This window comes from Cupriavidus sp. (assembly GCF_057315035.1).
Genome location: NZ_DBHKYV010000018.1, coordinates 56477 through 112737 on the forward strand (window position 1 = coordinate 56477; position 56261 = coordinate 112737).

Annotated in this window: 55 protein-coding genes (2 of these 55 running past the window's edge); 27 read left to right on the forward strand and 28 right to left on the reverse strand. The window is 63.8% G+C overall.

The features are described 5' to 3' along the window. On the forward strand, positions 1 to 1211 hold the 3' portion of the coding sequence (prpR, locus tag ACO550_RS21090; protein WP_315593899.1) for a propionate catabolism operon regulatory protein PrpR. 778 nt of this gene lie to the left of the window's left edge; 1211 of the gene's 1989 nt are visible here — the last part of the coding sequence; its start codon lies beyond the left edge, outside the window; the stop codon is at positions 1209 to 1211. 123 nt (positions 1212 to 1334) lie between these two features. On the opposite strand, the gene egtB is transcribed toward prpR, so the two are convergent. Together egtB and ACO550_RS21100 are read right to left on the reverse strand one after the other, a co-directional pair. Beyond that, positions 1335 to 2630 carry an ergothioneine biosynthesis protein EgtB gene (gene egtB / locus ACO550_RS21095; protein ID WP_315593900.1) on the reverse strand — a complete coding sequence of 432 codons (1296 nt, stop codon included), beginning with the start codon at positions 2628 to 2630 and terminating at the stop codon, positions 1335 to 1337. A 242-nt stretch (positions 2631 to 2872) separates the two neighbouring features. After that, positions 2873 to 3493 carry an FMN-dependent NADH-azoreductase gene (locus ACO550_RS21100; RefSeq protein ID WP_315593901.1) on the reverse strand — a complete coding sequence of 207 codons (621 nt, stop codon included), beginning with the start codon at positions 3491 to 3493 and terminating at the stop codon, positions 2873 to 2875. Between the two features lie 123 nt (positions 3494 to 3616). On the opposite strand from ACO550_RS21100, the gene ACO550_RS21105 reads away from it, so the two are divergent. The 9 genes from ACO550_RS21105 to ACO550_RS21145 all read left to right on the forward strand — a co-directional run bounded on the left by ACO550_RS21105 (position 3617) and on the right by ACO550_RS21145 (position 14996). Continuing rightward, on the forward strand, positions 3617 to 4615 hold the full coding sequence (locus ACO550_RS21105; protein WP_315593902.1) for a LysR substrate-binding domain-containing protein: 999 nt from the start codon (positions 3617 to 3619) through the stop codon (positions 4613 to 4615). Positions 4616 to 4717: 102 nt separating this feature from the next. Continuing rightward, positions 4718 to 5131: a DoxX family membrane protein gene (locus ACO550_RS21110; RefSeq protein ID WP_315593903.1), complete on the forward strand. Its 414-nt coding sequence runs from the start codon at positions 4718 to 4720 to the stop codon at positions 5129 to 5131. Positions 5132 to 5144: 13 nt separating this feature from the next. Continuing rightward, the gene (locus ACO550_RS21115) at positions 5145 to 5738 is read left to right on the forward strand and encodes a DUF4136 domain-containing protein (RefSeq protein WP_315593904.1); all 594 of its coding nucleotides are present in this window, start codon (positions 5145 to 5147) and stop codon (positions 5736 to 5738) included. A gap of 97 nt (positions 5739 to 5835) precedes the next feature. Then, positions 5836 to 9072, forward strand: a complete 3237-nt coding sequence (locus tag ACO550_RS21120) for a DNA translocase FtsK (RefSeq protein WP_315593905.1) — start codon at positions 5836 to 5838, stop codon at positions 9070 to 9072. A gap of 14 nt (positions 9073 to 9086) precedes the next feature. Then, the gene (locus ACO550_RS21125) at positions 9087 to 9431 is read left to right on the forward strand and encodes a cupin domain-containing protein (RefSeq protein WP_315593906.1); all 345 of its coding nucleotides are present in this window, start codon (positions 9087 to 9089) and stop codon (positions 9429 to 9431) included. Between the two features lie 120 nt (positions 9432 to 9551). Beyond that, positions 9552 to 11072 (forward strand): glycine betaine ABC transporter substrate-binding protein, encoded by a 1521-nt coding sequence (locus tag ACO550_RS21130; protein WP_485994951.1) that lies wholly within the window; start codon positions 9552 to 9554, stop codon positions 11070 to 11072. Beyond that, the gene (locus tag ACO550_RS21135; protein WP_315593907.1) at positions 11069 to 12367 is read left to right on the forward strand and encodes a c-type cytochrome; all 1299 of its coding nucleotides are present in this window, start codon (positions 11069 to 11071) and stop codon (positions 12365 to 12367) included. Before ACO550_RS21130 ends, ACO550_RS21135 begins: the two co-directional genes overlap by 4 nt. Positions 12368 to 12372: 5 nt before the next feature. After that, complete coding sequence (locus ACO550_RS21140; protein WP_315593908.1) at positions 12373 to 14196, forward strand: flavin monoamine oxidase family protein; 1824 nt, start codon at positions 12373 to 12375, stop codon at positions 14194 to 14196. 74 nt (positions 14197 to 14270) lie between these two features. Further along, the gene (locus ACO550_RS21145) at positions 14271 to 14996 is read left to right on the forward strand and encodes a DUF1120 domain-containing protein (protein WP_315593909.1); all 726 of its coding nucleotides are present in this window, start codon (positions 14271 to 14273) and stop codon (positions 14994 to 14996) included. Between the two features lie 9 nt (positions 14997 to 15005). On the opposite strand, the gene ACO550_RS21150 is transcribed toward ACO550_RS21145, so the two are convergent. Then, entirely contained in the window at positions 15006 to 15446 is a 441-nt protein-coding gene (locus tag ACO550_RS21150; RefSeq protein WP_315593910.1) for a MarR family transcriptional regulator, read from the reverse strand. A 553-nt stretch (positions 15447 to 15999) separates the two neighbouring features. Here ACO550_RS21150 and ACO550_RS21155 point away from each other — a divergent pair. Beyond that, a complete protein-coding gene (locus ACO550_RS21155; RefSeq protein WP_315593973.1) occupies positions 16000 to 17121 on the forward strand; it encodes a BamA/TamA family outer membrane protein in 1122 nt (373 codons plus the stop codon). Between the two features lie 18 nt (positions 17122 to 17139). Here ACO550_RS21155 and ACO550_RS21160 read toward each other — a convergent pair whose 3' ends face one another. Beyond that, positions 17140 to 17682, reverse strand: a complete 543-nt coding sequence (locus ACO550_RS21160) for a carboxymuconolactone decarboxylase family protein (RefSeq protein WP_315593911.1) — start codon at positions 17680 to 17682, stop codon at positions 17140 to 17142. Positions 17683 to 17840: 158 nt separating this feature from the next. On the opposite strand from ACO550_RS21160, the gene ACO550_RS21165 reads away from it, so the two are divergent. The 6 genes from ACO550_RS21165 to ACO550_RS21190 all read left to right on the forward strand — a co-directional run bounded on the left by ACO550_RS21165 (position 17841) and on the right by ACO550_RS21190 (position 22913). Further along, positions 17841 to 18800 (forward strand): cupin domain-containing protein, encoded by a 960-nt coding sequence (locus ACO550_RS21165; RefSeq protein WP_315593912.1) that lies wholly within the window; start codon positions 17841 to 17843, stop codon positions 18798 to 18800. After that, positions 18797 to 19747: a LysR substrate-binding domain-containing protein gene (locus ACO550_RS21170; RefSeq protein ID WP_315593913.1), complete on the forward strand. Its 951-nt coding sequence runs from the start codon at positions 18797 to 18799 to the stop codon at positions 19745 to 19747. Before ACO550_RS21165 ends, ACO550_RS21170 begins: the two co-directional genes overlap by 4 nt. 170 nt (positions 19748 to 19917) lie before the next feature. Next, positions 19918 to 20337: a CidA/LrgA family protein gene (locus ACO550_RS21175; RefSeq protein ID WP_315593914.1), complete on the forward strand. Its 420-nt coding sequence runs from the start codon at positions 19918 to 19920 to the stop codon at positions 20335 to 20337. Between the two features lie 2 nt (positions 20338 to 20339). Further along, complete coding sequence (locus tag ACO550_RS21180; protein WP_315593915.1) at positions 20340 to 21029, forward strand: LrgB family protein; 690 nt, start codon at positions 20340 to 20342, stop codon at positions 21027 to 21029. A gap of 126 nt (positions 21030 to 21155) precedes the next feature. Continuing rightward, the gene (gene ku, locus ACO550_RS21185) at positions 21156 to 22076 is read left to right on the forward strand and encodes a non-homologous end joining protein Ku (protein ID WP_315593916.1); all 921 of its coding nucleotides are present in this window, start codon (positions 21156 to 21158) and stop codon (positions 22074 to 22076) included. Between the two features lie 15 nt (positions 22077 to 22091). Next, complete coding sequence (locus tag ACO550_RS21190; RefSeq protein ID WP_315593917.1) at positions 22092 to 22913, forward strand: tetratricopeptide repeat protein; 822 nt, start codon at positions 22092 to 22094, stop codon at positions 22911 to 22913. A gap of 20 nt (positions 22914 to 22933) precedes the next feature. Here the strand turns inward: ACO550_RS21190 and ACO550_RS21195 are convergent, their stop codons facing one another. Then, positions 22934 to 24253, reverse strand: a complete 1320-nt coding sequence (locus tag ACO550_RS21195; RefSeq protein WP_315593918.1) for an Nramp family divalent metal transporter — start codon at positions 24251 to 24253, stop codon at positions 22934 to 22936. Between the two features lie 264 nt (positions 24254 to 24517). On the opposite strand from ACO550_RS21195, the gene ACO550_RS21200 reads away from it, so the two are divergent. Then, positions 24518 to 24763 carry a hypothetical protein gene (locus tag ACO550_RS21200; RefSeq protein ID WP_315593979.1) on the forward strand — a complete coding sequence of 82 codons (246 nt, stop codon included), beginning with the start codon at positions 24518 to 24520 and terminating at the stop codon, positions 24761 to 24763. Here ACO550_RS21200 and ACO550_RS21205 read toward each other — a convergent pair. Then, the gene (locus ACO550_RS21205; protein ID WP_315593974.1) at positions 24664 to 24963 is read right to left on the reverse strand and encodes an FmdB family zinc ribbon protein; all 300 of its coding nucleotides are present in this window, start codon (positions 24961 to 24963) and stop codon (positions 24664 to 24666) included. The two genes, ACO550_RS21200 and ACO550_RS21205, sit on opposite strands and share 100 nt — an antisense overlap. 175 nt (positions 24964 to 25138) lie before the next feature. Here ACO550_RS21205 and ACO550_RS21210 point away from each other — a divergent pair, with 175 nt between their 5' ends. Then, positions 25139 to 25609, forward strand: a complete 471-nt coding sequence (locus ACO550_RS21210; protein ID WP_315593919.1) for a hypothetical protein — start codon at positions 25139 to 25141, stop codon at positions 25607 to 25609. A 124-nt stretch (positions 25610 to 25733) separates the two neighbouring features. Next, positions 25734 to 26117 carry a hypothetical protein gene (locus ACO550_RS21215; protein ID WP_315593920.1) on the forward strand — a complete coding sequence of 128 codons (384 nt, stop codon included), beginning with the start codon at positions 25734 to 25736 and terminating at the stop codon, positions 26115 to 26117. Between the two features lie 204 nt (positions 26118 to 26321). On the opposite strand, the gene ACO550_RS21220 is transcribed toward ACO550_RS21215, so the two are convergent. Beyond that, entirely contained in the window at positions 26322 to 27869 is a 1548-nt protein-coding gene (locus ACO550_RS21220; RefSeq protein ID WP_315593921.1) for a DHA2 family efflux MFS transporter permease subunit, read from the reverse strand. A 128-nt stretch (positions 27870 to 27997) separates the two neighbouring features. Between ACO550_RS21220 and ACO550_RS21225 the strand changes: the two genes are divergently transcribed. Then, positions 27998 to 28432: a MarR family transcriptional regulator gene (locus tag ACO550_RS21225; RefSeq protein WP_315593922.1), complete on the forward strand. Its 435-nt coding sequence runs from the start codon at positions 27998 to 28000 to the stop codon at positions 28430 to 28432. On the opposite strand, the gene ACO550_RS21230 is transcribed toward ACO550_RS21225, so the two are convergent. Both ACO550_RS21230 and ACO550_RS21235 read right to left on the reverse strand, forming a co-directional pair. Continuing rightward, entirely contained in the window at positions 28362 to 29819 is a 1458-nt protein-coding gene (locus ACO550_RS21230; RefSeq protein WP_315593923.1) for a sensor histidine kinase, read from the reverse strand. The two genes, ACO550_RS21225 and ACO550_RS21230, sit on opposite strands and share 71 nt — an antisense overlap. Further along, entirely contained in the window at positions 29816 to 30517 is a 702-nt protein-coding gene (locus ACO550_RS21235; protein ID WP_315593924.1) for a response regulator, read from the reverse strand. The genes ACO550_RS21230 and ACO550_RS21235 overlap by 4 nt, the downstream gene beginning before the upstream one ends. A gap of 205 nt (positions 30518 to 30722) precedes the next feature. On the opposite strand from ACO550_RS21235, the gene ACO550_RS21240 reads away from it, so the two are divergent. Beyond that, positions 30723 to 31787: a porin gene (locus ACO550_RS21240; protein WP_315593925.1), complete on the forward strand. Its 1065-nt coding sequence runs from the start codon at positions 30723 to 30725 to the stop codon at positions 31785 to 31787. An 89-nt stretch (positions 31788 to 31876) separates the two neighbouring features. On the opposite strand, the gene ACO550_RS21245 is transcribed toward ACO550_RS21240, so the two are convergent. Next, positions 31877 to 33205: a PQQ-dependent sugar dehydrogenase gene (locus tag ACO550_RS21245; protein ID WP_485994953.1), complete on the reverse strand. Its 1329-nt coding sequence runs from the start codon at positions 33203 to 33205 to the stop codon at positions 31877 to 31879. A gap of 105 nt (positions 33206 to 33310) precedes the next feature. Next, on the reverse strand, positions 33311 to 33796 hold the full coding sequence (locus ACO550_RS21250) for a GFA family protein (RefSeq protein WP_315593926.1): 486 nt from the start codon (positions 33794 to 33796) through the stop codon (positions 33311 to 33313). Between the two features lie 244 nt (positions 33797 to 34040). Between ACO550_RS21250 and ACO550_RS21255 the strand changes: the two genes are divergently transcribed. Beyond that, complete coding sequence (locus tag ACO550_RS21255; RefSeq protein ID WP_315593927.1) at positions 34041 to 34379, forward strand: hypothetical protein; 339 nt, start codon at positions 34041 to 34043, stop codon at positions 34377 to 34379. Positions 34380 to 34538: 159 nt separating this feature from the next. Here the strand turns inward: ACO550_RS21255 and ACO550_RS21260 are convergent, their stop codons facing one another. From ACO550_RS21260 to ACO550_RS21280, 5 genes are read right to left on the reverse strand one after another with little or no spacing between them, the layout of a single operon-like run. Beyond that, entirely contained in the window at positions 34539 to 35474 is a 936-nt protein-coding gene (locus tag ACO550_RS21260; protein WP_315593928.1) for a LysR substrate-binding domain-containing protein, read from the reverse strand. Beyond that, positions 35474 to 36370, reverse strand: a complete 897-nt coding sequence (locus ACO550_RS21265; protein WP_315593929.1) for a 2-hydroxy-3-oxopropionate reductase — start codon at positions 36368 to 36370, stop codon at positions 35474 to 35476. The genes ACO550_RS21260 and ACO550_RS21265 overlap by 1 nt, the downstream gene beginning before the upstream one ends. A 23-nt stretch (positions 36371 to 36393) precedes the next feature. Next, complete coding sequence (gene garL / locus ACO550_RS21270; RefSeq protein ID WP_315593930.1) at positions 36394 to 37185, reverse strand: 2-dehydro-3-deoxyglucarate aldolase; 792 nt, start codon at positions 37183 to 37185, stop codon at positions 36394 to 36396. Between the two features lie 15 nt (positions 37186 to 37200). Next, positions 37201 to 38295: a malate/lactate/ureidoglycolate dehydrogenase gene (locus tag ACO550_RS21275; protein ID WP_315593931.1), complete on the reverse strand. Its 1095-nt coding sequence runs from the start codon at positions 38293 to 38295 to the stop codon at positions 37201 to 37203. A gap of 2 nt (positions 38296 to 38297) precedes the next feature. Then, positions 38298 to 39293, reverse strand: coding sequence for a tripartite tricarboxylate transporter substrate-binding protein (locus tag ACO550_RS21280; RefSeq protein WP_315593932.1), 996 nt, complete (start codon positions 39291 to 39293; stop codon positions 38298 to 38300). Positions 39294 to 39601: 308 nt separating this feature from the next. Between ACO550_RS21280 and ACO550_RS21285 the strand changes: the two genes are divergently transcribed. Then, a complete protein-coding gene (locus ACO550_RS21285) occupies positions 39602 to 41278 on the forward strand; it encodes a thiamine pyrophosphate-dependent enzyme (protein WP_315593933.1) in 1677 nt (558 codons plus the stop codon). 75 nt (positions 41279 to 41353) lie between these two features. Here the strand turns inward: ACO550_RS21285 and ACO550_RS21290 are convergent, their stop codons facing one another. Then, on the reverse strand, positions 41354 to 41668 hold the full coding sequence (locus ACO550_RS21290; RefSeq protein ID WP_315593934.1) for a CppA family protein: 315 nt from the start codon (positions 41666 to 41668) through the stop codon (positions 41354 to 41356). Positions 41669 to 41789: 121 nt separating this feature from the next. Here ACO550_RS21290 and ACO550_RS21295 point away from each other — a divergent pair, with 121 nt between their 5' ends. The 3 genes from ACO550_RS21295 to hglS all read left to right on the forward strand — a co-directional run bounded on the left by ACO550_RS21295 (position 41790) and on the right by hglS (position 45050). Then, positions 41790 to 42680 carry an RNA polymerase sigma-70 factor gene (locus ACO550_RS21295; protein ID WP_315593935.1) on the forward strand — a complete coding sequence of 297 codons (891 nt, stop codon included), beginning with the start codon at positions 41790 to 41792 and terminating at the stop codon, positions 42678 to 42680. A 2-nt stretch (positions 42681 to 42682) separates the two neighbouring features. Next, complete coding sequence (locus ACO550_RS21300) at positions 42683 to 43594, forward strand: LysR substrate-binding domain-containing protein (RefSeq protein WP_315593936.1); 912 nt, start codon at positions 42683 to 42685, stop codon at positions 43592 to 43594. 91 nt (positions 43595 to 43685) lie between these two features. Next, positions 43686 to 45050 carry a 2-oxoadipate dioxygenase/decarboxylase HglS gene (gene hglS, locus ACO550_RS21305; RefSeq protein WP_315593937.1) on the forward strand — a complete coding sequence of 455 codons (1365 nt, stop codon included), beginning with the start codon at positions 43686 to 43688 and terminating at the stop codon, positions 45048 to 45050. Between the two features lie 100 nt (positions 45051 to 45150). Here hglS and ACO550_RS21310 read toward each other — a convergent pair whose 3' ends face one another. From ACO550_RS21310 to ACO550_RS21360, 11 genes are all read right to left on the reverse strand, one after another. After that, positions 45151 to 46257, reverse strand: a complete 1107-nt coding sequence (locus ACO550_RS21310; protein ID WP_315593938.1) for a porin — start codon at positions 46255 to 46257, stop codon at positions 45151 to 45153. Positions 46258 to 46439: 182 nt separating this feature from the next. After that, positions 46440 to 46901, reverse strand: coding sequence for a hypothetical protein (locus ACO550_RS21315; protein ID WP_315593939.1), 462 nt, complete (start codon positions 46899 to 46901; stop codon positions 46440 to 46442). Between the two features lie 150 nt (positions 46902 to 47051). Beyond that, positions 47052 to 49151, reverse strand: a complete 2100-nt coding sequence (locus ACO550_RS21320) for an acetate--CoA ligase family protein (RefSeq protein ID WP_315593940.1) — start codon at positions 49149 to 49151, stop codon at positions 47052 to 47054. A gap of 60 nt (positions 49152 to 49211) precedes the next feature. Further along, the gene (locus ACO550_RS21325) at positions 49212 to 49565 is read right to left on the reverse strand and encodes an OB-fold domain-containing protein (protein WP_315593941.1); all 354 of its coding nucleotides are present in this window, start codon (positions 49563 to 49565) and stop codon (positions 49212 to 49214) included. Beyond that, the gene (locus tag ACO550_RS21330; RefSeq protein WP_315593942.1) at positions 49562 to 50707 is read right to left on the reverse strand and encodes a thiolase C-terminal domain-containing protein; all 1146 of its coding nucleotides are present in this window, start codon (positions 50705 to 50707) and stop codon (positions 49562 to 49564) included. The genes ACO550_RS21325 and ACO550_RS21330 overlap by 4 nt, the downstream gene beginning before the upstream one ends. After that, a complete protein-coding gene (locus ACO550_RS21335; protein ID WP_315593943.1) occupies positions 50704 to 51927 on the reverse strand; it encodes an ABC transporter substrate-binding protein in 1224 nt (407 codons plus the stop codon). Before ACO550_RS21335 ends, ACO550_RS21330 begins: the two co-directional genes overlap by 4 nt. A gap of 80 nt (positions 51928 to 52007) precedes the next feature. Continuing rightward, positions 52008 to 53066 (reverse strand): cyclase family protein, encoded by a 1059-nt coding sequence (locus ACO550_RS21340; RefSeq protein WP_315593944.1) that lies wholly within the window; start codon positions 53064 to 53066, stop codon positions 52008 to 52010. Positions 53067 to 53069: 3 nt separating this feature from the next. Then, positions 53070 to 53858 (reverse strand): IclR family transcriptional regulator, encoded by a 789-nt coding sequence (locus tag ACO550_RS21345; RefSeq protein ID WP_315593945.1) that lies wholly within the window; start codon positions 53856 to 53858, stop codon positions 53070 to 53072. Positions 53859 to 54007: 149 nt separating this feature from the next. Continuing rightward, positions 54008 to 55234 (reverse strand): AI-2E family transporter, encoded by a 1227-nt coding sequence (locus ACO550_RS21350; RefSeq protein ID WP_315593946.1) that lies wholly within the window; start codon positions 55232 to 55234, stop codon positions 54008 to 54010. A 232-nt stretch (positions 55235 to 55466) separates the two neighbouring features. Then, positions 55467 to 55631, reverse strand: a complete 165-nt coding sequence (locus ACO550_RS21355) for a hypothetical protein (protein WP_315593947.1) — start codon at positions 55629 to 55631, stop codon at positions 55467 to 55469. A gap of 238 nt (positions 55632 to 55869) precedes the next feature. After that, positions 55870 to 56261, reverse strand: partial view of a hypothetical protein gene (locus ACO550_RS21360; protein WP_315593948.1) — the 3' portion only. It continues 49 nt past the right edge of the window; only the last 392 of its 441 coding nucleotides appear in the window; the start codon falls outside the window, past its right edge; the stop codon is at positions 55870 to 55872.

Below are 56261 nucleotides of genomic sequence, written 5' to 3' on the forward strand. Positions count from 1 at the left end.
CGACCCTGGCGCCGGACCTGTCGCTGGATGGCGTAATGCGCAGCGGTGCCCGGGAACTCGAGGCGATCCACCGGCTGGGCGACCGGATGGTGGTGGTGAACCGGATTCCGATTGTTGGCGAAGCCGGTACCTCGGGGGCGGTGCTGACGATCCAGGATGCCAATGCAATTCATCGGGCCGACCGCAACCTGCGTTCGCGCACCCGGCCGCGCGCGGCGGGCGTGCGATATAGCCTCGATGACCTGGCCGGCGATTCCGCCGCGATGAACGACCTGCGTGCGTTGGCGCGGCGCTATGCGGTGGTCGATTCGACGGTGCTGGTGGGCGGCGAAAGCGGTACCGGCAAGGAGGTGCTGGCACAGGGTATGCACGACGCCAGCCCACGCCGCGCGTTTCCGTTCGTGGCCGTCAACTGCGCGGCATTTCCGGAGGCGCTGCTTGAGTCGGAACTGTTCGGCTACGAGGAGGGCGCGTTCACCGGCGCACGCCGTGGCGGCAAGGCCGGCCTGTTTGAATCGGCGCACAATGGCACGCTGTTCCTGGATGAAGTCGGCGACATGCCGCCGGCGTTGCAGACCCGTTTGCTACGCGTGCTGCAGGAAAAACAGGTGCTGCCGATCGGCGGCATCGAGGCGGTGCCCGTCAATGTGCGCGTGATTGCCGCCACGCACCGCGACCTTGCGGCGCTGGTGCGCGAGGGTACGTTCCGGCAGGACCTTTACTACCGCCTGAATATCCTGCGCATCGACATGCCGCCTTTGCGCGAGCGCGTTGCAGACCTGCCGGAGTTGGCGGCGCTGCTGTATCGGCGCGCGCAGGAAAGACTGGGCATTGCCGCGCCGCAGCCGCTGCCCGCACAGGTGCAGGCGCGGCTGACCGGCTATGCATGGCCGGGGAATATCCGTGAACTCGAAAACGTAACCGAGCGCATTGCGGTGCTGGTGGCCGGCGCACAGTTGGAACCACCAGCGCAGCAGAGGGAATTGCAGGCAGCGGTGCCGGAGCTGTTTTCAAACCGGCAATTAACGGCCCCGGCGCAAACGGACGCGTCCGTGCCTTCCGCGCGACCGTCGCTGGCAGGCGTGGCGCAGGCCAGCCAGGCCGAACATATTCGCAAGGTGCTGGAAGAATGCGGCGGCAACCGGGCAGCCGCCTGCGCGCAGCTTGGCATCAGTGCCACCACGCTTTGGCGGCGGCTGCGTCAGGATTGATATGTAGCTTCCTGACTCGAACTGACTGATTCGGCAATTAACTGCCATGCGTTGATCCGACCAGCAAAATGGGCGCTCCTGATATTCAGGAGCGCCCATCAATACCAGCTTGCAAGACAGGGGTCAGATGTCGTCGGCCAGGCGTACGCCCGTGAACTGCCAGCGCTGATGCGGGTAGAAGAAATTGCGGTAGGTCGCACGGATATGCGACTCGGGGGTGACGCACGACCCGCCACGTAGCACCATCTGGCTGCTCATGAACTTGCCGTTGTATTCGCCCACGGCACCCGCGCTGGGTCGGAAGCCCGGATAGGGCAGGAAGGCACTGGCGGTCCATTCCCATACATCGCCAAACATTTGCCGCAGTGCGCCCGCGGTGTCTTGCCGGTCGGGCAGCGGACGCAGCGTACGTCCCTCGACAAAGTTGCCGGTGGCCGCCAGGTTGCGGGCGGCGTGTTCCCATTCCGCTTCGGTAGGCAGGCGCCGTTCCGCCCAGCGCGCGAACGCATCGGCCTCGAAGAAACTGACATGGGTGACCGGGCTGTCCGGGTCAACCGGCTGCATGCCCCGCAGCGTCATCTGCCACCATGTGCCTTCGCGTTCCTCCCAGTACAACGGCGCTTCGATCTGGTGATCGCAGACCCAGCGCCAGCCATCGGACAGCCACAGGCCCGCGGTCTGGTAGCCGCCATCCTCGATAAATTCGAACCACTGGCGGTTGTTCACCGGGTGCGAGCACAGCGTGTACGGTTGCAGCAACACCTGGTGCCGCGGGGTTTCGCAATCGAAGGCAAAACCGTCGCCGCCGTGTCCGATCGTGACAATGCCGCCTTGCAATGGAATCCATTCCGGAGCAGGGCGCGGATCACTGATCACGGGAACCGTCAGAGCCGGCACATAAGCCGGACGCAGCGGATTCTGGGCGAACAAATGCAGGATATCGGTCAGCAGCAATTCCTGATGCTGCTGTTCGTGGTGCAGGCCCAGTGTGATCAGCGCGGCCTCATCGTCGGTCTGCGCCGACATCAGCAGCGACAACATGCTTTCGTCGACGGCCTCGCGGTAGGCCAGCACTTCGTCAAGCGAGGGCCGTGTCAGCAGCCCGCGGCGCGGCCGCGGATGACGTGCGCCAACCGATTCGTAGTACGAGTTGAACAGGTAGCGATACTGCGGATCGACCGGTTCGTAGTCGGGCAGCCGCGCCGCGAGCACGAATTCCTCGAAGAACCAGGTGGTATGCGCCAGATGCCATTTGGCGGGACTGGCATCGTCCATCGATTGCACGGTGGCATCAGCGTCGGTCAGATCCGCCACCATGGCTTCGGTGGCGGCGCGCACGTGTCTGTACTGGCTCAGCAGCGCGGGTTCGTGCGGCGGATGGCTGGCCGTGGCAGGCAACAGTGCTGAGGCTGAGGTCATGCAGGCTCCCGGATGGCGGACTTCGGTGGGCGGGCTCGACAGGCGGACTGTCGAACCATCATAGACCCATCCGACCGAACGGGCGAGCGGGCGGCCGTCCGCTAGCGATGTAGGTCGATGCCTACGGGCGAGACATAAAAAAGACCGGTATCCCGCGAGGGGATACCGGTCTCAGGCAGCCCCGGCGCCGAAGGGGAACGACGCCGGGTACTTCACGGAGGTGGGGTGATGCGGTGCGAGGCTCAGGCGGCGGCGCGAACGGCGTCGTTGAGTGCGGCAATCTCGGTACGTGCCTTGGTCAGGCCGGCTTCGCGGGCTTCCGGACCCATCGCCAGGCCGTGAGCGCGGACGAAGGTGATATCGGTGATGCCCAGGAAACGCAGCACGGCGTCCATGGTGATTTCATGCAGATCGAGCGCCGAGCCATCCTGGCGCACACCACCACGCGACGACACGACCACTGCGCGCTTGCCGACGGCCAGGCCTTCCGGGCCATTTGCCGTGTAGCGGAACGTGCGGCCGGCTTGGGCAATGCGGTCGATCCAGGCCTTGAGCTGGCTCGGGATGCCGAAGTTGTACTGCGGAGCACCAATCACCAGCACATCGGCGGCCAGGAATTCGGCCAGGAACGCTTCGGTGAGCTCCAGTTCGGCTTGCTGCACCGCATTCAGGCCATCCTTCGGGCCGCCCAGTACCGGCAGCAGATGGTTGCCCAGGTGGGCGGGGGCTTCGCGGTCGAGGTCGCGCACGGTCACGTTGGCGGCCGGGTTCTTGGCCACGAGGTCGGCCACGATGCTGGCGGTCAGGTTGCGCGATACGGAGTTGTCGCCCAGTACGCTCGAATCGATCTGCAGGATGTTCATTGTCTGGCTCCACTAAGTTCGGTTGGGATGGCTGAAAGATATAGGCTGGCCATTGATGCCGGTAGTGAGGCAAAATGCAAATGATTGTTCTATTGATGCAACGGAAGAGCTGGAGCCCGGATCATGCAGGACCTCAACGATTTGTCGCTGTTCGCCCAGGTGGTACAGCACGGCAGTTTTTCGGCGGCAAGCCGCGCTACCGGCGTGCCGAAATCTCGGCTGTCGCGCCGCATTGCCCAGCTGGAACGCGATCTGGGCGTGCAGTTGCTGCGCAGGACCACGCGCCAGGTGCGGGTCACGCCGCTGGGGGAATCGTATTACGCACACTGCCGCGAGATGCTGGAAGCTGCCGAGGCCGCGCGTGAAGTGATCGAGCAGGCGCGCGAGCAGCCGGGAGGATTTCTCAAGATCAGTTGCCCAGTGGCTATCGTGCAGATCCTGCTGGCGCCCAATGTCGGCCACTTCATGCGCGCCAACCCCGGCATCCAGCTTGAGATCGACGCAACTAACCGCCGTGTCGACGTCATCGGCGAAGGCTACGACATGGCCTTGCGCGTGCGTAATGTGCTCGACGATTCCAGCCTGGCAGTACGTACGTTTGGCAAGAGCGACCTGAAACTGGTTGCAAGTCCCGCGTTACTGGACAGCATCGGCCGGCCGCGCACGCCGCAGGCGCTGGAAGGCATGCCGGGCGTAGGCCAGAAACCTCATGAAGGCCGCCACCTCTGGACGCTGTATGACAAGGCCGGTGAGGCCGTCAATATTGGCTACGAACCGCGCCTGGTTTCCGATGAGTTCGCGTTGCTGCGCGAAGCCGCCATTGCCGGCGTAGGCGTGGCGATGCTGCCGCGCATGTATTGCCGCGACGATATCGAGCGCGGCCATCTTGAGGTGCTGCTGCCCCAGTGGGACTTGCCGATGGGTGTATTGCACGCGGTGTTTCCCTCGCGGCAGGGTGTCACACCGGCGTTGCGCCGCTTTCTCGATTTCCTGGCCGAGGTGTTGCCCGAGCATGGCCGCAAGGTGGGCATGATGTCGATGGGCGGCATGCCCATGCATGCGGCACCCCCGTCCGGCCTTGCGCCGGCACGCGCCGATGGTCCGGAAAACGGGGAGGATTAGGCCGGAGGCGTCGAGCGCTGCGTCTTTACCTTCACGCCAGCACGATCTAAGGTAGTTGTGCAGGTCACATGCGCCTGTATCCAACTGCAAGGAGCCAACGCGATGAGCCGCACGCAAGGAACGCAGGATCTGGGCAAGGCCATTCTTCGTATCGTATTGGGTGTGTTGATTCTGGTGCACGGGATTGCCAAGCTGATGGCAGGTCCTGGCTTTGTGGTGCAGGTGGTCACGCAGGCCGGCCTGCCGGCAGCGTTGGCCTACGGTGTCTATATTGGCGAGGTGGTGGCGCCAGTTCTGCTGATCATCGGCCTCTGGTCGCGGCTGGCAGCGTTGATCGTGGCGGTCAACATGGTGTTTGCGTTCGCCCTCGTCCATGCGAAACAGCTCGGTGAAATGGCACCGACCGGTGGTTGGGCGCTGGAATTGCAGGGCATGTACCTGGCCGCGGCGCTGGCCGTGGCACTGCTTGGCGCAGGCCGCTTCAGCATTGGCGGCATCGACGGGAAATGGAACTAGGGAGACCGACATCATGGTCCGTCTGACATTCTTGCTCGGTCGGGCGCTTGCCGCGGGTACTGTGCTGCTTGGTTTGCTGGCGAGCGGTTGTGCCACCGGCCCCGATATCCGAACCGACTACAACCGTGCCACCGATTTCTCGCAGTACCGGACTTTCGGCTTCGTGCCGCGTCCCGGTACCGACCGGCAAGGTTATGAGAGCCTGACCACGCAGTACCTGAAGGCCGCGGTCCAGCGCGAGATGAACGCGCGTGGCTACCAGTTCGCGCCGCGCCAGCCCGACCTGCTGGTTAACTTCAACATGCAGTTCCAGCAGAAGATCGCCAGCAGCCCGGCGCCGATGCCACCGCCTGGCTACATGGGCTACTACGCGTACCGGGGCGGCCTCTATGCGCCGTGGCCTGGTTATGGCTTCTACAACGACACCTATACGTATACCGAGGGAACCCTGAACATCGATCTGGTAGATGCGAAACGGAACCAGTTGGTATGGGAGGGTGTGGCGCAGGGCGAGGCCAACCAGACCGATCCGCAGAACAATCAGCAGGCCATCGACAAGGTGGTGGGCTTGATCTTTGCCAAGTATCCGTTCCGCGTTGGGCAGTAGTTGTGGTTAAAGCGTAAGTTTTTCCGTGTAGAGCCAATCCCGTATAGCCAGACCCGCTACAATCGCTGCCCGTGATTTAGAACGTGTCATATCAAAAATGGGTCTTGGCTGGTTCGGATTGTCGACCTTCTGGCTGTTGCCGGTTATCTGGCGAACAGTAGGGCGTGCGCTTGCCGGCGATCGCCGTGTCTTTGGCCGTGGCTCGCTGCGCGTATGGATGGGCACGCTGCTGGTGCTGGGCGCCAGCGCCACCCTTGAAGCGCTGACCGGCGGTGAAGGCGAGGGCGCTGCCGCCGGTGGTGCGGTGGGTCATGCGCTGGCGGGTACCGCGTCTGGCATGCTTGGCTGGACCGGCGCATTGCTGATGATGCTGGCCGTGCTCGGGCTGGCCGCGCCGATGGTGTTCGGCGAGACCTGGCGCAGCCTGTTCCTGCTGCGCAAGCCGCGTGCGGATGCCGATGACGAACCACCGGCACCAAGGCAGGAAGCCCGCGCCGAAACGCGCGGCGATTTCCGCAGTGACTTCCGCAGCGAATTCCGTAACGAGTTCAGTCACAGCACATCGGCGCAAACGCCGCAGCGCGACGGAACCGAGCGTTGGGAAACTACGTCGCTGCCATCTCAGCCGGTGGCAGGCAGGCAGGCGCCACGCCACAAGAGTATCGAAGCCGTTTCGGCGCGCCGGCAGCCGGCCTGGCAACCGCCACCGCGAACCCGCGAGTCGCCGCCGCAGCCTGGCGAAATCTGGCTCCATCACGCGGAAGCGCCCGGTGCCGTCAAGCGCGAGCCGGCGGGCATGATGCCCAAGCCAACGCCAACGCCAACGCCAGCGCCAGCGCCGGTGCGTCCGGCCGCCGTGGCCAAGCCCGAAGCCAGCGTCCAGCCCCGACCCCAACCGAAGCCGGAAGCCAGGCCCCAAAGCAGGCCCATGCCACAGGCCACCGTGGTCAGTAGCCCGTTCCGAAACCCCCAACTGGGTCTGCGCTCGGCGGTCACCACGCTGCCGGAAACCACTGCCAAGCCCGTGGCCGTAGCGGCCACGGCAGCAGCCGTAGCCGAAGCCGTGGCTGAAACCGTGGAAGCCGACGTGGCGGTCATTGAAGCGCCACCCGCGATGCCAGCTGCGAACACCGACGTCGTGCCCGCAGAGGCATGCACTTCGGATGAAGCCGAGGCGCCGGTGACGCTGGATTCGATCCGTGAAGAAGCCATGGCTTTGCTGGCGGAATTGCGCCTGCTGGCGGGCAAGCCCGTGGATGAACGCGAGAGCGCCGCGCAGCCAGCACCTCAGCCTGACCCGCAGCCCGACCTGCAATCCGACCTGCAATCCGACCTGCAATCCGAACAGTTGCCGGCCGAGGCCCTGCCGCCAGCCAGTCTGGAAACCGTAGCGGAACCGGAACCGGAACCTGAACTGCCTGCGGCGGAGACGGTGGAAGCCATGCCGGCGCCAGAGCCACTGCCAGAGTCGCTGCATGTCGTCCCCACCGAGTCGGAAGCCATCGAACTGGCGGTAGCGGCTTCGATATCGGAAGCGGAAGCGGAGGCCGAAGCGGAAGCGGAAGCACAGACCGAAGTCCAGGGCGGGGAAGCATCGGTTGCCGGGACGTCCGCACAACTGCCGGCGGTCGTGGGCGAGGCCGAGGACGAGCCCGACGATCCTGCCCAGGTCGAGGACGCCAACGTATTCGTGCAGCCCGCTCCCAAGCCGCGCATTGTGTTGCAGGCGGTCATCGGCAAGACCGTAGCGCTGGGAACTGCCCAGCCCGCCGCGCCTGTGGTGCCGGCCGCCCCGGTCACCCCGGTGGCGCCGGTCGTTGCCGTAGTACCGCCCCCGGTGCCACGCGCGCCGGTGGACTACCGGCTGCCGGGCACCGATCTGCTGGAGGCCGGTGACGAAGGCGCGGAGCAGGTGTCCGACGAACTGCTACAGCAGACCAGCGAGCTGATTTCCCAGCGCCTGGCCGAATTCAAGGTGCCGGTGACCGTGGTGGGTGCCAGTGCTGGCCCGGTCATTACCCGGTTCGAAGTGGACCCGGCAATTGGCGTGCGTGGTTCGCAGGTGGTGGGCCTGATGAAGGACCTGGCACGCGCGCTGGGCGTGACGTCGATTCGCGTGGTCGAGACCATTCCGGGCAAGACCTGCATGGGGCTGGAATTGCCGAATGCGAAGCGCCAGATGATCCGTCTGTCGGAGATCGTCAGCGGCAGCGCATTCGACGCACACGCGTCGAAGCTCGTGCTGGCCATGGGCAAGGACATCACGGGCCATCCGGTAGTGACCGACCTGGCTCGCGCGCCGCACCTGCTGGTGGCGGGGACCACCGGATCGGGCAAGTCGGTGGCGGTCAATGCGATGATCCTGTCGATGCTGTACAAGGCCACGCCCGAAGACGTGCGCCTGATCATGATCGATCCGAAGATGCTGGAACTGTCGGTCTACGAAGGCATCCCGCATCTGCTGGCGCCGGTGGTGACGGACATGAAGCAGGCCGCGCACGCGTTGAACTGGTGCGTCGGCGAAATGGAAAAGCGCTATCGGCTGATGTCGGCGCTTGGGGTGCGCAACCTGGCCGGCTACAACCAGAAGATCCGTGCCGCCGAAGCCGCCGAACAGAAGGTGCCCAACCCGTTCTCGCTGACGCCCGACGCACCGGAGCCGTTGTCCACGTTGCCGTTGATCGTGGTGGTCATCGACGAACTGGCCGACCTGATGATGGTGGCGGGCAAGAAGATCGAGGAACTGATTGCACGGCTGGCGCAGAAGGCGCGCGCTGCCGGCATCCACCTGATCCTGGCCACGCAGCGCCCGTCCGTGGACGTGATCACGGGCCTGATCAAGGCCAATATCCCGACGCGCGTGGCCTTCCAGGTGTCTTCGAAGATCGATTCGCGCACCATCCTCGACCAGATGGGCGCGGAAAGCCTGCTGGGGCAGGGCGACATGCTGTTCCTGCCGCCGGGCACCGGATATCCGCAACGCGTGCACGGGGCCTTCGTGGCCGACGATGAAGTGCATCGCGTGGTGGAGCACTGGAAACAGTTTGGCGAGCCCGACTACGAAGAAGCCATCCTGGCAGGCGATGCGCCGGAAGGTGCCGCGGACCTGTTCGGCGAAGGTGGTACCGAGGGCGAAGCCGATCCACTTTACGACGATGCCGCGCAGTTCGTGCTGACGTCGCGCCGTGCGTCGATCTCTGCCGTGCAGCGGCACCTGCGGATCGGCTACAACCGCGCCGCGCGCCTGATCGAGCAGATGGAAGCGGCCGGGCTGGTGTCGCCCATGGGCCGCAACGGCACGCGCGAAGTGATCGCGCCGGGTGGCCAGGACTGACCGCGGAGCACATCATGGCAGCAACCCAGGGCAATCTGTTGCACGACGTCCCGGTGCATGCGGCCGGCGAAGTCTTCAGTGACCTGCTGGCGTGGCCGGCGGCGGGCCAGGTGCGCGTCGAACGGATCGTATCGAACGGCCAGTGCAGCCCTCCCGGATTCTGGTACGACAGTGGCGATGACGAATGGGTGCTGGTCATTACGGGTAGCGCTGCGGTCGAGATCGAAGCGGGTGCCACCCATACGCTTGGCGCGGGCGACTGGCTCCACCTGCCGGCCCATTGCCGCCATCGCGTGGCCTGGACCGACCCGGCGCAGCCGACGGTCTGGCTGGCCGTGCATGTGACGCCGGCCGGCTGAGTGGCCCGCTGATCCGGCGGCGCTGGCGCCGGGTGATGCCCGGTTCGCGCGCCGATCGGGCACTTGTATGGACGACGTATGGCTTTATGATGTCGGGAAAACCTATCCGGAGGTTCCGGCTTGCCCCGCATCGCACGGCCGCTGTTCGCCTGGTTCTCGCTTGCATGGTTGCCTGTGCTGCTGGCATTCGGCCCGGCCGCGCATGCCGATACGCTGCGGATAGGCTCCAAGCGTTTCACCGAATCGTTCATCCTGGGTGAGATCCTGACGCAGGCCGCCGCACCGTATGCGCAGACACGGCATCTGCAGGGGCTTGGCAATACCGCGATCGTTTTCGAGGCGCTCAAGGCCGGCAGCATCGACGCCTATCCCGACTACACCGGCACACTGGCCAGTGAGATCCTGAAGCTGCCGGGGGCAGCCACGCTCGAACAGATCAATGCAGCGCTGGCGCCGCTGGGTCTCGCCGCGGCCATTCCGCTTGGCTTTGACAATACCTACGCAATCGCGGTCTCCGACGCGCGTGCCGGCAAAAACCTGCACACGCTCGGCGATCTCGCGCACGAGCCGTCGTTGCGGCTGGGGCTCTCGCACGAATTCATGGGGCGGGTCGATGGCTGGCCGGCGCTGGTGCAACGCTATGGCCTGACGCAGAAGCCGGTGGGGATCGACCATGGCATTGCATACGAAGCACTTGCCGATGGCCAGATCGATGCGACCGATATCTACTCGACCGATGCCAAGATCCGCAGGTTTCACCTGAGGGTGCTGGATGACAACCTCCATGTTTTCCCGGCCTATGAGGCCGTGATCGTCTACCGGCTCGATGTGCCGCGCCGTTTCCCGTCAGCGTGGCAGGCGCTGCAACAACTGGCGCGCCGCATTTCGGTAAGCCGGATGATCGACATGAATGCCGCCGCCGAGACCGGCGGTGCATCGTTTGCGGCCATCGCGCACCAGTTCCTGTCCGGACAGCCGGACACGGCGATCGACGGCGCGGGTGCGGGCCGCCAGGGCCTGCTTGAGGTCCTGACCGGCGCACAGACCTGGCGGTTGACCGTACGGCATCTGGTGCTGGTGGGCGGCGCAGTGGGTGCCGCCACGCTCATAGGTGTACCGCTCGGCATCGTGGCCGCGCGCCGGCGCCGCCTGGGGCAAGTGTTGCTTGCCGTGGTGGGCGTGCTGCAGACAGTGCCATCGCTGGCGCTGCTGGCCATGCTGATTCCACTGCTTGGCCAGATCGGCGTATGGCCGGCCATGATCGCGCTGTTTCTCTATGCGTTGCTGCCAATCGTGCGCAACGCCTGCACCGGCTTGCAGGAAATCTCGCAAGGCATGCGCGATGCGGCGCGCGCGCTCGGATTCCGGCCAATGCAGGTGCTGCGTTTCGTGGAACTTCCGCTGGCGATGCCCATCATGCTGGCCGGAATAAAAACCGCCGCAATCATCAGCGTGGGCACTGCCACCATAGCCGCCTTCGTTGGTGCCGGCGGTTATGGCGAACGCATCGTTACCGGACTGGCACTCAACGACTCGACCCAGTTGCTGGCCGGCGCGATTCCCGCCGCGCTACTGGCGCTGGTAATGCAGGGCGCATTTGGCGGGGTGGAATGGTGGGCCAAACGCCGGCGCATATCATGACGAAAACGATCTTGACCATGCGTGGGGTTGGCGCGCGCGTTGCGGCAATCGGCGCCTTGTTGCTGGCGGCCACGGTACACGCCGCGCCGGCCGACCAGATCGAACGTGGCCGCTATCTGGCACGCACGGCGAACTGCGTGGCCTGCCATACGGCGGACGGCGGTGCTCCCATGGCAGGGGGCAGGGCGCTGCGGACCGATGTCGGCACGATCTATTCGACCAATATCACGCCGGATCCGGACACCGGGCTGGGCCGCTATACGCTTGACGATTTCGATCGTGCGGTGCGCCACGGCGTGGCCCGTGACGGAAAGCGGTTGTATCCGGCCATGCCCTATACCTCGTACGCGAAAATGACGCGTGACGATGTGGCGGCGATCCATGCCTGGATGCGTAGCGAGATCAAGCCGGTACGGCAGCCGAACCGCGCGACCACACTGAGCTGGCCCTACAGCATGCGCTGGTTGCTGGTGCCCTGGAACTGGGTGAACCTGCGCAGCGACCCGGTGCGAGCCGATGCAAAGCAGGGCGAAGCGTGGCGGCGTGGTGCCTATATCGTCCAGGCCGTGGCCCATTGCGGTGCCTGTCATACCCCGCGCGGCATGCTCTATGGCGAAAAGGGCCGCGACGAAACCAGCCGGCACTTCCTGTCCGGCGCAACCGTGGAGGGTTGGTCGGCTACCAACCTGACCGGCGACATGCTGACCGGACTCGGTGCATGGTCCAGCGCGGAACTGGCCGAATACCTGCACACCGGGCGCAATGCGCATGCCACGTCGTTCGGCCCGATGTCGACCGTGATCGCGTCGTCGACCCAATACCTGAACGCAGCCGACCTCGACGCCGTGGCCATCTATCTGAAGTCGCTCCCCGGCACGCGCGGCGAGGCCCGGCCATTCCGCTACGACGCAGGCACCACCGCGCAGCTTCAGCAGGGGCGCTTCGATACCCCGGGCGCGCGGCAGTATGCCACCTATTGCATGCCGTGCCACAACGCCAGCGGCAAAGGCTTTGCAAAAGTCTTCCCGCCGTTGGCGGGCAATCCCACCGTGGTCGATCCGAATCCGTCCTCGCTGATCAACCTGTTGCTTGACGGGGCGGTTACCGCGCGGGTCGATACCGCGCCAACCGACTATCACATGCCCGGCTACGGCTGGACCCTGGAAGACCAGGAACTGGCCAGCCTGCTGACATTCATCCGCGGTGGCTGGGGTAACCGCGCCGCGCCAGTGTCCGTCGAAGCAGTAGCCGACCGGCGCCGTGCGCTGGGTACGCGCGCACCCGATGCACCCTGAGCACCATGACCATTACCCGCAGAGATTTCCTGAACGGTACCGCGCTGACGATTGCGGCTGGCGTGGCGCCGGCCAGCCTGCTGCACGCCGCGGCTCTGGCGTCGTCGACCTATCCGCCGGCATTGACCGGGTTGCGTGGCAATCATGCCGGCACCTTCACGCTGGCCCACAGCCTGGCGCGCGAGGGTGCGACCTATCCAGGCGTACTGGCCCGGGAATCGTATGACCTGGTGGTGGTGGGTGGCGGCATCAGCGGGCTGGCCGCCGCATGGTTCTACCAGCGCAAGTTCGGCGCGGGCCGGCGCATCCTGATCCTCGACAATCACGACGACTTCGGCGGCCACGCCAAGCGCAACGAATTCACGGTGCGTGGCCGTACGCTAGTCACCTACGGCGGCAGCGCCGAGATGCCGCCGTCGGCCAATGACAATCCGGCCGTGCAGGCGTTGCTGGCCGGGCTCGGCCTCGCGCCGACCGCAAGTGCCCAGGCGCGCCCCGGAGAGGACTACGAACGGCGTGGCCTGGCGCGTGCGATGTTTTACGACGTCGGGCATTTCGGCCGCGACCAATGGGTGTCCGGCGACCCGTTCGCGGCACTGGTCGAGGCTCGCTTCCGAGGGGAGGTGACGCGTACCGATGGCATGGCGGACTTTCTCGCGAAAGCACCGCTGCCGGCAGCGGATCGGCAGGCCCTGCTGCGACTGGCCCAGGGCGACACCGATTTCCTGGCGGGCATGCCGGCCGATGGCAGGCTCGCTTACTTGCAGGCCACGCGCTACGCCACGTTCCTGCGCGACAAGGCGGGCCTGGGACTGCCCGGCGTGCGCTTCCTGCGCAGCCGCAGCCTGGATGCCTACGCGCTCGACGCCGACGGCATATCGGTTGCGCAGGCAATTGCGATCGGATTGCCGGCCGGGGCCGGTATGCCCGTGCCGCGAGATGACGCGCGCCTGGGCAAATCGCCGGCATCGCGGCTGTGGTTTCCCGATGGCAATGCCACGCTGGCACGCACGCTGGTGGGTCGCCTGGTTCCGGCAGCCGCCGGCGCAGGCAATGCCCGCCTCGACTACGGCAAGCTCGACCAGGATGGCCGGCCGGTTCGGATCCGGCTGAACAGCACCGCCATCGCCGTCGAGCCCGATGTCCGGATCACGCGCGTTACCTATGGCTGGCAAGGCAATCTGCAGCGCGTGGAGGCGCAGCACGTCATCGTGGCGGGCTACGGCATGATGGTGCCATTCATCCTGCCTTCGCTTCCCGAACCGGCCAAGGCTGCGTTGCGATCCGGCGTCAAGGCGCCCGTGGTTTACACCAAGGTGGCGCTAGACAACTGGCGCGCATTCGAGTCACTGAAAGCATGGCGCATCCACGCGCCGACCATGACGTACGCCGATCTCTGGCTGGAGCCGGCGCCAGGCGGCAGCGGCGATCCCGTGGTCCTGCACATGCTTTACGTTCCGACCGTGCCCGACAGCGGTATGGCGCCGCGCGAGCGCTTTCGCGCGGGGCGCGCGTTCTTGCTGGGCACGCCGTTCGACGTCATGGAACGCGATATTCGCGCACAACTGGACACGATGCTGGCGCAGGGCGGCTTCCAGTCGGCGCGGGATATTCGCGGCATTACCGTCAACCGCTGGGCACATGGCTACAGCTACATGCCTTCGACGCTGGCGCCAGACGATGCCGGTCTGCAGGCGGCCCTGGAGCAATCCGGGAAGGGTGTCGGAAATGTCCGTATTGCTGGCGCCGATGCGATGGGCAACCCGTCTGTCACGGCCGCGATCGACCGTGCGAAGCGTGCTGTTGATGCATTGGAATCTGTTATTTGAGGAAATGCTGATGTCTTGTACGGGCACCATTCGACAGAATCCGGCCATCTCAACTGACGTGAATGGTGCCTGGCATGAAAACCTTCATCGCTGCCTTATCGCTGGCCGCCGCGTGCTCCGGCGCGGCCGCACAATCCTCGACCATGCAGTTGGACGGCAACGTTACGCCGTCGGCCTGCGATCTCGCGCTCGTGGCGAATGGCGGGGGCAACCGCCTGGACTATGGCTCGATTGACGTCGATGGCCTGGGTGCCGGCGCCTCGGGGTACCTGCGGCTTCGGGATGACGTGGTGACCGCCACCGTGACGTGCGCGTCGGGCGCGAGGGTGGGGCTGACGGTGACCGATGGCCGCGCCGGATCGGCAGCGGCAGGCCTGGATACCGCAATTGCGGAGGACTTCGGCTTCCAGCCCGTTCTGGGCGCCACGTTCGGCCTGGGTACCGCGCCGGGTGGTGCGCCAATCGGTGCCTACTACCTGCACCTGGCACCACAGTCGGGAGGCGCCATGATCGGATCCACGATGTCCGGCGCCCTGAGTTCCGACAACAAGGCCGCAAGCTGGGCGGCTCTGCCATTGACAGGCATGAATGACGCGTCGCGCGTCATGTTGCCTACCGGCGGCCGCATCCACACCTGGGCCGATATATCCGGCAGGGAGGTCAGCAGTTCACCTGCAGTGGTGACAGCGGCTTCACTGCGCTACGAGGTGTTTCCAGCGCTCCTGCCGAAATCGGCATTGCCGCTGACTGGCCAAATCGAGATTGACGGGCTTGCGACTTTCACGCTGTACTACCTTTGATCCCGCCTCTCAGCCACCGGTGACAAATTTCTGCAGGAGCCGGTGGAATTCCTCGAACTCCTCGACGGTAAATCCCTGGAGGCGCTGATTCAATACTTCCGGTGCAATGGCCGGAATTTCCTCGGCGACATGCCTGCCTTTTGCCGTCAGCGTCAAATTGACGACGCGGCGATCATCAATGCTCCGGCTGCGTTCTAGCAGGCCCTTTTCCTCGAGTTTATCGAGCATGCGGGTCATCAGGCCGCTATCGATGCCAAGCAGCTTGCTGATTTCAAACGGAGTACTTGCCATGCCGCGGGTCAGCGACAGGAGAATACCCATCTGTTGCCCGTTGATATCCAATGGTCGCAGCGCGGAATCCATTTCCATCAGAAGGCTGTTGCGAGCCTTGTTCAGGTGAAAGCCGATGCTTTGGGTAAGCTGGAAATTGTCTGATGTGTAGTGCTTCACTGTGGTTTCCTTTGTGTTGCACCGAGAAAGTTGATCGGTCAGTAACCGAACTACGCCTGGGATGAATGAAGGGCGCCTTGCATTCATCGGACGGTAGTCTGGCAAATCCTGTGAAGAATGGGAATTCAATTTTATTGTCTTTCGATTTAGATGAAATGAAATCCATGAAATCGTTGCGGTTGAATTATTCTGGATTCATTTATTCTGGTATCGAGATAATCCCCCGTACGGGTTATCGAATGACTGTACATTATGTCAATGTGTGATGAAATTGCGGTTTGGCCGGCGGCGTACAGGCGTCCGTCGGCTGATGTAGTCCGAAACTACTTAATGCGGGGCGCGAGAAAGTTCAACACCGCATGGCACGCCACGGTCCATAGGCTCCGGTACATTGCAGCAAAGGAATGGCGTGCCGTTCGATGGTCGAGGCGCCGTGATCCCACCCGCACGAAAATGACCGACGCAGGCCTGACATGACGGTTGCAATATGAAGCGCCCGGGCGCCGCAGGCGCGCTGGGGGCAGTGCTTTCGCTAGCCGCGCTGACACTCGCCATGCAGGTTCGCGCCGAGCCTGGTGTGCCAGGCGCAACGGAGCAGGCGCCGGCCCAGAAGCCCGGCCTTTCGTTCTTCGATCCGGAAGACGGCATGTTGGACATGAGCGATTTCCTGCTCCACCACAAGGGCGCGCTGCCGGTCCCGATGATCATTACCGAGCCGGCAGTGGGCTACGGTTTTGGTCTCGGATTGGCGTTTTTCTCGGAATCAATGGCCGATGCCGCGCAGCGTGCCAAGGAGGCCGGCAAGGGGCCGGCGCCGCCCAATATCACCGCGGTGGGTGGGGCATACACTGAAAATGGCACCTGGGCTGCTGGCGCGGCGCATTTCCATACCTGGGGCGGCGACCGCATCCGCTATTTGGGCGCGATCGGCAAGGTCGACGCAAACCTCGAATACTTCGGGTTGGCAAACCAGCCACGCGCATACCAGTTGCAGGGCTTTGCGCTGATGCAGCAGTTGCTGTTCCGGGTAGCGGATTCCCGCTGGTATATCGGGCCACGCTATGTGTACGCAGACACGTCGGCGTCCTTCCGGTTCGGTGCAAATGCCGGCGAACTGGGCCCGATAGAGCAGGACCAGCGCATTGGCAAGGGCGGTATCGTGATCGACTACGATTCGCGTGACAATATCTTCTATCCGAACAAGGGCAGCTACGCCGAGCTTGAAGCGCAATTTGCGCGCGGCGGCTTTGGCAGTACGCAGACCTTCAATATGTATAACGCGCGTGGCTTTACCTGGCTGCCACTTTCCCGCAAGTGGATCCTCGGGTTGCGTGCGGATACAAAATTCTCGACCGGTGACGTGCCATTCTATGCGCAGCCCTATGTCGACCTGCGTGGCGTGCAGAAGGGCCGCTATCAGGACCGCAATGCCGTGGCCATCGAAGCCGAGCTGCGCTGGGATGTAACGCCACGCTGGGCTGTGCTGGCATTCAGCGGCACCGGCAAGGCTTATGGCCGCTGGCACGACTTCTCCGACGCCACGACAGTCTTCAGCGTGGGTGGCGGATTTCGCTACATGATCGCGCGCAAGCTGGGCCTGTCGATGGGGATCGACGTGGCCCACAGCAAGGACCAGAACGCCTTCTATATCCAGGTCGGCAGCGCCTGGCACTGACCGACCCGGAGCCGTGCGTTACGACACCGCGGGGAAGTCCAGTGTCGTATCGTTGACGCGATTGACCATGTTCGTGAACAGGATCGCGCTGATCGCCTGGATGGCTTCCACGATTTGCGTATCGCTGAAGCCGGCGGCACGTACCGCATCCACGCTGGCGGCCGGCACGGTGCCCCGCGTACCAACCAGTTCCACGGCGAAGCGTACCAGTGCATCGGTCTTCGCATCCTCGGGGTAGCTGCCACGGCGCAGCAGCTGCGTCTGTTCCGCGGTGTATCCCGCCATCTTGGTCGCGGTCAGCGTGTGGGCGGCCACGCAGTAATCGCAACCGCTGTGTTCGCTGACAGCCAGGTTGATCGCTTCGAGCTCCTTTGCCGACAGGCTGCCTTGCTTCAAGGTGGCATTGGTCTGCAGTGCCTGTGCCAGGACGGCCGGCGCATTGCTGCCGATGGTGGCGTAGGCGTTAGGTACCTTGCCGACAGCCTTGCGGATCGCGCCGAACAGCTCGGCGGTTTGTCCGGTGGCGTCCTGGACGGGGAGGGTATGGAGGCGGGTGGTCATGGTGATTCTCCTTTGGGTTACGGTTGAGCGTTGGTTCGGGAGCGTTGCGAAGGTTGTTGCGCCGCGCTTCCATGGACTCAATGGTAGGTGCGCTGGTGATCCGAAAGGGTTAGAATCGGCTCATATTTTTGCTTGATCGTCTCACCATCCAAGAGAATATGGACAGCCTCAGCGAACTGGTACGGCTGCTGGCGCCAACCGGCACCGTCGACCTGCATTGCCGGGTGGCCGGTGCCTGGTCGGCCCACAACGCACAGGCGGCACCGGGCCACATCCCGTATCACGCGATTCTTGATGGCCATGCCGACGTGTCGGCAGGCGCGGATGCGCTTCGGGTGGGAGCGGGCGACGTGCTGCTGTTTCCCCATGGCGCCGCGCATACGCTGTCGGGCGTGCAGCGGGGGCGAACCAGGACGGCGGAATCGCGGCATTTCAATGGCGTGGTGACCGAGGTGTCGGTGCCCGGTGCGGCTGCTCCGCTCGATATCCTCTGTGGCACGTTTGTTCTTGGCAGTTCCGCCGCCGTGCTGTTGCGCGGCTTGCCTGAAATACTCTGCGTGAAGACGGCCCGTGACAGCAGCAATGTCGGCATTGACTGGTTGCGCGGACTGATCGGCATGATGCATGTCGAGGCCGATTCACCGGGCCCGGGCAGCGTGGCCATCATCGCCGACCTGTCTACCGCGCTGTTCACGGTGCTGCTGCGCACGCTGCTGGCGCAGGGCGCCGTTTCCCATGGTGTCATGGCGCTGATGGCCGATACGCGCATGGCGCGCGCCGTGGATGCCGTGATCCGCAATCCCGAACAACCGTGGACCATCGATGGCCTTGCCACGGTATGCAACGTCTCGCGTGCCACGCTGGCGCGGCGTTTTGCGCAGCTTGGCATCACGCCACTCGAACTGGTGACCGTGTTGCGCATGGAACGGGCCGCGCGGCTGCTGCGTCGGGGCGAGATGTCGGCGGCTGCCGTGGCCGAACAGTGCGGCTACGCGTCGCAGGCCGCGTTCGGGCGTGTCTTCACGCAGCACTTCGGCATGGGCCCCGGTGCCTACCGACGCCGGCATCGTGAGTTGCGCAACCCCGGACCGACCCAGATACCGGATGTATCCGAATGACTGCCCCGAAAGCCTCCCTCCGTCCCGCCAGCCGTTCCACCAGCCGTGCCCATGACAATTGGGACGACTACCGCTATTTCCTGGCCGTCGCGCGCGGTGGCACGCTGTCTGCCGCTGCCGCGCAGCTTGCAACCGAGCACACCACCGTGGCGCGCCATATCCATGCCCTTGAACGGGTACTCAATGCGCGGTTGTTCCACAAAAGCCATGTTGGCTATGCGCTGACGGCTGCCGGCGAACGGCTGCTGACCACCGCCGAAGCCATCGAGAGCGCGCTGCTGGCCTCCAAGGCAGCAGCAGTCGGCGAGCAGGACATCGCCGGTGTCGTGCGCGTTGGTGCGCCGGATGGATTCGGCAGCATGTTCCTTGCACCGCGGATCCATGCGTTGACTGCGCAGCATCCACGGCTCGAGGTCGAGATCTTCGCGGCGGCGCGGCTGTTCAGCCTGACCCGGCGCGAGGCCGATATCGCCATCGGCCTGTCCGGCGCCGATCACCTGCGCGTCGCCTCGCGCAGACTGACCGACTACCGGATGCACGTTTATGCCGCCAAGTCATATCTGCGACAAGCCAGCCGGATTCGCCGCAAGGAAGACCTGCTCGCGCATCCGTTCGTGGGCTATGTCGAGGAACACCTGTTTTCACCGGAGCTGAGCTTTGCCAGCGCGATCGGCGTGGACTACCGCGCGCGTGTCCGGAGTACAAACCTGCTGACCCAGGTGCATGCCACGCTGGGGGGCCAGTGCCTGTGCATCATCCCGGCCTATGTCGCTGCGGCTTTTCCGGCGCTGGTGCCGGTTTTGCCTGACGAGGTCGAGGTAACACGCACGTTCCACATGCACGTTCATGAAGATCACTGGAAGGCGGCGCATGTGCGCGCCGTGGCCAATTTCATCGCCGAACAGGTCGATGCCAGCACCGCGTTGTTCATGAGCGGACAGGCATAGGCTTGGGCATGCCGCATCGGTTGTGCAATTCTGCACAACCGATGCGGATTCCCTGCCTGTCGTTGTGCGGAAACTGGGTGAATAATCGTTGGCATTCCGTACTTCGCACCATTGCCGCCGTGTCCGCCCCAGCATCCTCCACCTTGCTTCGCCCCCCGATTTCACGCCGCATGCTCCGGACCACCATTCAGATTGGCGGGCTGCTGGCGGTCTGGTTCGCGGCGGACTGGCTTACGCGGGCGCTCGGTTGGTCCGTATCGCCCGGCGTGCTTGGCCTGCTGGCCGTGCTGGCTTTGCTGCTGTCGGGCAAGGCTGAGGTGGGCTGGGTAAAGGATGGCGCCGACTGGTTGCTGGGTGAACTGGTGCTGTTCTTCATTCCATGCGTAGTGGCCGTGGTCAACTATTTCCCGCTGTTCCGCACGGAAGGTGTCCAACTGACCATTGCGGTTACCGTTGGCACGGTACTGGTGATGGCTGCCACGGCGTTGGCGGTGCATGCGGGGTGTCGCCTCGAACGACGCATTGCAAGACTGGCCAGACGGCGTATCCATGCGCGCGCCCGCCAGCACACCACACGCGAGACCAAGTAAACATGGCCTCGTTCTTCTGCCTCGCATGGACCATTGCGCTGTACTTTGCCATCAAGCCGTTCTATCAGCGTCGCCCCCGGATCTGGTATTCACCGGCAATCCTGGTGCCGGTATTGACCATCGCGCTGCTGCTGGGCGCTGACATTCCCTATTCGGCCTATGTTGCAGACACCCGCTGGATGGTCTGGCTGCTGGGCCCGGCCACGATTGCGTTTGCAGTACCGATCTATGAGCATCGTGCCATTGTGCGGCGTCACTGGCTGGCGCTTGCGCTTGGGGTCGTGGCAGGCATGGTGGTGGCATTGGTCAGCGCACGACTGCTGGCCGAGGCGTTTCACTTCAGCAACGAGGTCTCGCAAAGCCTGATGGCCCGCTCGGTGTCCACGCCGTTTGCGGTGGCGGTGGTCTCCCATACCGGTGGGTCGGCCGACCTGGTGTCGTTGTTTACCGTGATGACCGGACTGGTGGGCATGATCGTAGGCGATGCAGTGCTGGCACTGCTCAAGCTTCGCTCACCGGTGGCACAAGGCGCATCGCTGGGCGCCGCGGCCCATGGATTCGGCACGGCCCGTGCACGCCAGCGCCATACCGAGGAAGGGGTGGTTGCCAGCCTGACGATGGTGCTGGCCGGCGTGCTGATGGTGATTGCGGGTCCGGCCATGACGGGCTGGGTGACCGCCATCGTCGGCTAAATCTCGGCCTGGCGCTGATAAAAGCGGCTCGTAAGCCATGTCATGGCTGGATGGCTGGCATGATCCGCGTCTTGCCGCCTAGACTTTCTGAACGCTGCATAGCGTCTGTTGCGGGAGGAAGTCGTCATGGCGGCACGTTCCATTGCTTCGTTATCGATCAGTTTCGGGCTCGTTTCCATTCCGGTGAAGGTGTACTCGGCCACCGAGAGCAAATCGGCGATCAGCTTCAACCTGCTGCATAAGGGTTGTGGCTCGCGGCTGCGTCAGCAGTACATCTGCCTGAAGGAAGATGTGCCGGTGGATCGCGCCGATATGGTCAAGGGCTACGAATTCGAGAAGGACCGCTATGTGACCTTCACGCCCGAAGAACTCAAGGCGCTGGAGGATGCGGCGCAGCCGACCATCGACATCGTGTCGTTCATGCCGGTGGGTGCGGTCGATCCGATCTATTTCGACAAGGCCTACTATCTGGGCCCAGACAAGCGTGGCGCCAAGCCCTACAACCTGCTGGCCGAGGCCATGCGCGAGAGTGGTACCTGCGCGCTGGCAAAGTGGGCATGGAAGGGCAAGCAGTACATGGTGCAGATCCGCGTAGGCGACGACGGCCTGATCCTGCAGCAGTTGCTCTATGCCGACGAAGTACGCGACATGGCCGACCTGCACGTGGAACGCACCGACGTGCAGCCTGCGGAGCTGAAGCTGGCGCAGCAACTGATCGAGCAGAACTCGGTCGATGGCTACGATCCTGCCGCCTATACCGACGAGGAGAAGCAGCGCATCCTCGACCAGATCGACAAGAAGATTGCCGGCAAGAAGATCACGGTTGCCGAGGAAGCGCCACCGGCCACCGGCGGTGAAGTGATCGACCTGATGGAAGCACTGCGCAAGAGCATTGGTGCCAACAAGCGGCAATCGGCGGGACAGTCCGCGGCAAGAAACACAGGCAAGGCCGCGGCCAAGGCGGCAACCGAGGCGCCAGCCCGCAAGACTGCCCGGCGTGCGACCGCAACACCCGCGGTGGCCCCTAAACGCGCCGCACGGAAGTAGGGGGACGGTCCGACGATGCAAGCCTACTCGATGCGCGACGTCCAGGCCTTGCTGGGCATTTCGCGTACCGTGATCAATGCGTTGATTGCCGCTGGAGTGGTAGTACCCCGGCGCGGTGTACGGCGCGAGTTCCGCTTCAGCTTCCAGGACGTGGTGCTGATGCGCACGGCACAGTCATTGCGCGAGGCGCGGATCCCGACCCGAAATATCACTCGGTCATTGCGGCGGCTGCAAGGGCTGGGCGAAGGTCGTCCGCCGACCGGGTTGCGGGTAAGCGCGGTGGGCGGCGATGTCACGGTGCAGGATCGGCAAGGGCGCTGGCAGGTGGATTCGGGGCAGTTCGTGCTCGATCTCGATGCTGACAGCGAGCCTGGGCGCGGTGCGGTAGTGGACCTGAGGCGTCCGTCCAGGGCACCAGCGGCCGAGGATCCTGCCGGATGGTTTGAACGCGCGGTCGCCCTGGAGCCTGTGGACAGTGCCGAGGCGGAGGCTGCCTATCTGCGCGCGGTAGCGGCGGCACCAGACTACCTCGATGCGTGGCTCAACCTCGGCTGCCTGCTATGCGAACAAGGGCGTTTCGATGAGGCGGTTGCCCGTTACCGTGAAGCGCTGGTGCGTCTGCCTGATCAGCCATTGCTGCATTTCAATTTGGGCGTGGCGCTGGAGGATTCCGGCGCGCGGCGTGATGCGCTGGCAAGCTATCACGCCTGCATCGACCTGGCCCCTGACTTTGCCGATGCCCACTACAACGCAGCCCGCCTGCACGAGGAGCTGGGCGATCCGCACCGCGCGATCCGGCACTACAACCAGTACCGCAAGCTCGAGCCGGTGGAATAGCAAGAGGATCAGGCAATCTCTCAGGCCAGCGCGCCTTGCCAGAGCAATGCGCCATTGAGGAACAGGATCACGGCGGCGGAGCTCCAGGCCAGTACCAGCGGGGTACCACGTACGCGCCATTCGCCCATCAGGTCGCGGTTCGAAGCAAACTGGATCAACGGGACGACGGCAAGTGGCAAGGTCAGACTCAGAACCACCTGGCTGGCCACCAGCAAGCTGGCCGAGCCGTGCTCGCCGAACACCCAGACCGCTGCCAGCGCCGGTACGATGGCCACCGCGCGGGTCAGCAACGCTCGACGCATGCGCGACATCTTCAGGTCCAGGAAGCCTTCCATCACGGCCTGGCCGGCCAGCGTGCCGGTCAGCGTCGAATTGAGCCCGCAGGCCAGCAGCGCCACGGCAAACAGCAGGCTTGCATAGTTGGAATGCAGCAATGGCGCCAGCAGGCGGTGGGCTTCGGCCAGGTCTTCCACTTCGGTCAGGCCATTCGCATGGAATGCCGCGGCGGCAAGAATCAGCAGGGCGGCGTTGATCAGGAACGCGAACGCGAGCGAGCCGAACGTATCGAGGTTCATGCCGCGCAGCGACAGCACCATGGCGCGATCGCGCAGTGCCTTGCTGCCCTGGCGCGGCGCATGGCGGCGCACCAGGGACGAGTGCAGGTAGAGGTTGTGGGGCATCACGGTGGCACCCACGATGCCGGCCGCGAGCCAGAGCATGCCCGCATTGCGCAGCAGTTCGGCAGGTGGCGCGAACCCACCAATGACGGCACTCCACTGCGGCTGCGCCATGGCCAGTTGCGCAACAAAGCACAGCGCTACCAACGCGATCAGGCCGGCAACCATGCCTTCCATCTTGCGCTGCCCATAGCGTTGCACGGCAAGCATGACCAGCGTGGCCACCGCGGCCATCAGCACGCCAACCCACAGCTTCACATGCAGCAGCAATTGCAGTGCGACGGCGCTGCCCACCACCTCGGCCACATCACAGGCAATGATCGCGATCTCACTGGCGACCCACAGTGCGATGACCACCGGACGCGGAAAGCGCTCGCGGCAAAGCTGCGCCAGATCGCGTCCGGTCACCACCCCCACGCGCGCGGCAATCCACTGCAGCAACATGGCCACAAGGCTGGCCACCGCAATCACGAACAGCAGGCTATAGCCGTACTTCGCCCCACCTGCAATGGCCGTCGCCCAGTTGCCCGGGTCCATGTAGCCGACTGCCACCAGCGCGCCGGCGCCAAGAAATACGGCACGCGACCGCTGCGGCGGCAGCGCGGCGGAAACTGCATCGGGCACGGTGTCTGGCAGTGCTGCGGATTCGGTGGGCGGTGGCATCGGAATGTCCGGGTGAGTCCCGGGAATGACCCGTATGCTGCATTCTAGTGTCTTGATGAGAATAATTCCCAATTAGATTTGACTAAGAGGGTCATTGGGTGATGCGTGGGTAGCTGGCCAATTCGACACATAAGTTGACGTTTTGGGCACACATCGACACATTTTTCAGCCCGATAAACACGCATAGTTCGCCCGGGGGAGCTATGACAGCATCGAAAAGCAACTCCCCAAAAAGGAAACAGAGACCCGGGAGGATCAAATGCCATGATGAATCAGGACGTTTTTGCCGCTCTTGTTGAGGGCTTCGAGGCGCTTGCGAATGAGCGAGAAGGGAAGGCCGTGCTACGAATTCACAAGGTGCAGCTTGCCAATCCGGGTTGTATGCAAGGGGGCGAGCCCCCGGAGCGGCTTCAATGGTTGGTCGTCCAGGGCCTTCCGCCTGAACTCTTGCCCCCATCCGACCGACCCGCCAGCTTGACCGATCCGCAACAACCGCAGCCGGCACCGTGAGATGACGATTCCTTCGTCGCCGACGCACTCGTGCTGCCCAGCGACGGCGCCGCCACCAGCGCCCGGGCAGCCAGCGAGCCGCACGCGGGGCAGGGGGCAGGCTCGTCGCGTCGGGCCATGGGGCGCATCACGGCGAAGTCGCCACAGGCATCGCATCGATAGTCGTAGGTTGGCATCGCGTCTCCGCCCGCGTGAGTCATACGTAACAAGCTTAGGATAGGTCCGGTGAAAGCGGCAGTCCCACGCCGCCGTCGATCATCGTTGTCGATCGGACGAAGCACCAGCTTAAGACGATTCTAATTTCAATGGCAAGACGTTCATTGGGCAGGCTTGCGGGCTATTCTGCCGGCTTCCTGACACATCCGATGGATCGCCATGAGCCAGCATTGCCCTGAAGTTGTCGACTACCTAGCGCATGTCGATGCGCTTTACGCATCGGTGAAGCAGTGGGTCAGCGAACTCGATGCGGTTGAGGCGGAGTCGCCCGCGGAGATGAATGAAGAGGACTTTGGTAAATACTCGGTACCACGACTGGTACTGAAAACGCGCGATGGCAGGGAGTTAGCAAGGCTGGAACCGGCCGGCGCAGGCGTTGTACTCGCATTTGGCGGGATAGACCTGCATGGCCGATTCAGGAGCGATTTCCTCTACTACTTCAAGGGGCGAGGCTTCTTATTCGAGCGTCCACCGGTCAATGGCATTCCGTCCGCACCGACCCCGGCATTCGAAGGCATCGATGGTGATGGATGGTACTGGGTTGATTCCACGCCCTCACTGCGCGCACATCGCGTCGATGAAGATGGCTTTCGGGAATTACTCGAATTGGTATCCGACTATGGACGATAAGGGATCGTTACAACGCGCATTCGATGCGCACCAAACTGTGGCCGAGTGCCTTGGCATTGTGAAGCGGGCGTCAGGTTGCGATGCCCATCTGATACGTAACACACGCTTTGACAGGATAGGGCCGGTGACAATCTCAACCATGATTGGCGACGGCCAGGTTCATCTGGATGACGGCGCCATCGTGTCGATGTGGTCCCACTTCGAGCGCTTCATCATCGAGTATGTCCAGGCACAAAGCGCACAGCTCGAACAGGCGCACCCGCCGACATTCTCCGTTCGTCTGGCAGCAAAGTTTGTGGACGAGGTGGAACGGTGGCGGCCGGCCGAGATGCTCGACCTGTTTCGCGATGAATTTGCGGCAACCGAACTCGGTGAAGTCAAGCGGATCAAGCGCTATCGTGACTGGATCGCGCATCGAAACCCCAAACTCGAAACGCCAAATCGACCGACGCCAAACGCTGCTTTCAGGGTGCTTTCGGATGTGATTCTCCGCATCCGGGCTATGTGACAGCCGATGTTTTTCGGCCCTGTGTTTTCTCCCCTCTCCCGCGTGCGGGAGAGGGGCGGGGGAGAGGGCCAGCGGTGCAAGCTGAGACAGGTCGCAATTTGAACCTCATGCCCTCACCCCCAGCCCCTCTCCCACCGCGCTGGGAGAGGGGAGCGCATAGCGATCGTGGTTGGCATGCAGCGGCGCATGTCCAGGTCGGCCCCCTCAATCCATCGCCGCATGCGCCATATTGTCGTCATTGGCATGCTTGTTCCCGGGCCGGATCAGCAGGATCAGGGGCACTACCACCAATGTGGCGATAAACATGGCCTTGAAGTCGTTGAGGTAGGCGATCATCGCCGCTTGCTGGTTGATGGTCTGGTTCAGCATGGCGAGATCGAGGCGCGAGCCGTGCGACAGCATTGATTGCAGCGCCGGGTTGTACGGGTTCACGTGCGTGATCAGGTCGCTGTGGGCGATCTGCGTATTGCGCGTCATCAGGGTCTGGATCAGCGAGATGCCAATGCTGCTGCCGATATTTCGCATCAGGCTATACGTGGCAGTGCCGTCGGCGCGCAATGACGGTTCCAGCGTCGAGAACGTCAGTGCGGACAGTGGTACGAACACCAGTCCGAGGCCAAAACCCTGGATCACGCCGGGCCATACGATGTCGGAGACCGACAGCACGATGGTGTAGCCCATCATCTGCCAGAGCGCAAATGCCGAGATCAGGAAGCCCGCCAGCAATAGCAAGCGTGCATCCACGCGCCGTAGCAGGCGGCCCGCCAGCATCATCGCGACCATCGTGCCGACGCCGCTCGGCGCGGTGACCAGACCTGTGGTGGCTACCGGGTAGCCCATCAGGTTCTGCAGCATCGGCGGCAACAGGGCGCGCGTGGCGTACATCACCGCGCCGATCACGAAGATGAAGCAGGCGCCGGTGACAAAGTTGCGGTCCTTGAGCAAAGCCAGGCGGAAGAAGGACCGGTTGCCCGCCGTGGCGGTATGTACGATGAAGTATGCGAACGCAATTACGCAGATCAACGCCTCGATACGGATCTCAAGCGACCCGAACCAGTCGAGCTGCTCGCCGCGGTCGAGCATGGCCTGCAAGGCGCCAATGGCTAGACTTAGCGTGGCAAAGCCGAATGCATCGAAGCGCATGCTGCGTGCCGGCGCACGATTCGGCAGCGTGGCCAGCACCCCGAATAGCGCGAACGCACCGATTGGTATGTTGATAAAGAAAACCCAGCGCCAGTTATAGCTGTCGGTCAGCCAGCCACCCAGTGTTGGCCCCAGGATCGGACCAACCATGACGCCCATGCCCCAGACCGCCATGGCCTGCCCTTGGCGCGATGGCGGATTGATATCGAGCAAGATCGACTGCGACAGCGGCACCAGTGCCGCGCCGAAGATACCTTGCAGCAGACGGGCCGCCACGATCTGGCTTAGCGAATCGGCCATGCCGCACAGCGCTGAAGCCACTGTAAAGCCGCCGATCGCAATGGCCAGCAAGCGCTTGACGCCCAACTGGTCGGATAGCCATCCGGTCAGTGGCGTGGCAATGGCCGCCGCCACGATGTACGAGGTCAGCACCCACGTGATCTCATCCTGCGACGCCGACAGGGCGCCTTGCATATGCGGCAAGGCCACATTCGCGATGGTGCTGTCGAGCGTCTGGATCAACGTGGCCAGCATGATCGACAGCGTGATCATCGGGCGATTGAGCGGCTTGCCGGCACTTTCGGCCGGAGCATGGACCACGGAGGACATCAGGAAGGTGGGGGGCGGATTATTTATAAGCGTGCTTATTATATGCGTGGGATGGAATTCATGCCGGCTTGATACTGTCAGGGTTTCCGAGAGCAAGCCGTTGCCCGGGACTGCCTATAATCGCGCGCATGGAAAAGAATCTTGAAAAGCGCTTCGGCTTCCTGGTGGCGGATGTTGGCCGGCTTTCCGGAAAGCGCTTCGACGACCTGTCGCGCTCGACGCTGGACCTTACGCGCGCCCAGTACCGCGCGCTGACCTACCTGTCGTACCACGGTGAAATGAACCAGGCGGCATTGGCTGACCTGATGGAAGTGGCGCCGATCTCGGCCGGGCGCTTGCTCGACCGCATGGAAGATGGCGGCTGGATCGTGCGCCGGCCCAACCCGGAAGATCGTCGGGAACGCATGGTGCGGATGACGGAGAAGGCCGATCAGGCGCTCGATGCCGCGCGCGAAGTGGGCGATGTGGTGACCACGCAGGCGATGAACGGATTTACCGAGGCTGAGACGGAGCAGTTTCTGGGGTTCCTGCAGCGCGCGCGGGCGAACCTTTCGAAGCTGTAGCAACCAGCTCGGGAAACACGATTTCCACGGTCAGTCCGCCACCAGCCGTCTCGGCCAGCGCGACCGAGGCGCCGTGCAGGCGCGCGATTTCCCGCACGATCGACAGGCCGAGCCCGCTGCCTTCGCGGCTGGCACTGGCCTCGCCGCGATAGAACCGCCGGAACACCGACTCGCGCTCGAATGGCGCCACGCCCGGGCCATTGTCTTCGACCAGCAACCGGTGTCCTACCGTGCGCACCGTGACGATAGCCTCGGGGCCGCCGTAGCGGATCGCATTGTCAATCAGGTTGCCGAGCAATTCCTGCAACAGATCGGGTTGTCCGTCGATCTCTCGCGCCGAATGGTTGTCGGCCACACCGTCGAAACCAAGATCGACGCCATGACGGCGGGCCAGCGGTGCCCATTCCAGTGCCACGCCTTGAGCGAGCAGGTCGAGGCGCAAGCGCCGCAGTGTCGGCGCATAGCCGCTGTCCGGCTCCAGCCGCGATAGCGACAGCAATTGCGCCACTTCCTTGGCGGCCTGCTGCACCGAGCCGTGCAGCCGTTCCAGATGCGCGCGCGCACCTGCCAGGTCGGTCTCGCGCAAGGCCAGTTCCGATTCAGCCTGGATGATGGCCAGCGGCGTCTTGAGCTGGTGCGCGGCATCGGCAAAGAACCGCTTGCGGCCCTGGATCATCCGGTGCAGGCGCGCCACATACTGGTTAATGGCGGACACCAGCGGCTTGGTCTCCACTGGCAATGCCGCATCCTCGAGCGGATCGAGGTCATCGGGCCCGCGGGCCGCCAGGGCGTCGGAAAGCCGGTGCAACGGCCGCAGGCCACGCCGCACACCGAACCAGACAATGACCAGCGCCAGGCTGACCAGCATCAGTTCCTGCAACAGCGATCCGATCAGGATATCGTTTGCCAGTTGCTCGCGTGGCTCGGTCGACTCCGCTATCAGCACCCATACCATCTGGGTACGCGCCGAGCGCACATCGTGCAATGGCAGCGCCATGGCCGCCATGCGCACGGGCGTGCCCAGGTAATCGGCATCGTAGAACTGGGTACGGTATAGCGTGCGTACCGTCCGTGGCGGCATCGGCAGGTCGTCGTAGCCGGTGATGGTGGCGCCGTTTTCATCGCGAATCTGGTAGTAGACGCGCGAGCCGGCTTCGGCGTCGAAGACTTCGAGCGCCAGGTATGGCACTTCCACTTCCACGCGCCCGTCGCGCAGCTTGATGCCGTCGCGCATGGCTTTCAACGAAGCGGCCAGCGTGCGATCGAATGCCTGGTGCGCGGCCGACATCGCACGCTGGTCGGTCAACCACGCATCAAGGGCCAGCAGGACCAGTAGTGGCAACAGCAGCCAGAGGGTCAGTTGCAGCCGCAGGCTGCCGGCCTTCATGGGCGCACTTGCGCCGCGCCGGCCGAGGACTGGTCGCGTGCTTCAAGCAGATAGCCAAGGCCGCGTAGCGTAACGATGCCAACGCCGGTGCCTTCAAGCTTCTTGCGCAGGCGGTAGACGTAGATTTCAATCGCGTCGGCGTTGACCGACTCGTCGATCCCGAAAATTTTCTCGGACAATGCCGCCTTGTTGACGGCGCGGCCGTCTCGCAGCAGCAGAATTTCCAGCACGGCACGCTCGCGGCCGGTCAGTTGCAGTAGCTCGCCCTGCAACGTAAACGCGCGGCTGACGCTGTCATAGTGAAGCGGACCGCAGGTCAGTCCGGTGCGGTCATGGCCGTGGCTGCGCCGGATCAGCGCGCGTGCGCGGGCCTCCAGTTCGGTCAGCGCAAAGGGCTTGGCCAGGTAATCGTCGGCGCCCAGGTCAAGGCCGCGTACGCGGTCTTCCACCGACCCATGGGCAGTCAGGATCAGCACAGGTAAGGCGTTGCGGCGCGCGCGCAGGCGGCGCAATACCTCCAGGCCATCGAGGCGCGGCATGCCGATGTCGAGGATGGCCAGTGCGTAGTCTTGCGTGGTCAACAGATGATCGGCGCTGGCGCCGTCGTGCATGCAATCGACCGTAAAGCCACTCTGGCTCAACGATTCCATGAGGGATTCGGCCAGTTTCAGGTTGTCTTCGGCAAGCAGGATACGCATGGGGCTACAGCGGGGCAGGAGTGTCTACGATGGTGCGCGTGGAGTGATACCTGCAACCGGGTAGTCATGACTAGCTAGGGAAACTCCCAACCGTGGTGCATCTTCCACGCCAAAAATGAAAGGAACTTCGAAAGCGAACTGAAAGTGAGCCCCTCATACCATCCGCTCCGTTCACAACTAGAACGACGAATCAAGGAGACCTGGTATGAAACGGAAGGCAGTGGCGCTGGGCGCATTGGGTTGCGTGGTGTCGGGTGGCGCGGTTGCGCAATCGAGCGTGACGCTGTATGGCCTGGTGGACTCGGGTATCGAATACGTGAGCCATGCTGGCCCGACCGGCAGCTCGACGGTCAAGATGACCTCGGGCGGCAAGAATACCTCGCGCTGGGGTCTGCGCGGTTCCGAAGATCTGGGCGGCGGCCTGAAGGCCATCTTCACGCTGGAATCGGGCATTGCCATCGATACCGGCAAGCTCGATACCGACAACACACTGTTCGACCGCCGCGCATGGGTGGGTCTGCAGGACAAGAACCTTGGCAGCATCCGCATGGGCCGCGACTTCACCACGACCTATGACTTCATGCTGCCGTTCGACCCGATGGGCTATGCGCCGAACTACTCGTGGGCAACATCGGCAACGGCCACCGGCGGCCGCAAGGACGGCATGTTCTCGCGTTCGGCCAATATCGTGCGCTACGACGGCCAGTTTGGTCCGGTAAAGGTGGGTGGCACGATGTCGTTCGGCGAAGTGCCGGGCAGCTTCAAGAGCTCGTCCAAGTACGACCTGGGCCTGGGCTACAACGCCGGCAAGTTCGCCGCCGCAGTGACCTGGGATCGCCAGATGGGCGCAGGCACCAGCACCACGCCGGCCGACACCATCGACTATATCCAGGGTATCCACGCCGGTGCCAGCTACGACTTCGGCGCGCTGTCGGTCTATGCCGGCTATCGCAACTACCGCAAGACGTTTACTACTACGGCCGCCAAGCAGCTGAGCGACATGTACTGGCTCGGCGCAGCATATGATTTCACGCCGGCCTTTACGCTGTACGGCGCGGTGTACAAGCAGAACATCAAGGGCGATACCAACGCGGACCCGATCCTTTTCTCGCTGCGTGCCCAGTACAATCTTTCCAAACGCACCATGGCCTACCTGTCCGCAGCGTATGCCAAGGCGCGCAATGGTCAGGACGTGAGTGTCTCGCGTGATTTCGTTGGCTATGCCAACAATCAGGTCGGTGTGACGGCGGGCCTGCAGCACCGCTTCTGATCATTGTTTCAGACTGCCGTGGTGGGCGGTCTTCCGGCGGTGCGAGGGGCTCGCACCGCCGGTTTTTGCGTTTCTGTTTTTTTCAGGTGTCAGTTGGCGCCCGTGACGCGCCAGATCATGTTGCCGACGTCATCGGCCACCAGCAGGCCACCACGCTTGTCGATGGCGACACCTACCGGCCGGCCCTGCGCTTCGCCATCGTCAGTCAGGAATCCGGCCAGTACTTCAAATGGCGCGCCCTTGGGCCTGCCCTGGTCGAACGGTATGAAGATCACCTTGTAGCCGGCGCGTGGCTTGCGATTCCATGAGCCATGCTGGCTTACGAACATGCCATCGTGGAACTGCGCGGGCAGGCTGTTGCCGGAGGCACCGGTCAAGCCCAGCGATGCGGTATGGGCGCCAACTGCGTAGTCGGGCATGATGGCCTTGGCCACCATGTCAGGCGCGGACGGCTTCACGCGCTCGTCGACATGCTGGCCGTAGTAGCTGAATGGCCAGCCATAGAAGCCTCCATCGCGCACCGACGTAATGTAGTCAGGCACGAGGTCGCTGCCAATTTCGTCGCGCTCGTTGACGGAGGTCCATAGCATCTTCGTGGTCGGCTCCCATGCCATGCCGTTGGGATTGCGCAGGCCACTGGCATAGATGCGGTGCTGCCCGGTCTGGCGATCGACTTCCCAGATTGCGGCGCGGCCCGCCTCCTTGTCGATACCGTTTTCGCCGACGTTGCTGTTGGAACCGACCGTGACGTAGAGCTTGCTACCGTCGGGGCTCGCAATGATGTTCTTGGTCCAGTGATGGTTGATCGGACCGGCCGGCAGGTCCACCAGCTTTTGACCTGGCTCGGTAATGCCCGGCTGTCCCGGTACATAGGGGAAGCGCAACACGGCATCGGTATCGGCCACGTAGAAATCATTGCCGACCAGCACCATGCCGAACGGCGAATTCAGGTCCTTGATAAAGACGGAGCGCTGGTCGGCCACGCCGTCGCCGTCGGTATCGCGCAGCAGCGTGATACGGTTGGCGCTCGGCGTGCCCGAACCGGCCTGCTTCATGATCTTCTTCATGATCCAGCCACGGATGCCCTTGCCATCCTCGGGCTTGGGCGGGGCATCGGTTTCGGCCACCAGTACATCGCCATTCGGCAATACATAGACCCAGCGCGGATGCGCGAGCTTGTCGGCGAACGCCGCCACGCGCATGCCGTCGGCAGCGACCGGCGTCTTGCCGTTGTCCCAGCCCTTGGCCGGAGCGATATGGACGGTGGGGATCATGGTCTTGTTCGGCGCCGGCAACTGCGGCGTTGGACCAAAGCCGGCCGATTCGGGCAATTTGGCCGACTCGCCGCAGCCAACCAACAGGGTGACCGCCGCGATCGCAAATAGCGTGGCCATCGGATAGATCAGGTATTCGCGCATCGCGGGCTCCAGATTGCCACGCAACGGTGGCATATCCTGAGCATAGGAGGGCACTCCGCAGGTGTATGTCAGCGCGGATGCAAGGCGTTGTCCGGCAGTGTCCGACTACGCCAGCAAGCCATGCCGTTGGTGCCATTCGCGCAAGGATTCAGGCGGCCACGTGCCCGCATGCCGATGTCCCTTGCCGCGCGGTACGTCGACCCAAGGCGCCACGTAGTCCAGCGCGGCTTCCACGACCTCGGGAGGCTTCGGCAGCGGAGTGTCGATGGCGCTGGCGTTCGGATGCACCAGATCGGGCCAGCGCGGGTCCCACAGCCACAGCGGGCTGCCGCACAACTTGCAGAAATGGCGCAATGCTTTTGATCGCACCGCGCGTTTGCCTGGCTCGCGCATCACGGCATGGAACTGGCCCACATGCTTCTGCCCGCGCACGCGCAGCGTGGTGGCATCGCCGCCCAGGTTGATCGCATAGCCACCACCACCGCCGGTCTTGCGGCAGATCGAGCAATGGCAGTGCATGAACGGGTAGGGCGAGTCTGATTCCAGATTGAAATGGACGGCACCGCATTGGCACGAGCCTTCGAGATGCATGGCAACTCCTCAAACGGGCGATCGATGCGCTTCAGTTTGGGCGACGCCATGCAGCCATTCAAGCGTGAATTGCCGCATATCCGCGTAGAAACTGTGGTGTTGTCAGGCGTTGTCTGTCAGTGCCCGCGAGTTTTTGTAAGGAGATGTGTGAATGCGGCACGCGGGGCACGGAGTCACTTCTACACTGGGCACGCGGTGTGGAAATGCACCGGTACTTTTCGATAACAACATTGAGAGGTCTCATATGTCTATGCATCGAACCATTCGCACCACTTCGCTGATCGGCGCCCTGGCGGCCGGCCTGATGTCCGCCACGGCCTTTGCGCAGACCCCCGCGCCCGCACCGGCCAACGCCAATGCGGTGCCGCCGGGCATGACGCAGATCCAGCCGCCGAAGGATCCGCTGGTGGAACGCCGCGAGGCACGCAAGGCGGCCAAGGACCAGTACAAGGCTGAAAAAGCCGCGGCCAAGGGGCAGTACAAACAGGATGTAGGCGCGGCCAAGCAGGAACGCAGCGATGCCAACAAGGCGGCCAATGAAGCGGCCAAGGCAGAGTTGCAGCAGGGAACTACCAAGCAGTAACGGTGGCCCTTGTTCCGGCGGTTTTCTCCCCTCTCCCGCGCGCGGGAGAGGGGCGGGGGAGAGGGCATGAGGTTCAAATCGCGACTTGACTTGGATTGAGCCGCTGGCCCTCACCCCCAACCCCTCTCCCGCCATGCGGGAGAGGGGAGCAGAGAAGAGTCAAATCAGCCGCGCCCCCGGCCATGCCCCTGACATCACGATATTGCGTACCGACTGTCGCACGGTCTGCATGATGTCCCACAGCTCTGGCACGACCGGTCGATTACGCGCGGTGGTCATTGCTACCTGACGCGTGACCACGGGATCGATGACCCGTGCCGAATGCAGGCGGCCCTGCGCCACGCGGTCCGCGACTGCGGCAAACGGTAGCAGCGTCGCGCCACACCCGTCCTCCACGAGCCGCATGGCCACAGTGTTCGACGCATCGCACTCCATTGCCAGGTTCAACGTAGTGCCGACGCGCGTGGCCAGCGATTCGGCCAGCACGCGCAAACCGTTCGAAGTGCTTGGCAGGATCAGCGGCACTTCGCCGAGGCGGCGCGCCGGGAAGGTTGGCCCCAGATGGCTCCACGATGTGGGCGTCACCAGCGTCAGGTCTTCCTCAAGCAATACGTCCACCTTCAGCGCGCCTTGCTGCTCAGGCAGGTAAAGCAGGGCCACGTCGATCTCGCCTGCGGCCAGCCAGGCCAGTACCGGGCTTGCCAAACCCTCGACAAACCTGATTTTTGTAGCGGGAAAACGTTGCTTGAGCGCGGTGCCGATGGCCGCGAACGCGGTATTGGCGATGGTGGGCTGCGCGGCAATGACCAGTTGCGCCGGACCTTGCGCGGTCGAGGCGCGTACCGCGGCGCGCGCCTCCGTCAGGGTTGCGGCAACCTGTCGCGCATAGCTCAACAGCGTGGTGCCGGCCTCCGTCAGTACCACGCCGCGTCCGCTGCGATGAAACAGCCGCGTATCGAGCGTGGCTTCGAGCCGTGCGATCTGGCGGCTCACCGTCGACTGGTCCGCGCCCAGTTCCAGCGCGGCGCGCGAAATGCTCTGCGTGTTGGCTACGCAGACAAAGCACGCGAGGTCGTCGGAGTTCAGTGCAGTCATCAGGCTTTCGGCGTATCGCCAATCGCGAACGACGACAGATGTTCGATCGCCTTGACCAGACCCGAATGATCCCAGGCCGCACCGCCCTGGGCCACACAGACATTGAACAGTTGCTGGGTGGATGCCGTATTCGGCAGCCCCAGCCCCAATGCCTTCGCGGTGGACAGCGCCAGGTTCAGGTCCTTCTGGTGCAGTTCGATGCGGAAGCCCGGATTGAACGTCCGCTTGATCATGCGCTCGCCATGCACTTCGAGGATCTTCGAGCTGGCAAAGCCGCCCATCAGCGCCTGGCGTACGCGCGCCGGGTCGGCACCGGCCTTGGCCGCCAGTACCAGCGCCTCGCTGACCGCTTCGATCGTCAGCGCCACGATCACCTGGTTGGCTACCTTGGCCACTTGCCCGTCGCCGGCATTGCCCACCAGCGTGATGTTCTTGCCCATCAGTTGCAGCAGCGGCAATACGCGGTCGAATACATCCTGCTTGCCGCCGGCCATGATCGACAACGTGGCCGCCTTGGCGCCGACTTCACCGCCGGACACCGGCGCATCGACGTAGTCACAGCCCAGCTTTTCGATCCTGGCTGCGAACTCGCGCGTCTCGATTGGCGAGATCGAGCTCATGTCGACCACGATCTTGCCCTGGCTCAGCCCCTCGGCCACGCCATCCTTGCCAAACAGCACGCGCTCCACGTCGGGCGTGTCGGGCAGCATCAGGAAGATGACGTCCGATTGCCGTGCCACCTCGGTCGCGCTGGTGCATTGCTGCATGCCCTTGTCGCGCAGTTCCTGCGGCACGCCGCTGCGCGTGTGCGCATGCACGGTATGACCGCCGGCCTGCAGATGTTCCGCCATGGGCTTGCCCATCACGCCTAGTCCGATGAATCCGATCTTGCTCATGATTGTTCCCGGTTGATGTGGTGTCAGCGCGCGAAGCGTTCGCACAGCGCGCGTGCGGCGTCGCGCAACAGCAGATGGTCGAGGCCGACGGCAACAAAATGCGCGCCCATGTCGAGGTAGCGCTTCGCATCGGCTTCCACCGGCGTCAGCGTGCCAATTGCCTTGCCGGCCTGGTTGGCGGCGTCGTAAATCTGTTTGACGGCCGCCTGCACTTCCGGATGGTTCGGATTGCCAAGATGTCCGTAGGCTGCCGCGAGGTCGTTGGGCCCGATAAAGATGCCGTCGACGCCAGGCTCCGCGCAGATTTCCGCAATGGCCGCCACGCCCTTGCGGCTTTCGATCTGCACCAGCACGCAGATATTGTCGTTGATGGTCTTGAAGAAATCGGGCAGCGTGCCGTAGCGGTTCTGACGCTGTACCCCCGAGACCCCGCGCACGCCATCGGGCGGGTAACGCGTCGCCTGCACCGCGCGGCGCGCTTCTTCCGCCGATTCCACAAACGGGATCAGGAAATTGTAGAAGCCGATATCCAGCAGGCGCTTGAGCATGACCGGGTCGTTCCATGGCGGACGCACTACGGCAGCGCTGGTACTGTCCTTTAGCGCCATCAACTGCGGCGCGAACGTCAGCACATCATTGGGCGAATGCTCGCCATCGAGCAACAGCCAGTCGAAGCCGGCCAGCCCGATGATCTCGCTGGTCACCGGCTGTCCAAGCGAGCTCCACAGGCCGATCAGGCGCTTGCGCGCCAGCACATCGGCACGGAAGCGGTTGGGCAGCGGGTGGATCTGCGGCAGGTGAGGGGAGGTGGTCATGAGGGTAACTCCAATTCAGTCGACGGCCAGCGCGGTAAGCGGGCCGGGCGACTTGCCACGCGCCTGCAACACGCGTGCCGCGGCGTCGTCGAGCTGGGCCAGCGTACTGCTGTCCACGGGAATGAATTCGGCACGCGCCCGGCGCCAGGCGCGCTCAGGGTCGCCCGGCAGGCGAATGGCGTCGTTGCCCGGTTGCAGGCGCGATGCCTTCATCCACTCGACAAAAGACTCCACTTCATGGCCGAAACTGGTGGTGCTGCCAAGTCGCGCGGGATCGAAAATGATCGCCAGCATGTTGTTCCACACCGCGTGTTCATGGGTCAGTGTTTCGGGGCGGATGGTGTGCCCGCCCGTTACCGCCGCGCCCAGCAGTTCGCACATCACGGCCAGCACGTAGCCCTTGTGCTCGCCAAACGTGCGCAACGCACCTTGCGGCGTGCCCGGATGCGGGAACATGACCGAGGGATCATCGGTCGGGTGGCCGTTGGGGTCCATCAGGCTGCCTGCCGGCACTGGCACACCCTTGTTATGAGCCACGCGGACCTTGCCCAGCGCAATCGCGCTGGTGGCGAAGTCCAGCACCAGCGGCGGCTGGCCGGCCAGCGGCACGCCGATCGTAAAAGGATTGGTGCCGAAGCGCGCATCGTAGCCGCCATGCGGCGCCACGATCGGCTTGGACAGGACGTTGACGAAATGGATCGAGATCATCCCGGCCGCGGTAGCCTGCTCGGCCCAATGGCCCACGCGACCCAGATGGTGGGAGCGGCGCAGGCCCAGCACGCACACGCCATGTTCCCTGGCGCGTGCAATGCCCATGTCCATGGCCTGCTCGGTCACGGCCTGGCCCATGCCGCGATTGCCGTCGAGGCTCAGGATGCCGCCCGATTCGTGCACCACGCTGACCTGCTGGTTCAGTTGCAACTGGTCGGCCTGCCACGACATCACGTACTTGGGGATCATGCCCACGCCATGCGAATCATGGCCGGACAGGTTGGCGCCTACCAGATGATCGGCGGTCAGCTTTGCCTCGCGGGCATCCGAGCCCGCCGCCAGCCACAGATCGACTACCCATTGGTGCAGGCCGGCGGTTGGAACGCGGTGTTCACTCATGCTTACTCCAGATGAATATTGGCGGTCTTGATCAGGTTTGCCCATTTGGCGACTTCGCTTTTCTGGAAGTTGCCCAGTTCGGTGGGACCCGCGCCGGACGGTTCCACGCCCATCGATGCGAGCTTGGCGCGCACTTCGGGCTGGCGAATGATCTTGCCGATTTCGGTCGAAAGCTTGTTCACGATCGGCATCGGCGTGCCCGCCGGCGCAAAAATGGCCTGCCACGACACGATCTCGTAGCCAGCCAGACCGGCTTCCGCCATGGTCGGCACATCGGGCAACTCGCCTGCGCGCTTGCTGCCGGTCGTGGCCAGCGCGCGGAACTTGCCGGCCTGGATCATCGGCATGGCGGCGACGCTGTTCTCGAAGACCAGGTCCACCTGGCTGCCCAGCAATGCCTGTACGGCCTGGCTGCTGCCTTTATAAGGGACGTGGGTCATGCGCAGGCCGGCCATGTTGGCGAACAGTTCGGCGGCCAGGTGTTGCGACGTGCCATTGCCCGACGAGCCAAAATTGATCGAGCCGGGCTTGGCCTTGGCGGCCGCGATTACGTCCTGGACGGTCTTCCACGGGCTGTCCGCGTTGACCACCAGCACGTTCGGCAGCTTGCCGATCAGGGCTATCGGCTGGAAGTTCTTGACCGGGTCATACGGCATCTTCGGATACAGGCTCACATTGATGGCGTGAGAACTGATGGTGCCGCCCAGGATGGTGTAGCCATCGGCCGGGGCCTTGGCCACATAGTCGGAGCCGATATTGCCACCGGCACCCGCACGGTTTTCCACGACGACCGACTGGCCCAGGGTCTGGGACAGCCGCTGGCCGATCAGGCGGCCCAGCAGGTCGGTGGTACCGCCGGCGGCAAACGGCACCACGTAGGTGATGGGCTTGCTCGGGTAGTGGTCGGCGGTCTGCGCGCCAGCCGGGGATGCGACGGCCATGCATCCGGTACAAAGCACGGCCAGCAGCGGCCGCATCAGTCGATGGGGGAACAGCATTGTGTGTCTCCTGTTGCGCGAACGGTCGAGTACGGTCAAGTGCGGCTTTCCAGTACGGCCTTTCCATACAGTTATTGTTCTGCCTACCGGCTTCGCAATCACGAACCGTGGCAGACTTGGGCGTCTTGTGCTGCGCCTCGTCAGCAATCTACACGGCGAAGCCGTGTACGGACTTGCAGAAAACGCATAACAGAAATGCACGATAGACCGCGCAGCGATGCACGTCAAACGGAACAATCGCAGACATTCGCCTGACCATCGCCTGACCATTCCCTGAGACCGATAGACAGACCGTCCGGACCATCGCCATGACATCCAGCACTTCCACCTCGGCCCGCACTGGCGGCCGCGTACTTGTAGACCAGTTGCGCATCCACGGCACCGAGCGCATCTTCTGCGTGCCCGGCGAGAGTTTTCTCGATGTCCTGGACGCGCTGCATGACCAGCCCGCCATCGACCTGGTGGTCTGCAAGCACGAAGGTGCGGCGGCCAATATGGCGGAAGCGGACGGCAAGCTCACCGGGCGGCCTGGGATCTGCTTTGTGACACGCGGTCCCGGTGCCACGCATGCCAGCATCGGCGTGCATATCGCCCAGCAGGATTCCACGCCCATGATCCTGTTCGTGGGTCAGATTGCACGCGAACACAAGGGCAGGGAGGCGTTCCAGGAGGTGGACTACGCCGCGGTATTCGGTTCGATGACCAAGTGGGCCGCCGAAATCGACGACCCGGCGCGCATTCCGGAAATGGTGGCCCGTGCGTTCCAGGTGGCCACGTCCGGGCGTCCCGGGCCGGTGGTACTGGCATTGCCCGAGGACGTGCTCGACGGTCTGGTGGAATGTGCCGATGCGGTGGCGTACCGCGCGGTTGCCGCGGCCCCGCGTGCGGAAGATGCCAAGGCGCTGGCCACTGCGCTGGGCGCGGCAAAGCGCCCGCTAGTGATTGCCGGCGGCGCCAACTGGACCGACCAGACGGTGCGCGACTTTGCCGCGTTCGTCAAGGCATGGGATCTGCCGGTGGCTTGCGCGTTTCGCCGCCAGGACGTGATCGACAATCGCGATCCGCACTATGTGGGGCACCTGAGCCTTGGCGTCAGTCCGAAACTGGCCGAGCGCGTCAAGACCGCGGATCTGATCGTGGCATTCGGCACGCGCCTTGGCGATATCGCCACCGATGCCTATACGCTGCTGGAAGTTCCGACGCCGCAGCAGAAGCTCGTCCATATTCATGCCGACAGCTTTGAGCTGGGTCGCGTATACCAGCCCGCGCTGGCGATCCATGCCGGCGTGGAGCCAGGCGCCGCCATGCTGGCGTCATTGCCTGCCCCGGCCGCGCTGCCGTGGAAGGACTGGACCGGCGGCGCACGCGCCGACCACGAGGCGTTCGTGACCGTGCCCAAGCCGCATCCGGAATTGTCTGGTGTGGATATGTCCGCGGCAATGGCACACCTGAACCACGTGCTGCCCGAAGATTCCGTGCTGACCAACGGCGCAGGCAACTACACGGTCTGGCTGCACCGTTTCTATGCTTACAAGCGGCCGCGTACGGAACTGGCGCCGACCTGTGGCGCCATGGGCTATGGCCTGCCGGCGGCGGTTGCCGCAAAGCTGCGTCATCCTGAAAAGACCGTGGTCTGCCTGGCTGGCGATGGCTGCTTCCTGATGTATCCGCAGGAAATTGCCACGGCCGCCGCGCATGGTGCCAACCTGATCGTGATCCTGGTGAACAACCGCATGTACGGCACGATCCGGATGCACCAGGAGCGCCGCTATCCGGGACGCCAGAGCGGCACGACCATCGTCAATCCGGACTTTGTTGAGATGGCGAGGTCGTGCGGCGCATGGGCTGAACGCGTGGAGAAGACTGAGGACTTTGCGGCGGCCTTCGAACGTGCGCAAAAGGCCGGTAAGCCTGCCGTGCTGGAACTGCTGACCGATCCGTTGCAGATCACGCCGGCCATGCGCGTGACCGACCTGCCGGCGTGATTTATCCCGAATTATTGGATTTCAATAATTCGGACTAATTTGCGCGAAAGGCGGCGGGCTCCCTTCCGGCTCAGGCTAGATAAGGGAGCCTTGCTGCGCTTCCTGCCCGGTCAGCCGCGCTGCGGCAGGCGGGACGGCAAGGATCTGGCGGATCTGGGCCAGGTAGCGTTCCCCCACGGCGCGGTGCGTCTTGCGCGCTTCCTCGGCAAAGCTGCGCCGCGACGGCGCACGGATGTTGAGCATGCGGCAAATGGTTGAAAGGTAAGGCTTTTTGCCGTCCGCAGCGACCCTGCGCGCGGCCGACTGCAGCGCCGCATCGCCAATGCGCCCGCGCAGCCAGACCAGTACTTGACGGTCGTATTCGTTTTGCACCCGGATCAGATGTTCCATCAGAAGGCTCCGATACTGTTCATTCATACAGTACCTGTAAATATATACAGTGAATCGGAAATTTCAAGGACGAGCAAGGGGCGGCGGTGCCACAATGGCAACCCGACCGATGGACCTCGCCATGGCAGCACCCGCACCCGATCCGACCACCTTTTTCGACACGCTCCGCCCACGGCTACAGGGCATTGCATACCGGATGCTTGGCTCGGTGGCCGAAGCCGAAGACGTGGTGCAGGACGCCTGGCTGCGCTGGCATGGAACGGACCGCGACGCGATCGATAATGCCGAGGCGTGGCTGGTGTCAGTGACGACACGCCTTGCGATCGACCACTTGCGCGCGGCCAAGCTGCAGCGTGAGCACTATGCCGGGATCTGGTTGCCCGAGCCTTTGCTGTCCGATCATCCCGATACGCCCGAGGCCATCAGGGAGCGTGCCGACGATATCTCGGTGGCCTTCCTGTTCTTGCTCGAGCGGCTGACGCCTGAGGCGCGCGCGGCCTTCCTGTTGCGCGAAGTGTTCGATGCCGACTATGCCGAGGTGGCCGACGTGATCGGCAAGAGCGAAGCGGCCTGCCGCCAGCTCGTCAGCAGGGCCAAGGCACAACTGCGCGACGAGCGTCCGCGCCAGGTCGTACCCAGGGACGTGCACCAGAACCTGATGCGCAGTTTTGCGCTGGCACTGGAGCAGGGCAGCTTCGATGCCATCCGCGGCATGCTGTCCGATGAGGCGGTCCTGATTGGCGATGGCGGTGGCAAGGTGTCCAGCTTCCCCAAGCCGCTGGTCGGCGGCGGACGCATTGCGCAGGTTTACTTCGCGGCCCAGCGCCGTGGTCAGGACGTGCGCGTGCAGATGGTCATGCTCAACGGGCAGTGGGCGCTGCTGCGTTACGTCGATGGGCAGCTCGAATCGGCGCAGACGTTCGAAACCGACGGCGAACGTATCGTCAGCATCCACGCGCAGCGCAATCCGGACAAGTTGCAACGCATCCTGGCGTCCATTACCCATTCGTGAGCATGCGTCTACCAAGCCTGATCGCACTCCAGATGCTGGAATGCGCTGCCCGCCTGGGCAGCTTTACGCGTGCCGCGGCTGAACTCAATGTCACGGAAAGCGCGGTCTCGCGCCAGATCCAGGCATTGGAGGAACGGCTTGGCGTGCGCTTTTTCGAACGCATCAAGAAGCGCGTGGTACTGACTTCCGACGGCGACCGCTATGTTCGCGAGATCCGTGCCGAACTCAAGGCCATCGAGCGCGCCACCAAGGACCTGGCCTCGCGCGCCGGTGGCATGGAGGTGATCGAACTGGCCGTGGTGCCCACGTTCGCCACGCAGTGGCTGATTCCGCGACTGGGCAGTTTTCGCGAGGAATATCCGCGCATCGTCATCAATATCCATGCACGCCCCGAGCCATTCCATTTTGCGGACTCGTTGTTCGATGCCGCAATCTACTTTGGCGAGCAGCCGTGGGACGGGCATCCTTCGGCAAGGTTGATCGACGAAGGGCCATCGATCCCGGTATGCAGTCCGCAATTGCTGAAATCGCTGAACAGCACGCGATTGCGCAAGCGTGAAGACCTGCTGCGGCAGCCATTGCTGCATCTGGCCAGCCGGCCCGACGCCTGGCCAGACTGGTTCAGTGCCGACGACGAGGAGATTCGGCGCAGGGCACGACTCGGGCCCCGCTACGACCTGTTCACGATGGTCACGCGCGCGGCCATCTGCGGGCTTGGCATCGCGGTATTGCCGGAGATGATGGTTCGTTCTGAAATGGAATCTGGTCAACTGCAGGCGCTGGCGCTTCCCGCTGCCCCGGAAGCCACGCGTAGCGGCGCTTATTTCCTGACGTGTCGGCAGGAGAAGCCGCACGAACGCAAGCTGCAGGCCTTTGCCGGCTGGCTGATGCGGCAGTGTGATGTGAAGAGTTGATGCCAAAAGCGCATCAACTGGCGCTGAAATATCGTTTGCCGCGATGTCGCAAACATCACACACTGGCCAATCTTCACTGCCAGAATGATCGATGTCTGCTTCCGCCCCCACTACCTTCAAGCCCTCCAGCCAGATTCGAGCCCTTTTCTCGCGCGCCATGTCCGACATGTATCGCGCCGAAGTGCCGCAGTACGGCACGCTGATGGAGCTCGTCTCCGACGTCAATACCGAGGTGCTTGCCAACGTTGGCGCGGCCGCTGCCGGTGCGGTGGGACAGGAGGCGCGCATCGAGGTGGAGCGCCATGGAGCGATCCGCGTCGGCACTCCCGCAGAACTGGCGACAATCCGCCGTCTGTTCGCGGTGATGGGCATGTTCCCGGTCGGTTACTACGATCTTTCGGTGGCTGGTGTGCCGGTCCACTCCACGGCATTCCGTCCGCTGGATACGGCGGGCCTGGCCGAGAATCCGTTCCGCGTATTTACCTCGCTGCTGCGCCTCGATCTGATCGAGGATGTCGCGCTGCGCGATGCTGCGGCTGCGGTGCTGGCCACGCGCTTGATCTTCACGCCAGGCTGCATTGCGCTGATCGAGCGCGCCGAGCAGCAGGGCGGGCTCGACGAGGCCGATGCCGCGCAATTCGTTGCCGAAGCACTTGAGACATTCCGCTGGCATGGCAAGTCCACCGTGGATGCCGAGCTGTACTGGAAGCTGCGCAAGACGCATCCGCTGATTGCCGATATCGTTTGCTTCCCCGGCCCGCACATCAATCATCTGACGCCACGCACGCTGGACATCGATGTCGTGCAGGCACGCATGCCCGCGCGCGGCATCCAGCCGAAGGCCGTGGTGGAAGGCCCGCCGACCCGGAAATGTCCGATCCTGCTGCGCCAGACCAGCTTCCTGGCACTGAGCGAGCCGGTCTCGTTCCGCGACGGCGGGGAAGCCGGCACCCATACCGCACGCTTTGGCGAGATCGAACAACGTGGCGTGGCCCTGACGCCCAAGGGCCGGCAGCTCTACGACCAGTTGCTTGGCGAAGTCCGCAAGACCATCTCGCCTGCCGGTGATGGCTCCAATGCCGATGCGTATCGGCAGGTGCTGAACAAAGTGTTCACGGCGTTCCCGGACACCCATGAAGCAATGCGTCAGCAGGGTCTGGCCTATTACCGTTACGCTGCCGGTACGGCCACGGCCGAAGGCGGGAATATCGACGCGTTGATTGCCGCGGGTGCGCTGGCGGCGGAACCGATTACCTATGAAGACTTCCTGCCAGTCAGTGCGGCAGGCATTTTCCAGTCGAACCTGGGTAACGAAGCCCGCGATGCGCTGGAGGCATCGCCAAACCGCGCCGCGTTCGAGTTGGCGCTGGGTGCATCGGTCCATGACGAACTGGCGCTATATGCGGAGCAGCAGGAGGCTTCACTGGCGGTGGCAATGAAGTCGCTACGAAGCTAGGTTTGCCCTCTCCCCCACAAGCAAACCAGCAGCTATTGATATGCCCGTGGTTTTCTCCCCTCTCCCGCATGGCGGGAGAGGGGAGCAAACCAGCAGCAGATCAGAAGCGGTGACGTACGCCGATGATTGCGCCGAACTGGCTCTGGCCAGCGCCAACTTGCTCGGACGTGGCGGTCAGCGTGCTGGCGCTGCCGTTCAGCGACGGACCGAAACCCGACAAGCCCATTGCCGAACCGTTGCGGTTCTGTGCGTAGGCGGCAATGGCGTAGACGTCGGTGCGCTTCGAGAAGGCATAGGTACTCGACAGCACGAAACTGTACGGATCGCCGTTGCTGTTGCGCACGTCGGTGTAGTAGGCGGCGCCGGTCAGTGTAATGGCCGGGGTTGCCTGGTACGTGGCGCCGACCCAGTACAGGTTGGTACGCAGCGAACTGCTGGCGAAATCGCCGTAGTACCAGCGGTAGCCGGCAAATGCGCGGCCACGGCCGAAGTTGTAGCTCGCGCCAAGCGTGGCGCGGCGTTCGCGGTTGTCATCGGTGGCGACGGTGCTGCCACGGACTTCGTCGTAGACCACGCGGGCCGACACGGGGCCGGCGTCATAGCCACCGGCGACGGACCAGTTGCGGCCGGCCTTGTAGTTGCCCGGTAGTTCGCCGCCAGCACTGCTGTCATAGCCGGTGCTGTAGAACAGCCCATAGTAGAACGCGCCAGTCTGGCCCGTGAACTTCAGCGAGTTGTCGGCCCGGCCCGACATCCACTTGTCGTGCATCAGCACCGAATAGCGCGTGGCAATGGCCATTGGATCGTAGGCCAGCGAGAAGTCATACAGCACGGTCTGGTGACGGCCCAGCGACAGCGTGCCGTACTGGTTCTGCAGGCCCACGAAGGCCTGGCGGCCGAACAGGCGACCGCCCTGGTTCAGGCTGCCGGTGTCGAGGTCAAAGCCGCTTTCGAGCGTGAAGACTGCCTTCAGGCCCCGGCCCAGGTCTTCCGAGCCGCGCAGGCCCCAGCGCGAGGTCGACAGGTTGCCGGCCGACATGCGCACGACATTATTGCTGCCGCCGGTGGCGGTGTTCGGGGCGTGGGTCAGGAACTCCACACCGGCGTCCACCACACCGTACAACGTGATGTTCGATTGGGCCTGTGCCGCGGACGGCAATGCAGGCAGTACGGCCATGGCGGCCAGGCAGGCGAGACGGGTCTTCATGCTTCGTTATCCTTTTGTTTGAGACACACGCACGCACGCCTCCATACGGGCTCAGGCGTGGCGCGGCGTGTGAAATGTAACGATTGGTGTCGAAGCGAAGAAGAGCGATTCGGCTGACAGTTTGTCTTGCGTTGTGAACAATGAACGCTCAGGAGGATCGTCTGCGCCTGGTCAGCACCCGCTTAGCGCCCGGTCAGCGTCCATCTCTCGCGTTCCGTCGCAAGCCTTTGCATGACGTCGATGGAACTGCCATGCATGCTGTAGCTCATGCTGACTGGCAACGAGTCTGGCAGAACTGGCGATTGCAGGTGACGCGCCCATGCGCGCGTCATGCCATGTCGTTGCAGACCCGCGATCTCGCGCAAATTGGGGCGGCGATATAGCCCCAGACCTTCAAAGAACGATGCAGCATGCACGGAGAACCTGACATCGACATTCCAAAAACCGTAGTTCCGTGCCTTGCGGCATAGCTCGTACAGCACGACCTTGTGAATGCCAAGCTCCAGATGCTTGATGTGAGCGAGGGAAAAGAAGACGATGAACTCCTTCGTTTCATGGTCCTCTTGAAACAGCGCGAGCGTGGTACATCCGGGCGGCCCGTTGATCGAATAGCTACACATCGGGCTGGTGCCCTCGTCGAGCACTTCAAAAACCTGGCCGCCATCGTTCTGCGAAAGGTATTGCATCGGGGATGGGAAAGGGTTTCCACGTGGATGTTCCCGATACTCCTATCCGTGCCCTTCATTTCGCAAGGCATTACTGATAATTGGGGCGTAAATAAGGATTTGGCTAGATCATGGCGCCTGGTTGGGCTGGCCGGCGATCTCCATCAGCCCGTCCACCACCACGGCGCCTGCTACATCGAGCATCACCGGATTGAGATCCACCGACCGGATTGCACCGCGTGCGTCATGGACGAGTTGCCCGACCATGGCCGCTACGGCACAAAGCGACGCCACATCCAGGGCCGGCTCGCCGCGCACGCCGTCCAGCAACGGCGCCATGCGCAGGCTGCGTACCGCGCGTTCGATGGCGGCTGGCGTGGCGGGCGCCAGCAGGACTGCGGTATCGCCCACCGCTTCCACATACTTGCCGCCATCGCCGACCAATAGCACTGCGCCGAATACCGGATCCCAGTGTGCACCGACCATGCACTCGCGCCGGCCGCGCGTCATGCGCGCGACGATCACGCCTTCGCAGCTTGCCCCCATCTTGTCCAGAATGGTGGTTTGCCGGTCAAAAGCCCCGACGATCGCATCGCCGTCAGTGCAGCCGAGCGCAACCAGGCTGTGTTCGCTCTTATGGGGAACATCGGGCGAACTGGCCTTGACAGCCACAGGCGCACCGATCCGGCGCCATGCGGCCACGGCCTCGTCAGCGGTCCGGCACAGGTAGTGCTCGACCACGGGCACGCCAGCAGCGGCCAACCGGGCCAGGCTCGCCGCCTCGCTGAGCGTGTGCGATGACGCCGCCGTCGACGCATGATCAACCGGTATTGGCGCGGGATCACAGGCGTTGTCGCGCAGCAGTTGCTGATGGGCGGTCAGTTGGTCGAAGGCGGCCAGCGCATCGGCCGCATGGAAGAATGTCGGCACATTCGCCGCGCGGAATACGCTCGCGACCGATTCCTGCCATGCCGCGACCGCAATCGGCTTGCCTGCCTGATCGGCAAACCGCGCGGCGTCGCGCGCGAAACGGGGAATGTCATAGCCCATGCCGGCAACCGGGATGTCGAGCAGCACCAGGTCAGCCTCGGCGTCGGCGCCGACCACGGGCAACACGTCGCCGAACAGGCCGCTATTGGTCAGCAACGCGGCTGTGACATCCACCGGGTTGGCCGTTGCGGCAAAGCCGGGCAGGCGTTCCGCAAGCGCGGCCTGCGTGGTGTCCGACAGGGCGGCCATGGCGATGCCGCGCGAATCGGCGGTATCGGTGGCCATCACGCAACTGGCCCCCGAATTGCTGACCACCACGAGCCGGCGGCCTGCAGGCTGCCATCCGCGCAAATAGAGTGGCGCGCAACGCGCCAGCGCATGCGCATCGTCGACACGCCAGATGCCATGGCGTGCCAGGAACGCATCGACGGCACGATCCTCGTTGGCCATGGCCCCCGTATGCGAGGCCGCGGCCCGTGCGCCGGCCTGCGAGCGCCCCGATTTCACCGCCACCACGGGAATGCCGCGCGCGTGGGCAACCATGGCCGCCTCGGCCAGTACATCGGGATCGGACAAGGTCTCCAGGTAGAGCAGCAACAGGCGTACATCGGGATCATGCGCCACGGCCAACGCCAGTTCACTGACGGTGACATCGGCCTGGTTGCCGGTGGCATGCACATGCCGCACGCCAATGCCTTGCTGGCGCAGCAGGCCATAGACCAGCGCCGCGGTGCCACCGCTCTGGCTCACCACGGCCACCGGGCCATCCTTGGGCGGGATCTCGATAAACATGGTCGAGAAGCTGGCAATGGTGCCGTTGCCAAAATTGGCCAGTCCCTGGCTGTTCGGCCCGACGATACGCAGGTTGGCGCCGCGTGCAATGCGTACCATCTCGTCCTGTTGCAGTTTGCCTGCCTCACCGGCTTCGCCAAAACCGGACGCGATCACGATGGCCGCGCCGACGCCAAGCCGCGCACAGTCGGCAACCGACTGCACGGCGGCATCGCCGCTGACCACGATCACGGCAAGCTCGGGCGCCTCGGGCAGGGCATCGAGCGATGGATACGCGCGCAGGCCCTGCAGCGTTTCGCGTTGCGGATTGACCGGATAGATCGTGCCGGCATAACCCATCTGCTGCATGTAGTGGATGGGACGGCCACCAATCTTGTGGATGTTGTCGGACGCGCCGATGATGGCAACGGAGCGTGGGGAGAGCAGGGCGGAGAGCGTCGAGGACATGGTCTGTTCTGTGCAGTTTTTTGGAATCGGTGGACCCGGAGCGGTGCTCCGGAAGCTGGCTCAGAGTCGTGAGAAACGCAGCAGTGTCTGGCCGTCGTGCTGGAAGAAGCCGGCACGCACGCGATCGCCGATGGCGATGCCGGGGTCGGCATGGCCCATCACGCGCGGACCTTCGTCGAGCGTGGCGAGCACCAGCGTGTAGGGCACCAGCGCCTGGAACGCTGCCACGGGCGCGCGGAATACCTCGCTCACCGCATACACGGTGGCCGTGCCACGGCTGTCGCGCCAGGCCAGTTGCAGGCCGCCACAGGCGCGGCAAGCGTGACGCTGCAATGGCTGCCAGGCATCGCAGGTTTCGCAGGCCTGGTAGCGCACCAGCCCGGCGGCGAGCCCTTCGGCATAGGATTGCGTCATGAAGTCTCCAGGATCAGGCTGACGTGCGAAGACAGGACTCCGCCGTCGGCGTGAAACAGCGCGCGACGGCGCGGCGCGATCTGCCGGGTACCGGCGCGTCCGGCCAGTTGGCGCGCGGCCTCGGCCAGATGCATCAGGCCTCCCGCTACGCCCGAATGGCCAAATGCCAGCAGGCCGCCGTGCGTATTCAGTGGCAGTGCGCCGTCGGCGTTGAAATCGCCAGCACGCAAGCGCGCAGTCGCCTTGCCGCGCGGCGCGATGCCAAGTTCTTCGAGCAGCATGACCAGCGTGATGGTGAACGAGTCGTAGATCGCCAGGTAGTCGATATCGGACAGCGCGCAGCCGGCCTCGGCAAAGGCACGCGCCGCGGCTTCTGCCGCACCGCTTTGCATGACGTCGTCGATGGCCCCCAGGTGCTGGTGCAGGTGTGCCTGTCCGGCACCCGCAATGCGCACCGCAGTATCCGCGCCGGGCTCGCATGACACCACGATGCCCACCGCCCCATCGGAGATTGGGCAGCAGTCCGACAGCCGCAGCGGCGAGGCGATTGGCCGGGCCTGGCGTGCGGCTTCGCGCGTCAGCGGCTCACGCAGATGCGCATCGGGATGGCTTGCCGCATGCTCGCGCATCAGCACGGCAAAGTCGGACAGCATATCGGCGTCCATGCCGGTTTCATGGAGATAGCGCGACGCCAGCAGCGCATAGTAGGCGGGCACCGAGGCACCGTTCGGCACCTCGATTTCCGGCTCGCCCACCTGCGCCAGGGTCTGCATGGACTGGTCGCGGCTCTGCCCGCTGAGCCGGTTCTCGCCGGCCACCACGAGGACGTTGCGGCAACGCCCGGCACGCACCAGGTCGTGTGCGAGCATCGCCATCAACCCGCCCGTCGCGCCCCCGCCCGCCATGCCATGGGCATACGCCGGCCGTAGCGAAGCGAACTCGCAGAAGCGGTCGGCCAGCATCAGGTGCGGCAGCGTGGTGGCATAGCCGCACAGCACGCCGTCGATCTGGCTGCGGGCAAGCCCGGCATCGTCGAGCGCGGCGTCGGCCGCGTGCGCCATCAGCGTCAGTGGCGTGCTGTCCGGCAGGCGCCCGAACCGCGTGTTGCCGGTACCGCGGACAAAGGCGTGGGTACCGGTCATTTCTTCAGCAGCGGGCACTGCGACTTCGCCACGGGCATGAAGGCCTGGTCGCCGGGCACCGTGGCCAGCAGCTTGTAGTAGTCCCACGGATACTTCGACTCTTCGGGCTTCTTTACCTCGAACAGATACATGTCGTGAACCATGCGTCCGTCCTCGCGGATACGGCCATTCTTGGCGAAAAAGTCGTTGATGGGCAGCGCCTTCATCTGCTTCATTACGGCCGCCGTTTCATCGGTTCCGGCCGCCTGTACGGCTTTCAGGTAGTGCGTGACCGACGAGTAGACGCCGGCCTGGCTCATGTTCGGCATCTTCTTGACCTTGTCGAAGTACTTGCGCGACCAGGCCCGCGTGGCATCGTTCATATCCCAGTAAAACGCCTCGGTCAGCACCAGCCCTTGCGCGGTCTTCAGCCCGATGGCGTGGATATCGTTGATATAGAGCAGCAGGCCGGCCATCTTCTGCGTACCGTTCTTGGTCAAACCGAACTCCGAGGCGGCCTTGATCGCGTTGACGGTGTCCCCGCCGGCATTGGCCAGCCCCACGACCTGTGCCTTGCTGGCCTGAGCCTGCAACAGGTACGAGGCAAAGTCGCTGGTATTGATCGGATGCCGCGCCGCGCCCAGCACCTGTCCGCCCGCTTCGTTGACCACGGCGGTGGCAGACTGCTGGAGCGTGTGTCCGAATGCGTAATCGGCGGTCAGGAAGAACCAGGTCTTGCCGCCGCGCTGGACCATCGCCCTGGCCGTGGTGTTGGCGAGCGCGTAGGTGTCGTAGGCGTAGTGCACCGACACCGGCGTGCACAGGTCGTTGGTGATTCGTTCGGAGCCGGGGCCCGAGAACACCACGATCCGGTTTTTCTGCTTGGCAACGTCTAGCACGGCAAGCGCCGGCGCCGAGGCGGCCACATCCAGGATGGCGTCGACCTTGTCCTGGTCGAACCACTCGCGCGCCTTGTTGGCCGCGATATCGGCCTTGTTCTGGTGATCGACCACCACCAGTTCCACTTTCTTGCCCAGCACCTTGCCGCCGAAATCGTCGATGGCCATTTGGGCAGCGGTGGCACTGCCGCGTCCGGTCACGTCGGCATAGAGGCCGCTCATGTCGAGCAGCATGCCGATCTTGACCATGTCGTCGGAGATGGTGGGCTTGGGTTGGGCGTGTGTCGCGAGCGACGCCAGGGCCAATGCTGCCGCGGCGATGATGCGGATTGCTGGTTTCATTTTTGTCTCCTCCTTTTGAACTGCTGATTTTTTTCTCCCCTCTCCCGCATGGCGGGAGAGGGGAGCTGACATCGCTGTTTTTATACCGTTGCAATCGGTGTGGTGGGTGACCCTACCGCGCCTGGCAGGCGCAGCGGTGGCGCGGTGAGCATGAAACGGGTGCGGTGGTTGGCGCGTAGCCAGTCGGCGAGTTCTTGCAGATACCAGAGTTCGCCCAGTGGCAGGCCCAGCTTGAACAGGCAGTGGTGGTGGAGCGGCAGCAGCGGATGCGTCCTGGAGTTGTCAGGCGGAGGTAAGGCCGGAAAGCGCTCGACGGCATAGTTATCGGCGATCAATGCGGCGATGCCCGCGTCGGTGATCCAGTTCAGCAGGCGGTCGTCGCGGCCGTTGAGGGCGCAGCAACTGTGATGCAGGACTTTTTCATCGGGCTCGCGCTGCATCGAGAGGACGACTTCGGCGAAGCCCGTGCGCAGTAGCAGCATGTCGCCCGATTCCACTTCCACATGGCGGGACTCCATGGCGCGCATCAGGTCGTCATAGCCGACGTTGCGGAAGTCCTTGCCATAGACGTCGGCCAGGTCCACCAGCACACCCCGGCCCTGCATACCCTTTACCGCGAAATTCTCGATGCCGAGCGCATCGGCGTGACTGGTGTGGCCATGGCCGCAATCGTGGGCTTCGAAGTGGTCATCCTCGGCATAATCGACCGGGCCGACGATATCGGCATTGGCACGGTAGCCGTTGTAATAGACGCGTTCCGGGCGGCCATCGCCATCGGCATCGAACAGTGCGCCCACGTGCGCCAGGGAATCCCATTGGGTCGAGTATTGCAGGCACAGCAGTACCTGGTCGTCGCTGATCACATCGGTGGCGGCCGGGTTGACCTTGGCCAGCGGAAAATTCAGGTAAGGGATATCGTCGCGGAACGTGGGGCGCAGTTGCGGAGGATGGCGGCGCGGGTTGAGTTTGTTGCCACCAGGGTAGTCGAGCGGCATCGACAGGCAGAAGCTCTTGCCGGCCTGGATCTCGCGCGCACCCTTGAGGACCTGTTCCGGACCAATCAGGTTGACGCGCCCGAGTTGATCGTCAGGACCGAAGTCGCCCCAGTTCGAGCCTTCCGGACGTTGTTTCCAGCGCATGCTTCATGCCTCCTTTTGCAGGTTGCCGTAATTGCCATGAGTGTGGTGGGGCCAGGCCGCACCGATCGCATCGGCTTCGCGCCGCAACGCGCGGGCCAATGCTGCTTCGCGATCGGTGATGCGTTCATTGAGTGCCGCGATACTGATGGCGCCGAGCGGGTAGCCGTCGGGGCCGGGCAGGGCGATGCCGATGCCGCCCATGCGTTCCACCACCACGTCGAGCAGCACCGCATAGCCGCGTGCCCGCGTGGTGTCCACATGGCGCCGCAGCATGGCGGTGTCGATGCGTGGATATCGCTTGAGGGAAGGTTCGATGCAGGCGAGCACCGCGTCGATTTCAGCGTCGGGCAGTGCGGCAAGCAGCGCCAGACTGCCGGCGCCCACGCCAAGCGGGCGCCGGCTGCCAATGTCCAGATAGTTGGCACGGATCGGAAAGCTGCCCAGTCGCAATTCCAGGCATACCGACTCCCAGCCGCTGGGTACCGACAGAATTGCCGAGTCCTCGAAGGTGTTGGCCAGGCGGATCAGCGCGGGCCGCACCAGCGGGCGCATGTCGAGCCGTCGTTGCGAGGCGGCCTGCAGCGCCAGCCATTCGCGGCCCGGCGCGAATGCCTTGGTCTCGGGGTCACGCTCGACCATGCCTTCGGCCATCAGCGTTTCCAGCAAGCGGAGCGCCGACGCCTTGTCCACATGCGCCGCATTGGCCAGATCGGTCAGCCTTGCGTTACGTGTGTCGGACAGGGCGCGCAACAGCCGGCAGGCCTTCTGCAATGAAGTGCTTGGAACGGACACCGTTGAATGCGCCTCCCCCGGATGGAGTTTCGCCGCATGAAACGATGTCAGTGCGGCACCCGGTGATTTATAGGCGATGTGACGTCCAAGGTCATTTTGCGGCGCATCAAAGTTTTGCCGCGTGAAACCGGGCGTGTGCGGAACGGAGATTATTCGCCGAGGAATTCGGCCAGTACTTCGAGACCTTCGACGTGATCGGCCACCACCTTGGCGATCACGGCCAGCGGAATCGCCAGCAGCATGCCCCATGTGCCCCACAGCCAGGTGAACAGCAGCAGCGAGACAAACACCGCCACGGCATTCATGCGCGCCATGCGGCCGGTCATCCAGGTGGTCATGCCGTTGCCGATCAGCGTGGCGATCAGCATCGATCCGCCGGCGGCGGCGGCCGCGATGGGGAATGTGCCAAACTGCATGAAGGCGGCCACGCCCAGGCATGCCGACACCATCATCGCGCCAAAGTACGGCACGAGGTGCAGCGCCGCCGCAACCAGTGCCCAGGTGCCAGCGTTGTTGATCGACAGGTATTTGAGCAGCACATAGGTGCAGATACCGAGCGACGTGTTGGTGATCAGCAGCATCAACATATAGCGCTGGATCGAGCGGTTGATCTCGTCGAGCATATGGACACTGATCTTCTTCTGGCTGATGGTCTTGCCAGCCATCTTGACGAACTTGCGCTTGAACATGTCGCCGGCAACCAGCAGGAACCAGCTCAGGAACAGCACGACCACAGTCTGGGCCATCAATGCGAACACGCCGAGCGATCCGGCCCACAGCATGTTGTTGAGACCGTCCGCCGCGCGGTCGACCACGACCGCGGCGCCACGTGGCGCAGGTGGCTGACCCGTGCCACCGAGAACCGTGGCTGCCCGGCGCACCTTCTGCAGCATCGAATCGTCTCCGCTCATTAGCGCGCCAACCGAGCGCGACAGCTTGCTGGCGATCTCCGGCAACCGATCGACGATCGACGACACCTGTCCCTGCAGCAGATAGGCACACCACAGCACAAGGGCCAGCAGGCCCAGCAAGACCACCGTGGCGCCTACCACGCGCGGAATCCGCTGGCGCTGCAGCAACGCCACCAGAGGATCGAGCAGGTATGCGACGACGATGGCCAGCACTACCGGGACCACGAAGTCCCTGGCCACATGGAGCGCGTACAGTGACGCCAGCGTGGCCAGCACCACCAATGCGATGCCTGCGCGGCGCAGCGAGCCTGTCCAGGCCGGCGGTGCATAGTCCGGTGAAGTAATGGGTGCCGCGGCTATGGCCGGAACGGGTCCGACAGCATCCGGCTCCCTTTGGGTGGTGTCCGGGGCGGTGTCCGGCGGAGGAGCGGTCCGCATGGCGGAAGAGGGCGGAACTGTGGACATGGCACGTATCGCAGGTCGGGGGAGAACCTGCTCAGAGCATAGTGCTTCGCGGCGGTGCGATGTGTCGGCGCGACCCGACCCGTGGTGTAGGACAGCGACGCGTGATGTATGGCATGCAGCGCGCCCTGCAAAACAAAACGCCGGTCTCGTGAACCGGCGTTTTCAGGTCAGGCAATAGGGTTGGGGCGATTAGATGGCGCGTGAGTCCATGGCGCGTGAGTTGCGCAGTACGTCAGCGCGTCAGCGTGCGCGTATCGTCGGCGCGCGAGCCTGCAGAGGCGTCGAGAAACTGTTGTTGTTTGAGCAATGGGTCGTTCTTGAGCATCCAGCGAACACCGAAGGCCAGAGCAACGATGCAGGCCAGCATATACGCAACGATCGCAGTGAGAGTCAGCATGGTTCTGTCACAGGAGTGGGTTGCGACCGCAGTTGCCAGTGTTTTGCCCCGGATAGTGCAGGCAAAACATGGCGGGCCGGATGGGAACGGATTGTATGTGACAGCAGACGTGATGCCGACCCGATTTCGCCTGAAATTTTCTGTATGCCGATCTAAGTACGACTAATATCGGCGGGTTGTGCGATGTCGATACAGGTGAGGTGAATTCACCGGTCACACAACACCAGCGCTGCGCCTGTCAGAAATAGCAACCCAGATAGTATTGCTCCGAACGCAGCGCGTTTGCGGCATCGCGGTAGCGGTCGGCGCGGCTCCAGTACTCGGTTTGCTGCATGGCGCGTTCCGATGCCCGGGCCTGGAATTCGAGCGCGCGGCATTGATTCCAGAACGCATTCTGGGCCCGCCATTCCTGCTCATCGTCGCGCGCGTCCCAGACCTGCAACTGGCGTGCAATCTGCTCGCGGTTCTGCAGGTAAGCCTGCTCGTCCTTGCGTGCCTTGGCTGCTGGCTTGGCTACAGTGGTTACGCTGCCGCGCATCGAACTCGTGACGTCGCGGTAGCCAGTGGGGCAGGCGGCCGACGTGTAGAGCGTATCGCGGTCATTCTGGCATTTGGTGACTGCCTGCGCGG

Excerpts from the sequence above, each read along its gene's own strand:
- egtB (WP_315593900.1), bottom strand. The coding sequence starts at position 2,630 with ATGACCTCAGCCTCAGCACTGTTGCCTGCCACGGCCAGCCATCCGCCG.
- ACO550_RS21100 (WP_315593901.1), bottom strand. The coding sequence starts at position 3,493 with ATGAACATCCTGCAGATCGATTCGAGCGTACTGGGCGACAACTCCGTA.
- ACO550_RS21105 (WP_315593902.1), top strand. The coding sequence starts at position 3,617 with ATGCAGGACCTCAACGATTTGTCGCTGTTCGCCCAGGTGGTACAGCAC.
- ACO550_RS21110 (WP_315593903.1), top strand. The coding sequence starts at position 4,718 with ATGAGCCGCACGCAAGGAACGCAGGATCTGGGCAAGGCCATTCTTCGT.
- ACO550_RS21115 (WP_315593904.1), top strand. The coding sequence starts at position 5,145 with ATGGTCCGTCTGACATTCTTGCTCGGTCGGGCGCTTGCCGCGGGTACT.
- ACO550_RS21120 (WP_315593905.1), top strand. The coding sequence starts at position 5,836 with ATGGGTCTTGGCTGGTTCGGATTGTCGACCTTCTGGCTGTTGCCGGTT.
- ACO550_RS21125 (WP_315593906.1), top strand. The coding sequence starts at position 9,087 with ATGGCAGCAACCCAGGGCAATCTGTTGCACGACGTCCCGGTGCATGCG.
- ACO550_RS21135 (WP_315593907.1), top strand. The coding sequence starts at position 11,069 with ATGACGAAAACGATCTTGACCATGCGTGGGGTTGGCGCGCGCGTTGCG.
- ACO550_RS21140 (WP_315593908.1), top strand. The coding sequence starts at position 12,373 with ATGACCATTACCCGCAGAGATTTCCTGAACGGTACCGCGCTGACGATT.
- ACO550_RS21145 (WP_315593909.1), top strand. The coding sequence starts at position 14,271 with ATGAAAACCTTCATCGCTGCCTTATCGCTGGCCGCCGCGTGCTCCGGC.
- ACO550_RS21155 (WP_315593973.1), top strand. The coding sequence starts at position 16,000 with ATGCAGGTTCGCGCCGAGCCTGGTGTGCCAGGCGCAACGGAGCAGGCG.
- ACO550_RS21160 (WP_315593911.1), bottom strand. The coding sequence starts at position 17,682 with ATGACCACCCGCCTCCATACCCTCCCCGTCCAGGACGCCACCGGACAA.
- ACO550_RS21165 (WP_315593912.1), top strand. The coding sequence starts at position 17,841 with ATGGACAGCCTCAGCGAACTGGTACGGCTGCTGGCGCCAACCGGCACC.
- ACO550_RS21170 (WP_315593913.1), top strand. The coding sequence starts at position 18,797 with ATGACTGCCCCGAAAGCCTCCCTCCGTCCCGCCAGCCGTTCCACCAGC.
- ACO550_RS21175 (WP_315593914.1), top strand. The coding sequence starts at position 19,918 with ATGCTCCGGACCACCATTCAGATTGGCGGGCTGCTGGCGGTCTGGTTC.
- ACO550_RS21180 (WP_315593915.1), top strand. The coding sequence starts at position 20,340 with ATGGCCTCGTTCTTCTGCCTCGCATGGACCATTGCGCTGTACTTTGCC.
- ku (WP_315593916.1), top strand. The coding sequence starts at position 21,156 with ATGGCGGCACGTTCCATTGCTTCGTTATCGATCAGTTTCGGGCTCGTT.
- ACO550_RS21190 (WP_315593917.1), top strand. The coding sequence starts at position 22,092 with ATGCAAGCCTACTCGATGCGCGACGTCCAGGCCTTGCTGGGCATTTCG.
- ACO550_RS21195 (WP_315593918.1), bottom strand. The coding sequence starts at position 24,253 with ATGCCACCGCCCACCGAATCCGCAGCACTGCCAGACACCGTGCCCGAT.
- ACO550_RS21200 (WP_315593979.1), top strand. The coding sequence starts at position 24,518 with ATGATGAATCAGGACGTTTTTGCCGCTCTTGTTGAGGGCTTCGAGGCG.
- ACO550_RS21205 (WP_315593974.1), bottom strand. The coding sequence starts at position 24,963 with ATGACTCACGCGGGCGGAGACGCGATGCCAACCTACGACTATCGATGC.
- ACO550_RS21210 (WP_315593919.1), top strand. The coding sequence starts at position 25,139 with ATGAGCCAGCATTGCCCTGAAGTTGTCGACTACCTAGCGCATGTCGAT.
- ACO550_RS21220 (WP_315593921.1), bottom strand. The coding sequence starts at position 27,869 with ATGTCCTCCGTGGTCCATGCTCCGGCCGAAAGTGCCGGCAAGCCGCTC.
- ACO550_RS21225 (WP_315593922.1), top strand. The coding sequence starts at position 27,998 with ATGGAAAAGAATCTTGAAAAGCGCTTCGGCTTCCTGGTGGCGGATGTT.
- ACO550_RS21230 (WP_315593923.1), bottom strand. The coding sequence starts at position 29,819 with ATGAAGGCCGGCAGCCTGCGGCTGCAACTGACCCTCTGGCTGCTGTTG.
- ACO550_RS21235 (WP_315593924.1), bottom strand. The coding sequence starts at position 30,517 with ATGCGTATCCTGCTTGCCGAAGACAACCTGAAACTGGCCGAATCCCTC.
- ACO550_RS21240 (WP_315593925.1), top strand. The coding sequence starts at position 30,723 with ATGAAACGGAAGGCAGTGGCGCTGGGCGCATTGGGTTGCGTGGTGTCG.
- ACO550_RS21245 (WP_485994953.1), bottom strand. The coding sequence starts at position 33,205 with ATGCGCGAATACCTGATCTATCCGATGGCCACGCTATTTGCGATCGCG.
- ACO550_RS21250 (WP_315593926.1), bottom strand. The coding sequence starts at position 33,796 with ATGCATCTCGAAGGCTCGTGCCAATGCGGTGCCGTCCATTTCAATCTG.
- ACO550_RS21255 (WP_315593927.1), top strand. The coding sequence starts at position 34,041 with ATGTCTATGCATCGAACCATTCGCACCACTTCGCTGATCGGCGCCCTG.
- ACO550_RS21260 (WP_315593928.1), bottom strand. The coding sequence starts at position 35,474 with ATGACTGCACTGAACTCCGACGACCTCGCGTGCTTTGTCTGCGTAGCC.
- ACO550_RS21265 (WP_315593929.1), bottom strand. The coding sequence starts at position 36,370 with ATGAGCAAGATCGGATTCATCGGACTAGGCGTGATGGGCAAGCCCATG.
- garL (WP_315593930.1), bottom strand. The coding sequence starts at position 37,185 with ATGACCACCTCCCCTCACCTGCCGCAGATCCACCCGCTGCCCAACCGC.
- ACO550_RS21275 (WP_315593931.1), bottom strand. The coding sequence starts at position 38,295 with ATGAGTGAACACCGCGTTCCAACCGCCGGCCTGCACCAATGGGTAGTC.
- ACO550_RS21280 (WP_315593932.1), bottom strand. The coding sequence starts at position 39,293 with ATGCTGTTCCCCCATCGACTGATGCGGCCGCTGCTGGCCGTGCTTTGT.
- ACO550_RS21285 (WP_315593933.1), top strand. The coding sequence starts at position 39,602 with ATGACATCCAGCACTTCCACCTCGGCCCGCACTGGCGGCCGCGTACTT.
- ACO550_RS21290 (WP_315593934.1), bottom strand. The coding sequence starts at position 41,668 with ATGGAACATCTGATCCGGGTGCAAAACGAATACGACCGTCAAGTACTG.
- ACO550_RS21295 (WP_315593935.1), top strand. The coding sequence starts at position 41,790 with ATGGCAGCACCCGCACCCGATCCGACCACCTTTTTCGACACGCTCCGC.
- ACO550_RS21300 (WP_315593936.1), top strand. The coding sequence starts at position 42,683 with ATGCGTCTACCAAGCCTGATCGCACTCCAGATGCTGGAATGCGCTGCC.
- hglS (WP_315593937.1), top strand. The coding sequence starts at position 43,686 with ATGTCTGCTTCCGCCCCCACTACCTTCAAGCCCTCCAGCCAGATTCGA.
- ACO550_RS21310 (WP_315593938.1), bottom strand. The coding sequence starts at position 46,257 with ATGAAGACCCGTCTCGCCTGCCTGGCCGCCATGGCCGTACTGCCTGCA.
- ACO550_RS21320 (WP_315593940.1), bottom strand. The coding sequence starts at position 49,151 with ATGTCCTCGACGCTCTCCGCCCTGCTCTCCCCACGCTCCGTTGCCATC.
- ACO550_RS21325 (WP_315593941.1), bottom strand. The coding sequence starts at position 49,565 with ATGACGCAATCCTATGCCGAAGGGCTCGCCGCCGGGCTGGTGCGCTAC.
- ACO550_RS21330 (WP_315593942.1), bottom strand. The coding sequence starts at position 50,707 with ATGACCGGTACCCACGCCTTTGTCCGCGGTACCGGCAACACGCGGTTC.
- ACO550_RS21335 (WP_315593943.1), bottom strand. The coding sequence starts at position 51,927 with ATGAAACCAGCAATCCGCATCATCGCCGCGGCAGCATTGGCCCTGGCG.
- ACO550_RS21340 (WP_315593944.1), bottom strand. The coding sequence starts at position 53,066 with ATGCGCTGGAAACAACGTCCGGAAGGCTCGAACTGGGGCGACTTCGGT.
- ACO550_RS21350 (WP_315593946.1), bottom strand. The coding sequence starts at position 55,234 with ATGTCCACAGTTCCGCCCTCTTCCGCCATGCGGACCGCTCCTCCGCCG.
- ACO550_RS21355 (WP_315593947.1), bottom strand. The coding sequence starts at position 55,631 with ATGCTGACTCTCACTGCGATCGTTGCGTATATGCTGGCCTGCATCGTT.